At 71.2% G+C, this 55,373-nt stretch carries 56 protein-coding genes and 1 pseudogene (1 of these 57 running past the window's edge); 34 read left to right on the top strand and 23 right to left on the bottom strand.

The window, feature by feature from the left end; genetic code table 11:
* Positions 1-108: 108 nt before the first annotated feature.
* Positions 109-273, bottom strand: coding sequence for a hypothetical protein (locus tag AB0N07_RS16975; protein ID WP_365835619.1), 165 nt, complete (start codon positions 271-273; stop codon positions 109-111).
* A 234-nt stretch (positions 274-507) separates the two neighbouring features.
* Between AB0N07_RS16975 and AB0N07_RS16980 the strand changes: the two genes are divergently transcribed.
* The 4 genes from AB0N07_RS16980 (at position 508) to AB0N07_RS16995 (ending at position 4,507) form a co-directional block, all read left to right on the top strand.
* Positions 508-1,716 (top strand): NYN domain-containing protein, encoded by a 1,209-nt coding sequence (locus AB0N07_RS16980; RefSeq protein WP_365835621.1) that lies wholly within the window; start codon positions 508-510, stop codon positions 1,714-1,716.
* Between the two features lie 158 nt (positions 1,717-1,874).
* Positions 1,875-2,849, top strand: a complete 975-nt coding sequence (locus AB0N07_RS16985) for an ABC transporter ATP-binding protein (RefSeq protein WP_365835781.1) — start codon at positions 1,875-1,877, stop codon at positions 2,847-2,849.
* Between the two features lie 106 nt (positions 2,850-2,955).
* Complete coding sequence (locus AB0N07_RS16990; RefSeq protein WP_365835623.1) at positions 2,956-3,777, top strand: ABC transporter permease; 822 nt, start codon at positions 2,956-2,958, stop codon at positions 3,775-3,777.
* 34 nt (positions 3,778-3,811) lie between these two features.
* Positions 3,812-4,507 carry an AAA family ATPase gene (locus AB0N07_RS16995; protein ID WP_365835625.1) on the top strand — a complete coding sequence of 232 codons (696 nt, stop codon included), beginning with the start codon at positions 3,812-3,814 and terminating at the stop codon, positions 4,505-4,507.
* Between the two features lie 421 nt (positions 4,508-4,928).
* Here the strand turns inward: AB0N07_RS16995 and ybaK are convergent, their stop codons facing one another.
* The 4 genes from ybaK to AB0N07_RS17015 form a co-directional block, all read right to left on the bottom strand.
* A complete protein-coding gene (gene ybaK / locus AB0N07_RS17000) occupies positions 4,929-5,432 on the bottom strand; it encodes a Cys-tRNA(Pro) deacylase (protein ID WP_365835628.1) in 504 nt (167 codons plus the stop codon).
* A gap of 31 nt (positions 5,433-5,463) precedes the next feature.
* The gene (locus tag AB0N07_RS17005) at positions 5,464-6,204 is read right to left on the bottom strand and encodes an LON peptidase substrate-binding domain-containing protein (RefSeq protein WP_365835630.1); all 741 of its coding nucleotides are present in this window, start codon (positions 6,202-6,204) and stop codon (positions 5,464-5,466) included.
* An 11-nt stretch (positions 6,205-6,215) separates the two neighbouring features.
* On the bottom strand, positions 6,216-7,253 hold the full coding sequence (locus tag AB0N07_RS17010; RefSeq protein ID WP_365835632.1) for a hypothetical protein: 1,038 nt from the start codon (positions 7,251-7,253) through the stop codon (positions 6,216-6,218).
* A 142-nt stretch (positions 7,254-7,395) separates the two neighbouring features.
* The gene (locus tag AB0N07_RS17015) at positions 7,396-8,982 is read right to left on the bottom strand and encodes an oxidoreductase (RefSeq protein ID WP_365835634.1); all 1,587 of its coding nucleotides are present in this window, start codon (positions 8,980-8,982) and stop codon (positions 7,396-7,398) included.
* Positions 8,983-9,139: 157 nt separating this feature from the next.
* Between AB0N07_RS17015 and hisD the strand changes: the two genes are divergently transcribed.
* The 8 genes from hisD to hisF are packed head-to-tail and all read left to right on the top strand — an operon-like array spanning position 9,140 to position 14,877.
* The gene (gene hisD, locus AB0N07_RS17020) at positions 9,140-10,465 is read left to right on the top strand and encodes a histidinol dehydrogenase (RefSeq protein WP_365835636.1); all 1,326 of its coding nucleotides are present in this window, start codon (positions 9,140-9,142) and stop codon (positions 10,463-10,465) included.
* Positions 10,462-11,574: a histidinol-phosphate transaminase gene (locus tag AB0N07_RS17025; RefSeq protein WP_365835638.1), complete on the top strand. Its 1,113-nt coding sequence runs from the start codon at positions 10,462-10,464 to the stop codon at positions 11,572-11,574. Before hisD ends, AB0N07_RS17025 begins: the two co-directional genes overlap by 4 nt.
* Positions 11,571-12,173 (top strand): imidazoleglycerol-phosphate dehydratase HisB, encoded by a 603-nt coding sequence (gene hisB, locus AB0N07_RS17030; protein WP_232648170.1) that lies wholly within the window; start codon positions 11,571-11,573, stop codon positions 12,171-12,173. The genes AB0N07_RS17025 and hisB overlap by 4 nt, the downstream gene beginning before the upstream one ends.
* A gap of 4 nt (positions 12,174-12,177) precedes the next feature.
* The gene (locus AB0N07_RS17035; RefSeq protein WP_365835641.1) at positions 12,178-12,342 is read left to right on the top strand and encodes a hypothetical protein; all 165 of its coding nucleotides are present in this window, start codon (positions 12,178-12,180) and stop codon (positions 12,340-12,342) included.
* Positions 12,339-12,980 carry an imidazole glycerol phosphate synthase subunit HisH gene (gene hisH, locus AB0N07_RS17040; RefSeq protein ID WP_365835643.1) on the top strand — a complete coding sequence of 214 codons (642 nt, stop codon included), beginning with the start codon at positions 12,339-12,341 and terminating at the stop codon, positions 12,978-12,980. Before AB0N07_RS17035 ends, hisH begins: the two co-directional genes overlap by 4 nt.
* 3 nt (positions 12,981-12,983) lie before the next feature.
* Entirely contained in the window at positions 12,984-13,709 is a 726-nt protein-coding gene (priA, locus tag AB0N07_RS17045; RefSeq protein WP_365835645.1) for a bifunctional 1-(5-phosphoribosyl)-5-((5-phosphoribosylamino)methylideneamino)imidazole-4-carboxamide isomerase/phosphoribosylanthranilate isomerase PriA, read from the top strand.
* Positions 13,706-14,125 carry a RidA family protein gene (locus AB0N07_RS17050; protein WP_365835647.1) on the top strand — a complete coding sequence of 140 codons (420 nt, stop codon included), beginning with the start codon at positions 13,706-13,708 and terminating at the stop codon, positions 14,123-14,125. Before priA ends, AB0N07_RS17050 begins: the two co-directional genes overlap by 4 nt.
* Positions 14,122-14,877: an imidazole glycerol phosphate synthase subunit HisF gene (hisF, locus tag AB0N07_RS17055; protein WP_365835649.1), complete on the top strand. Its 756-nt coding sequence runs from the start codon at positions 14,122-14,124 to the stop codon at positions 14,875-14,877. The genes AB0N07_RS17050 and hisF overlap by 4 nt, the downstream gene beginning before the upstream one ends.
* A gap of 48 nt (positions 14,878-14,925) precedes the next feature.
* Here hisF and AB0N07_RS17060 read toward each other — a convergent pair whose 3' ends face one another.
* Positions 14,926-15,561 (bottom strand): TIGR03085 family metal-binding protein, encoded by a 636-nt coding sequence (locus AB0N07_RS17060; protein ID WP_365835651.1) that lies wholly within the window; start codon positions 15,559-15,561, stop codon positions 14,926-14,928.
* A 140-nt stretch (positions 15,562-15,701) separates the two neighbouring features.
* On the opposite strand from AB0N07_RS17060, the gene hisI reads away from it, so the two are divergent.
* The 10 genes from hisI to lgt all read left to right on the top strand — a co-directional run bounded on the left by hisI (position 15,702) and on the right by lgt (position 24,589).
* Complete coding sequence (gene hisI / locus AB0N07_RS17065; RefSeq protein WP_365835653.1) at positions 15,702-16,097, top strand: phosphoribosyl-AMP cyclohydrolase; 396 nt, start codon at positions 15,702-15,704, stop codon at positions 16,095-16,097.
* An 11-nt stretch (positions 16,098-16,108) separates the two neighbouring features.
* Positions 16,109-17,587 (top strand): anthranilate synthase component I, encoded by a 1,479-nt coding sequence (locus AB0N07_RS17070; protein ID WP_365835655.1) that lies wholly within the window; start codon positions 16,109-16,111, stop codon positions 17,585-17,587.
* Between the two features lie 73 nt (positions 17,588-17,660).
* A complete protein-coding gene (locus AB0N07_RS17075; RefSeq protein ID WP_365835656.1) occupies positions 17,661-18,302 on the top strand; it encodes a TIGR02234 family membrane protein in 642 nt (213 codons plus the stop codon).
* 122 nt (positions 18,303-18,424) lie between these two features.
* Positions 18,425-18,682, top strand: a complete 258-nt coding sequence (locus AB0N07_RS17080; protein WP_365835657.1) for an HGxxPAAW family protein — start codon at positions 18,425-18,427, stop codon at positions 18,680-18,682.
* Positions 18,683-18,761: 79 nt separating this feature from the next.
* Entirely contained in the window at positions 18,762-19,208 is a 447-nt protein-coding gene (locus AB0N07_RS17085) for a DUF2752 domain-containing protein (RefSeq protein ID WP_365835658.1), read from the top strand.
* Positions 19,209-19,364: 156 nt separating this feature from the next.
* Positions 19,365-20,174, top strand: coding sequence for an indole-3-glycerol phosphate synthase TrpC (trpC, locus tag AB0N07_RS17090; RefSeq protein WP_365835659.1), 810 nt, complete (start codon positions 19,365-19,367; stop codon positions 20,172-20,174).
* 323 nt (positions 20,175-20,497) lie between these two features.
* The gene (trpB, locus tag AB0N07_RS17095; protein WP_365835661.1) at positions 20,498-21,781 is read left to right on the top strand and encodes a tryptophan synthase subunit beta; all 1,284 of its coding nucleotides are present in this window, start codon (positions 20,498-20,500) and stop codon (positions 21,779-21,781) included.
* Positions 21,778-22,596 (top strand): tryptophan synthase subunit alpha, encoded by an 819-nt coding sequence (gene trpA, locus AB0N07_RS17100; protein ID WP_365835663.1) that lies wholly within the window; start codon positions 21,778-21,780, stop codon positions 22,594-22,596. The genes trpB and trpA overlap by 4 nt, the downstream gene beginning before the upstream one ends.
* Positions 22,597-22,704: 108 nt before the next feature.
* A complete protein-coding gene (locus tag AB0N07_RS17105) occupies positions 22,705-23,472 on the top strand; it encodes a thioredoxin domain-containing protein (RefSeq protein ID WP_365835665.1) in 768 nt (255 codons plus the stop codon).
* 106 nt (positions 23,473-23,578) lie between these two features.
* Entirely contained in the window at positions 23,579-24,589 is a 1,011-nt protein-coding gene (gene lgt, locus AB0N07_RS17110; protein WP_365835667.1) for a prolipoprotein diacylglyceryl transferase, read from the top strand.
* A gap of 54 nt (positions 24,590-24,643) precedes the next feature.
* Here the strand turns inward: lgt and AB0N07_RS17115 are convergent, their stop codons facing one another.
* The 8 genes and pseudogenes from AB0N07_RS17115 to AB0N07_RS17150 form a co-directional block, all read right to left on the bottom strand.
* Entirely contained in the window at positions 24,644-25,474 is an 831-nt protein-coding gene (locus AB0N07_RS17115) for a CoA ester lyase (RefSeq protein ID WP_365835669.1), read from the bottom strand.
* The gene (locus AB0N07_RS17120) at positions 25,471-25,620 is read right to left on the bottom strand and encodes a hypothetical protein (RefSeq protein ID WP_365835671.1); all 150 of its coding nucleotides are present in this window, start codon (positions 25,618-25,620) and stop codon (positions 25,471-25,473) included. Before AB0N07_RS17120 ends, AB0N07_RS17115 begins: the two co-directional genes overlap by 4 nt.
* Positions 25,617-26,807: a CoA transferase gene (locus AB0N07_RS17125; protein ID WP_365835673.1), complete on the bottom strand. Its 1,191-nt coding sequence runs from the start codon at positions 26,805-26,807 to the stop codon at positions 25,617-25,619. The genes AB0N07_RS17120 and AB0N07_RS17125 overlap by 4 nt, the downstream gene beginning before the upstream one ends.
* A gap of 140 nt (positions 26,808-26,947) precedes the next feature.
* A pseudogene (locus AB0N07_RS17130) lies at positions 26,948-27,229 on the bottom strand (PfkB family carbohydrate kinase); the annotation flags it as partial.
* A complete protein-coding gene (locus AB0N07_RS17135) occupies positions 27,226-28,677 on the bottom strand; it encodes an ADP-ribosylglycohydrolase family protein (RefSeq protein ID WP_365835675.1) in 1,452 nt (483 codons plus the stop codon). The pseudogene AB0N07_RS17130 and the gene AB0N07_RS17135, both read right to left, overlap by 4 nt.
* Positions 28,665-29,831 carry an ADP-ribosylglycohydrolase family protein gene (locus AB0N07_RS17140; RefSeq protein WP_365835677.1) on the bottom strand — a complete coding sequence of 389 codons (1,167 nt, stop codon included), beginning with the start codon at positions 29,829-29,831 and terminating at the stop codon, positions 28,665-28,667. Before AB0N07_RS17140 ends, AB0N07_RS17135 begins: the two co-directional genes overlap by 13 nt.
* A gap of 8 nt (positions 29,832-29,839) precedes the next feature.
* Positions 29,840-31,339, bottom strand: a complete 1,500-nt coding sequence (locus AB0N07_RS17145; protein WP_365835679.1) for an ADP-ribosylglycohydrolase family protein — start codon at positions 31,337-31,339, stop codon at positions 29,840-29,842.
* A complete protein-coding gene (locus tag AB0N07_RS17150; RefSeq protein WP_365835681.1) occupies positions 31,336-32,406 on the bottom strand; it encodes an ADP-ribosylglycohydrolase family protein in 1,071 nt (356 codons plus the stop codon). Before AB0N07_RS17150 ends, AB0N07_RS17145 begins: the two co-directional genes overlap by 4 nt.
* Positions 32,407-32,680: 274 nt before the next feature.
* Between AB0N07_RS17150 and AB0N07_RS17155 the strand changes: the two genes are divergently transcribed.
* From AB0N07_RS17155 to AB0N07_RS17165, 3 genes are all read left to right on the top strand, one after another.
* Positions 32,681-33,412, top strand: a complete 732-nt coding sequence (locus AB0N07_RS17155) for a VIT1/CCC1 transporter family protein (protein ID WP_365835683.1) — start codon at positions 32,681-32,683, stop codon at positions 33,410-33,412.
* A 404-nt stretch (positions 33,413-33,816) separates the two neighbouring features.
* On the top strand, positions 33,817-38,418 hold the full coding sequence (gene gltB, locus AB0N07_RS17160) for a glutamate synthase large subunit (protein ID WP_365835685.1): 4,602 nt from the start codon (positions 33,817-33,819) through the stop codon (positions 38,416-38,418).
* Positions 38,411-39,874, top strand: a complete 1,464-nt coding sequence (locus AB0N07_RS17165; protein WP_365835687.1) for a glutamate synthase subunit beta — start codon at positions 38,411-38,413, stop codon at positions 39,872-39,874. Before gltB ends, AB0N07_RS17165 begins: the two co-directional genes overlap by 8 nt.
* Before the next feature lie 144 nt (positions 39,875-40,018).
* Here AB0N07_RS17165 and AB0N07_RS17170 read toward each other — a convergent pair whose 3' ends face one another.
* Both AB0N07_RS17170 and AB0N07_RS17175 read right to left on the bottom strand, forming a co-directional pair.
* The gene (locus AB0N07_RS17170; protein WP_365835689.1) at positions 40,019-40,681 is read right to left on the bottom strand and encodes a hypothetical protein; all 663 of its coding nucleotides are present in this window, start codon (positions 40,679-40,681) and stop codon (positions 40,019-40,021) included.
* 56 nt (positions 40,682-40,737) lie between these two features.
* Positions 40,738-41,649 carry a rhomboid family intramembrane serine protease gene (locus tag AB0N07_RS17175; protein WP_365835691.1) on the bottom strand — a complete coding sequence of 304 codons (912 nt, stop codon included), beginning with the start codon at positions 41,647-41,649 and terminating at the stop codon, positions 40,738-40,740.
* Between the two features lie 133 nt (positions 41,650-41,782).
* On the opposite strand from AB0N07_RS17175, the gene AB0N07_RS17180 reads away from it, so the two are divergent.
* The gene (locus AB0N07_RS17180) at positions 41,783-42,508 is read left to right on the top strand and encodes a VWA domain-containing protein (RefSeq protein WP_365835693.1); all 726 of its coding nucleotides are present in this window, start codon (positions 41,783-41,785) and stop codon (positions 42,506-42,508) included.
* A gap of 103 nt (positions 42,509-42,611) precedes the next feature.
* Positions 42,612-44,261, top strand: coding sequence for a cytochrome bc complex cytochrome b subunit (locus AB0N07_RS17185; RefSeq protein ID WP_365835695.1), 1,650 nt, complete (start codon positions 42,612-42,614; stop codon positions 44,259-44,261).
* Here AB0N07_RS17185 and AB0N07_RS17190 read toward each other — a convergent pair.
* The gene (locus tag AB0N07_RS17190; RefSeq protein ID WP_365835697.1) at positions 44,236-45,219 is read right to left on the bottom strand and encodes an acyl-CoA dehydrogenase family protein; all 984 of its coding nucleotides are present in this window, start codon (positions 45,217-45,219) and stop codon (positions 44,236-44,238) included. The genes AB0N07_RS17185 and AB0N07_RS17190 overlap by 26 nt on opposite strands.
* 181 nt (positions 45,220-45,400) lie before the next feature.
* A complete protein-coding gene (locus AB0N07_RS17195; RefSeq protein ID WP_365835699.1) occupies positions 45,401-46,540 on the bottom strand; it encodes an acyl-CoA dehydrogenase family protein in 1,140 nt (379 codons plus the stop codon).
* 48 nt (positions 46,541-46,588) lie between these two features.
* On the opposite strand from AB0N07_RS17195, the gene AB0N07_RS17200 reads away from it, so the two are divergent.
* Genes AB0N07_RS17200 through AB0N07_RS17210 form a run of 3 tightly spaced genes read left to right on the top strand, consistent with a single transcriptional unit; the run spans position 46,589 to position 49,202 of the window.
* The gene (locus AB0N07_RS17200; RefSeq protein ID WP_365835701.1) at positions 46,589-47,380 is read left to right on the top strand and encodes an SDR family oxidoreductase; all 792 of its coding nucleotides are present in this window, start codon (positions 46,589-46,591) and stop codon (positions 47,378-47,380) included.
* Between the two features lie 26 nt (positions 47,381-47,406).
* Complete coding sequence (locus tag AB0N07_RS17205; RefSeq protein ID WP_266954209.1) at positions 47,407-48,018, top strand: TetR/AcrR family transcriptional regulator; 612 nt, start codon at positions 47,407-47,409, stop codon at positions 48,016-48,018.
* A gap of 26 nt (positions 48,019-48,044) precedes the next feature.
* A complete protein-coding gene (locus AB0N07_RS17210) occupies positions 48,045-49,202 on the top strand; it encodes an acetyl-CoA C-acetyltransferase (protein ID WP_365835703.1) in 1,158 nt (385 codons plus the stop codon).
* Here AB0N07_RS17210 and AB0N07_RS17215 read toward each other — a convergent pair.
* From AB0N07_RS17215 to AB0N07_RS17230, 4 genes are read right to left on the bottom strand one after another with little or no spacing between them, the layout of a single operon-like run.
* Positions 49,186-50,244: a nitronate monooxygenase gene (locus AB0N07_RS17215; protein WP_365835705.1), complete on the bottom strand. Its 1,059-nt coding sequence runs from the start codon at positions 50,242-50,244 to the stop codon at positions 49,186-49,188. The two genes, AB0N07_RS17210 and AB0N07_RS17215, sit on opposite strands and share 17 nt — an antisense overlap.
* Positions 50,244-50,963: a CoA-transferase gene (locus AB0N07_RS17220; protein WP_365835707.1), complete on the bottom strand. Its 720-nt coding sequence runs from the start codon at positions 50,961-50,963 to the stop codon at positions 50,244-50,246. The genes AB0N07_RS17215 and AB0N07_RS17220 overlap by 1 nt, the downstream gene beginning before the upstream one ends.
* Positions 50,960-51,796, bottom strand: a complete 837-nt coding sequence (locus AB0N07_RS17225) for a CoA-transferase (protein WP_365835709.1) — start codon at positions 51,794-51,796, stop codon at positions 50,960-50,962. The genes AB0N07_RS17220 and AB0N07_RS17225 overlap by 4 nt, the downstream gene beginning before the upstream one ends.
* A complete protein-coding gene (locus AB0N07_RS17230; protein ID WP_365835711.1) occupies positions 51,793-52,581 on the bottom strand; it encodes an enoyl-CoA hydratase family protein in 789 nt (262 codons plus the stop codon). Before AB0N07_RS17230 ends, AB0N07_RS17225 begins: the two co-directional genes overlap by 4 nt.
* 99 nt (positions 52,582-52,680) lie before the next feature.
* Here AB0N07_RS17230 and AB0N07_RS17235 point away from each other — a divergent pair, with 99 nt between their 5' ends.
* Together AB0N07_RS17235 and AB0N07_RS17240 are read left to right on the top strand one after the other, a co-directional pair.
* Positions 52,681-53,439, top strand: a complete 759-nt coding sequence (locus AB0N07_RS17235) for an SDR family oxidoreductase (protein WP_365835713.1) — start codon at positions 52,681-52,683, stop codon at positions 53,437-53,439.
* Between the two features lies 1 nt (position 53,440).
* Complete coding sequence (locus AB0N07_RS17240; protein ID WP_365835715.1) at positions 53,441-54,346, top strand: SDR family oxidoreductase; 906 nt, start codon at positions 53,441-53,443, stop codon at positions 54,344-54,346.
* A gap of 6 nt (positions 54,347-54,352) precedes the next feature.
* Here AB0N07_RS17240 and AB0N07_RS17245 read toward each other — a convergent pair whose 3' ends face one another.
* Positions 54,353-54,724: a MarR family transcriptional regulator gene (locus tag AB0N07_RS17245; protein ID WP_365835717.1), complete on the bottom strand. Its 372-nt coding sequence runs from the start codon at positions 54,722-54,724 to the stop codon at positions 54,353-54,355.
* 50 nt (positions 54,725-54,774) lie between these two features.
* On the opposite strand from AB0N07_RS17245, the gene AB0N07_RS17250 reads away from it, so the two are divergent.
* The gene (locus AB0N07_RS17250; RefSeq protein WP_365835719.1) at positions 54,775-55,041 is read left to right on the top strand and encodes a hypothetical protein; all 267 of its coding nucleotides are present in this window, start codon (positions 54,775-54,777) and stop codon (positions 55,039-55,041) included.
* A gap of 24 nt (positions 55,042-55,065) precedes the next feature.
* Positions 55,066-55,373 carry the beginning of an MFS transporter gene (locus AB0N07_RS17255; RefSeq protein ID WP_365835783.1) on the top strand. Its footprint extends 595 nt past the window's final position, so only the first 308 of its 903 coding nucleotides appear in the window; its start codon is at positions 55,066-55,068; the stop codon falls past the right edge of the window.

Genomic DNA, 55,373 nt, shown 5'->3' on the forward strand with positions numbered 1-55,373 from the left:
GGGCGGGCCACGGCCCCTGGGCGGGGGGGGCCTCCGGTGTCGCGGCCGGCGCCCCTCTGTGTGCCTGGGTCTCAACAACCCAATGTGCAGATGTCAGTTGTGAGCGCGTCAGTTGTGACCGAAGCGTTTCTGCCTGCCCTTGCGTGCCATGTCGCCGGGGGTCACCTGGCTGAGGTGCTGCTCGGCGTGCGACTCCATCGTGGACTGCTGGTTCGCCTGCTGACCGCGCTCGGTCTGCGGCTGCTTTCGCTCACGGTTCTTGTTCTTGGCCATGGTTCTGCCTCCTGTGGGGGATCTAGGGGCCAGGGCCGCGACCAGATTCACATAGGCTGACAATGAGCGCATTTCGGATAATTACCGTCTGTGACAGGGCATCTCGGAGCGCGAGGACGCGGGACGCGAGCCGAAACGCCACGCCGAAGATCGAGTTCGGGCCGTTAACCCCCGCGCAGTCGGGCAGACTCGAAGGAAGCCCGAAGCAAACCTCCCGGAAAGAGGGTGGATCGCGTGGACCGCTGCATCGTCCTGGTGGACGCCGGGTATCTGCTGGGGGCCGCCGCCAGTCTCCTTGCCGGGGAGCCCTCGCGCTCCCGCATCACCGTCGATCACGCCGCCCTCATCCAGGCCCTTCGCGAACGCGCCGAGTCCGACACGGAACGGCCGCTGCTGCGCATCTACTGGTTCGACGGCGCCCCCGACCGCGTCCCGCAGCCCGAACACCGCAGGCTGCGCGTGATGCCCCGGGTCACCGTCCGGCTCGGCGCCCTGACCCGCAGCGACGGACGCTGGGCCCAGAAGGGCGTCGACGCCGCCATGCACGCCGAGCTCACCGAGCTGGCCCGCAACCGCGCCTGCTCCGACATCGTCCTCGTCACCGGCGACGGCGATCTGCTGCCGGGCATGATGGCCGCCAAGGAGCACGGCGTCGCCGTACACCTGTGGGCCGTGCAGGCCGCCGACGGGGACTACAACCAGTCCGAGGACCTGGTCGCCGAGGCCGACGAGCGGCGCGTCCTCGACCGTACGTGGATCACCAAGGCCGTACGGGCCAAGGAACTCGGCGGGATCTGCGCGCCGCCGCCCGTGCCGCGGCCCGAGATCGCCGCGATCCTCTCCGCGCCGCTGCCGGAGTCCGCGCTCTCCGCGGCCGAGCGGAGCGCCGAGGACGAGCACACGCCCGCGGCGGGCCGTTCCGAGAACGGCACGCAGGAGCGGGTGCCCGCACCCAAGGGCGTGCCCACCCCGAAGGACCTGGCCGCGCTGCGTGCCCCCGGGGTGCAGCCCGACCGGCATCCCGCGAACGCGACCCTGCGCTGGTCCTCCGACAAGGGCTGGGTGGACCGGCCCCCCGCGGAGGCCCCCGAGGCCGCCTCGATGCCGACGCTCGCCCAGCTGACCACCGCGGAGCAGCGGTGGGCCGACCGCGAGGAGGACATCACCACGGTCGGCGGCGACCCCTACGAGGTCGGGCAGGTGTTCGCGCGGCGGTGGATGGAGCGCCTCGGCGACCAGAGCCATCTGCAGAAGCTGTCCGGGATGTACCCGCGCGTCCCGCACCGCATCGACGGGGAGCTGCTGCGCTACGCCGCCCGGTTCGGGCTGCTCGCCCACAAGGACGACCAGATCGACGAGCACGACCGCTATGCGATCCGGGCCGGGTTCTGGCGGGAGATCGACGTGCGGACCGCGGCGGAGCACGCTCCCGCGGGTGAGTAGTTCCTCACCGGTGTGCTGACCAGGTTCTTCACCGGGCTCTTTACTGGCGGTTGTGCCGCTTTGGACCAACCCGAGAGCGGACGGGGCCTGCGGACCCCGTACCCTCGTCCTTTGTGAGTACGCGCGCGGCACAGGCACTTCGACACGGTGGGGACGTCGTGTGCGCGGTGCGCGGACTGACCAAGACCTATCCGCCCGTGCGGGGGCGCCGGGGCGCGCCGGGAACGCCCGCGGTGCGGGCCACCGACGATGTGCACCTCGACATCCGGCGCGGCGAGATCTTCGGTCTCCTCGGGCCGAACGGTGCAGGCAAGTCCACCCTCGTACGGCAGCTGACCGGGCTGATGCGGCCCGATGCCGGGCGGGTCGAGATCCTCGGGCACGACATCGTGCGCCACCCCGAGCGGGCCGCGCGGATCCTCGCCTACCTGGGGCAGGAGTCCAGCGCCCTCGACGAACTGACCGTGTCCCTCGCCGCCGAGACGACCGGGCGGCTGCGCGGCCTGGAGGCCCGTCAAGCGCGGGCCGAGCGGGACGCCGTACTGGAGGAACTGGGGCTCACACCCCTTGCCGGGCGGCCGCTGAAGAAGCTGTCCGGCGGACAGCGGCGGCTGGCGTGTCTGGCCGCCGCGCTGGTCGGGGAGCGGCCGCTGCTGGTGCTCGACGAGCCGACCACGGGGATGGACCCGGTGGCCCGGCGGGCCGTGTGGGCGGCCGTGGACCGGCGGCGGGCCGAGCGCGGGACGACGGTTCTGCTGGTCACCCACAACGTCATCGAGGCCGAGACGGTCCTCGACCGGGTCGCCGTACTCGACCAGGGACGGGTGATCGCCTGCGACACCCCCGCCGGGCTCAAGGAGCAGGTCGCGGGGGAGGTCCGGGTCGAGCTGGTGTGGCGCGAGAGTGCGCCGCTGCACGTGCCCGAGGTCGCCGCGCTTCGTGAGCGGGCCGCCGAGGCCGGGCGCCGCTGGACGATCAGGCTCGCCCCCGAGGAGGCCCGCGCGGTCGTCGCCACCGTCACCGGTGGCAGTGCGTTCGCCGCGCTCGACGACTTCACGCTGGCCACGCCCAGCCTGGAGGACGTGTATCTGGCGCTGGGCGGCGCCGCGCAGCAGGGGCTGGTGAAGGCATGAGCGTTGTCGCCGGTGTGAGTGCACGGGCCGCCGCGGCCGTATGGTCCCTACGAGCGATCGGCCCAGTGGGCTCAGTGGGCCCGAGTGAGAAGGGGAGCAGCGCGTCGTGAGTGTCGTACCCGCCGGGGTCCTGCCGGGCGGTGCCCTGGCCGTGGAGGAGGACGGCCGCGGCGCGGCCGAGCTCGGGCCGCGGGCGCGGATGTGGCCGGCCCTCGTCGCCGTCTACCGGGCGCAGCTGTCGCGCGCGCGGGTGGCCCGGATCCCGCTGCTGTTCGTGGCGACCTTCCAGTCGATCGGGATCATGATCCTGATGCGGGGAGTCGTGGACGGCGGCGGCGAGGCCGAGTCGGTGGTCGCCGGGGCGTCGGTGCTCGTGGTGGCGTTCGTCGCGCTGAATCTGCTCGCGCAGTACTTCGGGCAGCTGCGGGCGAGCGGCGGGCTCGACCATTACGCGACGCTGCCCGTGCCGCCTGCGTCCGTGGTGCTGGGGGCGGCCGGGGCGTATGCGTCCTTCACCGTGCCGGGGACCGTGGTCACGGCGGTGTTCGGGTGCGTGCTGTTCGGGCTGCCGCTGGCGCATCTGTGGGTGCTCGTCGCGGTGATTCCGCTGGCGGGAGCTGCGCTGGCCGGACTGGGCGCGGCGCTCGGGCTGCTGGCTCCGCGGCCGGAACTGGCCACTCTGCTCGGCCAGTTGGGCATGTCCGCGGCGCTGCTGCTCGGGGTGCTGCCGGCCGACCGGATGCCCGAGGTCGTGCGGTTGGCGCGGGATCTGCTGCCGTCGACGTACGGCGTCGAGGCCTTCGCGCGGACCTTCGGGGCGCATCCCGACTGGGCCTTCGTGGCCGGGGACCTCGCCGTGTGCGCCGGGGTGGGCGTGGCCTCGCTGGCCGTCGCCACGTGGGCGTACCGTCGGGCGGCCGTCCGGTGAAGCGCCGCACAGGCGGGCCTGGCACGATGGCAGGGTGACCGCACCGTTGACTCCGCCTCCGCCGCCGCATGAACAGTCCTCGCAGAATGCGTGGCAGCCCCCGGCTGCCGGGTACGTGGCCCCTGTGGCGCATGACGCCGCGTGGGACGGCACGTACGGACAGGACGGGCCCGGGATGAAGACCGAAGTGCGGGAGGCCGCCGTGATCACGGCGGCGGTGACGGTCGCGGGCGCGCTGCTCGGGGTGCTGTGGTGGTGGCTGGCGCCGCATGTGCCGCTCGTCGGTGACGTGGTCGACAAGAGCTGGGTCGTCTATCTCTCGGACAGCGAGGGGGAGCAGGCGATCGGGGTGGACGGAACGTTCACGCTGCTTGCGGTGGCCTTTGGTGCGGTGAGTGCGCTCGGGGTCTTTTTCTGGCGGCGGCGTGGTGGTGTGCCGTTGGCGGTGGCGCTGGGGGTCGGGGGGCTGCTCGCGTCGTTGCTGGCCTGGAAGCTCGGGGTGTGGCTGGGACCGTCGCAGGATGTGATCGCCCATGCGAAGGCTGTGGGCAAGGGGGTTGTGTTTTCTGCGCCGCTGAAGCTGGGGGCGAAGGGGGCGTTGCTGGCGTGGTCGTTGGCTGCGCTGGTGGTGCATCTTGGGTTGACGGCGTTGTTCGGGCCTCGGGATCCGGAGCACTATCAGGAACACGGGGGTGTTCCCAAGGATCCTTATGGGGCACCGATGGCGTAGGGGTGGCGCCCTTGGGCCGCGGGTTTTTCGCCCCCGCCGCCCCTACCCGTCCCGTCCCTGGGAGCTGCGCCCCCAGACCCCCGCTTTTCGGCCTGAACGGCCTCGCCCTCAAACGCTGGGCGGGCTGAAAAGATCAAGCCCCCGCCGGCGCTTGAGGACGTGAGGCTCTTTTGCGCCGGGTGGGCTGCGAGGAGTGTCGCCCCCCGGGGGTGGGTGGGGGTCCGGGATGGCCGGGCCTCGCCCTCAAACGCCGGGCGGGCTGAAGAGATCAAGTCCCGGCCGACGTTTGAGGGCGTGAGGCTCTCCTACGACGGGCGGTGGCCGTGGTTGGAGCGGCCCTTCTTGGTGCGCCACTTGCGTTTGCGGGTTTTCTTCGACATGTCCCTCGTACTTAACCGAGGGACGGGCGGTCGTCGAGGGGTCACGCACGGCCGATGGGGGCCACCACCGCTTCCGTCAGCTTGGTCAGGTCCTCGGGAGAGAGTTCGACCTCCAGGCCGCGGCGGCCCGCCGAGATGCAGATCGTGGCGTGGGCGGAGGCCGAGGCGTCCAGGACCGTGGGGAGTTTCCTGCGCTGGCCCAGGGGGGAGATGCCGCCGCGGACGTAGCCCGTGGTGCGTTCGGCGAGGGCGGGGTCCGCCATGGCGGCTCGTTTGCCGCCGACCGCCGAGGCCAGGGCCTTGAGGTCCAGCTGGCCCGCCACCGGGACCACGGCCACCGTCAGGGTGCCGTCCACGTCCGCGACCAGGGTCTTGAAGACGCGGTCCGGGGACACGCCCATCGCCTCCGCGGCCTCCTCGCCGTAGGACGGGTGGGACGGGTCGTGGTCGTAGGCGTGGATCGTGTACGGCACCCCGGCGGACGTCAGGGCTACCGTCGCGGGGGTGCCGCCCTGCTGCTGGTTCTTCTTCGGCTTCTTTGCCATTCCGGCCTTCGCAGTGACTGATGCGGTGACTTCAGTTGAGGCTTGTGCGGCCGCGCGTCAGCTCCGACGCCGGCAGTGACGGCAGGTTACGGATGATCGCCGTCTCGGAGCGAAGGAGTTTCAGCTCGTCGCGCAGCCGGGACGCGGTGTCCGGGGCCTGCAGCAGGCGCTGCTTGGTGGGGGTGTCCAGCATCATCGCAGCCGCCACCAGGTAGGAGACCACGGACGGTTCGTCCGGGAGGTCGGCGCCGGTCGTGAGGGATCGTTCGCGCGCACCCGCCAGGCGTTTCTGGTACTGGCGGAATGCCCGCAGCACGCCCTCGGCCAGAGCGCCCGCCTCGTCGCCCGGCTCCTCCGGCAGCTCCTCCAGGTCCGCCGTCAGGAAGGGACCCGACGTGTCGACGGACACCAGGCGCGCTCGGGTCGTGCCCGTCGCCAGGACCTCGAAGGTGCCGTCCTCGCGTTCGCGGATCGTCGCCGCGTCCGCGACGCAGCCCGTCGCGTGGAACGACTTCGCCGGGTCGGGGCCGAAGCCCGCGGCGGGCCCGAGTTCGGGCAGGGCCGTGGGGTCCGGCATGCCGGGCGCGCTCGGCGCCACCTCGTGGCCGTCGCGGATCGCCACGACGGCGAACCGGCGCGGTTCGTCCTCGGGTGTCTTGAGCAGGTCGCGCATCATGGCGCGATAGCGCTCCTCGAAGACGTTCAGGGGCAGTACCAGCCCCGGGAACAGCACCGAGTTCAGGGGGAAGAGCGGGAGACGGACGGTGGTCACGACGCAAGAGCCTAGTGGTCGGCGGAGCGGGCGCGTCCGGCACGCCCGTTCCGTGGATGCCGGGGCGAGGGCATGAGGCCCGTCGTACGGGCGAGGATCTCGCCGCGCACCTTGAGGAAGAGCGCCAGCGGGTCGTCCGACAACCGGCCCCACGGGAAGGACGTGGCGTACGGGCCGATCCGGTGCAGCTCGGTGAGCGCCTCCTCCCAGCGGTCGAGGCGTACGAGGACGTACATCAGCTTGTTGCGGATCTCGGACGGCCACGGGTCGGCCGCCGGGAAGCGGGCGGAGAACGCGATCGCCCGGTCGGCCGCCGCGTCCAGCCGTGCACGCGGCACCTCGGCGCCGACACCGTCCGTCAGACAGGCGAAGGCCGCCCGTGAGGGCAGCGCCTGGATGAGGGAGCCCGCCGGGGCGTCCTGCGCCGCCAGGTCGGCGAAGTCGAAGCACTCGCGGTGGGAGCCCTGCCAGGACGCGGCCAGATAGCGCAGGGCCGCCACATGGCAGCCGTAGTGGTGCGGGGCGCGGCGCAGTGCCGCCTCCCACAGCTCGCCGAAGTACTTGGGGCCCGCGCCGGTGCCGCGCGCATGGTCCAGCGCGAGCCGCCAGGGCACCGGATCGTGGTCGTCGCCGCGGGCGGCAGCCGTGATCAGGGGGCTCACCTCGCGCAGCAGTTCCGCGCGTGCCGGGGAGCGCCAGGCGTCGTCCACCGCGAGCTGGGCCTTGATCAACAGCACGTCCGGATCGTGCGGGGTGGCGGCGGACCACGCCTGCAGCCATTCCGGGCGGGCGTGCGCGAAGGCCGCGAGGCGTCTCGCGTACCGGTCGCGGGTCTCCCAGTCGCTGCGCGTGCGCGTGTCGGCGAGCAGCGCGGAGGCGGGGCCGCGCTCGCCGCCCGCAGCCGCGACCAACGCGGATCCGAGGCGGTCGTCGGGCACGTCGAGCAGCACCTCGTCGTCGGCGGGGAGTCCGGCGGCGGGGCGCGCAGCGGCCTGGGGGGTCCGGGCCGCGCGGCTGAACGGATGCAGCAGAGCCATGGTGTCGACCATTGAAAGGCCGCTGGTCAACCCTGCGCCAGGGCCCACGGACAAGTCGTGGAAAGTTGTACGCGGATCGGTCAAGTACAGGTAAAGGGTGACTGTTCGGCAAGTGTTGGGTTGTTGTGTGCGGAACTCGGGTGTTCCCAGGACCTCAGTTCCGTCTCAGCAGCCGCGTCGCCCCCGCCGCCACCGTCGTCGCCAGGATCCAGCCGAGCAGGATCATCGCCGCCGACAGCCACTGCCAGCCGCCGCTCAGCTGCCAGACGCCGACCTGGCCCAGGTCGATGACCGGGAGCAGCAGGTCCAGCGCGAACAGGGCAGGGTTCCACGGCGGGTGGGCCCCGGGCTGCAGTGGCGGATGGCTCGCGTGCGCGAAGGCCAGTGAGCCCGCCGCCCACAGCACCGCCATCCAGACGGCGGCCCGGCCCGGCCGGTACCCGTAGGCCACCGTCCAGTCCTGCGCGTACCCCCACAGCTTGGCGGCGATCGGCAGGCTCTCGCGGCGTCGGCGCTGCTTGGCGAGGAGCACCTCGCGCGCGTCCTCGTCCTCGCCGCCGGCCCGCAGCACGGAGGCGAGTCGCTCGTACGGCTCCGGGTTGTACTCGGCGGTCGCGGCGGTCACCCACTCCAGCCGCTCGGTCAGCGGGAAGGGGCCCTGCGGCACCAGGTTCTCGTACTGGAAGCCGCCCATGTGCAGGTTGCCCGGCCCGGGCCAGGCGGTCGACCGGTCGACCAGGTTGACCACCCGCGCGCCCGACAGGACGACCTTGCCGCGCTGCGGGCGTTCCCCGAGGAAGCGCAGCTCGGGCGTCTGCACCCGGCGCAGCGACAGCTCCTGGTCGTCGGTGAAGGTGAACCGGGCCCGCTCCAGGTCGACCGCGTCCTCGAACCGCCCGTCGTCCAGGCGCACTCCGCCCTGGCACTCGAAGCGCTGGATCCGCGTCCCGCGCGCGGGCGTCGCACCGCTCAGCATCGAGGCGCCGACGCCCGCGGGCGTCAGGTACAGCGTGCGTCCGACGCTCAGCTGGGGCGCGTTCAGCGCGAGCCTGCCGTACGGGTTGGCCAGCCGGGCGCCGCGCAGGCTCAGCGACACACCGATCTTCGCGCTGCGCAGACTCAGCTCGCCGTGCGACTCAAGCAGCTCGGCCTGCAGGTCCTGGCCGACCATCATGCCGTCGCCGGCGATCGAACGGCCGCTGCGGTCGCGGTGGACGATCGCCTGGTTGAGCATCAGATCCGTACCGATGTGCGCGTCGGTCAGCCGGATGCCGCTGAGGAAGCGGCAGCGCGGGAGGTGCAGATCGCCCTCCGTGTGCACACGCGCGGCCTCCAGACGGGGCACCGAGCAGTCCACCATCCGTATGGTCGTGAAGTGGGCCTCCGGCAGCAGCACGTCCCGCTCGAAGCGGCAGCCGCGCATCTCGACGTACGGCACCACCACACCGCCCGCGAGGTCCAGAGAGCCGCTGATCTGCACCCCGCGCAGCTTCAGCGAGGACACCCGGCCCGCGAGCGCGGGCGGGCCGTCCAGGAGCAGCCAGCACACGATCCGCGCCCGCACGGTCCGCTCGGGCCCCCACGGGTGCCCGCCGTGCGGATCGTCGACGATGGTGTCCCCGCTGCTCAGGTCGTACACACTGCCGTTGCGGAAGGCCTGCCACATGCCGGCCTCGGCGGCGGTCAGATCGTCCGGAAGGTCTCCGGCGTCTCCGGCACGGAAGCCGGCCCCCTCAGTCACAACTCCTCCAGTCCTGTCTTCGCACAACCGTTCATGCCCGCTGGGTAACCCCCGAATCACTGGACGTGAAGGTGATCTTCCGGGTTCCGCCGTGGTTCTGTATCAGCCATTGATACGCGCGGACGACGCCGAACCCCGGTCTGAGAGAATTGAGCCCGTGATCTCCCGAATCGATCTGCGCGGCGACGCCCTCCCCGAGGGCCCCGCCCTGCGTGACCTGCTGCCCCGAGCCGACTTCGACGTTCAGGCCGCCCTGGAGAAGGTGCGTCCGATCTGCGAAGCCGTGCATCATCGGGGCGACGCGGCGCTGATCGACTTCGCCGAGAAGTTCGACGGGGTCAGGCTGGAGCAGGTCCGGGTGCCCGCCGACGCGCTCACGCGCGCGTTGGAAGAGCTCGACCCGGCGGTCCGCGCGGCCCTGGAGGAGTCCATCCGGCGTGCCCGCCTCGTCCACCGCGAGCAGCGCCGCACGACCCACACGACCCAGGTCGTGCCGGGCGGCTCCGTGACCGAGAAGTGGGTGCCGGTCGAGCGCGTCGGGCTGTACGCGCCGGGCGGCCGCTCGGTCTACCCGTCCTCCGTGGTGATGAACGTCGTCCCGGCGCAGGAGGCCGGCGTCGAGTCCATCGCCCTCGCCTCCCCGGCGCAGGCCGCGTTCGGGGGCCTTCCGCACCCGACGATCCTCGCCGCCTGCGCGCTGCTCGGCGTCGACGAGGTGTACGCGGCCGGTGGCGCGACCGCCGTCGCGATGTTCGCGCACGGCACCGAGTCCTGCGCGCCCGCCAACATGGTCACAGGGCCCGGCAACATCTGGGTCGCCGCCGCCAAGCGCTACTTCACCGGCAAGATCGGCATCGACGCCGAGGCCGGCCCCACCGAGATCGCGGTCCTCGCCGACGACACGGCCGACCCGGTGCACGTCGCCTCCGACCTGATCAGCCAGGCCGAGCACGACCCGCTGGCCGCCGCCGTCCTGGTCACCGACTCCGTGGCGCTCGCCGACGCGGTCGAGAAGGAGCTGGAGCCGCAGGTCGCGGCCACCAAGCACATCGAGGACCGGATCGTGCCCGCTTTGAAGGGCCGGCAGTCCGCGATCGTCCTCGTCGACGGTATCGACGAGGGCCTCAGGGTCGTCGACGCGTACGGCGCCGAGCACCTGGAGATCCAGACGGCGGATGCGGCTGCCGTGGCCGACCGGGTGAAGAACGCCGGCGCGATCTTCATCGGCCCCTGGGCGCCGGTCTCCCTCGGCGACTACGCGGCCGGCTCCAACCACGTGCTCCCGACCGGCGGTTGCGCCTGCCACTCCTCGGGCCTGTCGGTCCAGTCCTTCCTGCGCGGCATCCACATCGTCGACTACACGAAGGACGCGCTGGCCGAGGTCGCGCACCACGTGGTCACGCTGGCGGAGGCGGAGGACCTGCCCGCGCACGGCGCGGCGATCAAGGCAAGGTTCGGTTGGAAGGTGCCCGAGAGCAAGTGAACGACGTGAGGATCGACGATCTCCCCGTACGGGACGAGCTGCGCGGCAAGTCCCCTTATGGCGCGCCCCAGTTGGACGTCCCCGTACGGCTGAACACCAACGAGAACCCGTACCCGCTGCCCGAGCCGCTGGTCGAGCGCATCGCGGAGCGTGTCCGCGAGGCCGCCCGTGACCTCAACCGCTACCCGGACCGCGATGCCGTCGAGCTGCGCACCCAGCTCGCCAAGTACCTGACGGACACCTCCGGCCACGAGGTCGGGCTCGCGAACGTCTGGGCCGCCAACGGCTCCAACGAGGTCATCCAGCAGCTGCTGCAGACCTTCGGCGGACCGGGCCGTACCGCGATCGGCTTCGAGCCGTCGTACTCGATGCACGCGCTCATCTCGCGTGGCACGGGCACCGGCTGGATCTCGGGTCCGCGGAACGCGGACTTCACGATCGACCTGCCGGCCGCCGAGCGGTGGATCGCCGAGAACAAGCCGGACGTCGTCTTCATCACCACCCCCAACAACCCCACGGGCAACGCGGTTCCGCGTGAGACGGTCCTCGCGCTGTACGAGGCCGCGCAGGCCGCGAAGCCGTCCGTGGTCATCGTGGACGAGGCGTACATCGAGTTCAGCCACGGCGACTCGCTGCTGCCGCTGATCGAAGGCCGGCCGAATCTCGTCGTCTCCCGGACGATGTCGAAGGCCTTCGGCGCGGCCGGCCTGCGCCTCGGCTATCTCGCCGCGCACCCGGCCGTCGTCGACGCCGTCCAGCTGGTACGGCTGCCGTACCACCTCTCGGCGATCACCCAGGCGACCGCGCTGGCCGCCCTGGAGCACACCGACACGCTGCTGAAGTACGTCGAGCAGCTGAAGTCGGAGCGGGACCGGCTGGTGAGCGAGCTGCGCGCGCTCGGCTTCGACGTCGTCGAGTCCGACGCGAACTTCGTGCAGTTCGGACGGTTCGAGGACTCCCACACCGCGTGGCAGAAGATCCTCGACCGGGGTGTGCTGGTACGGGACAACGGCATCCCGGGGTGGCTGCGGGTGTCCGCCGGAACCCCGCAGGAGAACGACGCGTTCCTGGACGCGGTACGTGAACTGAAGAAGGAGCACAGCGCATGACTCGCGAAGGTCGCGTGGGAAGAGTCGAGCGGGTCACCAAGGAGACGTCGGTGCTCGTCGAGATAGACCTCGACGGCAGCGGCAAGGTCGATGTGTCGACAGGGGTCGGCTTCTACGACCACATGCTCGACCAGCTCGGCCGGCACGGTCTGTTCGACCTCACCGTGAAGACCGAGGGCGATCTGCACATCGACTCGCACCACACCATCGAGGACACCGCCCTCGCGCTCGGCGCCGCGTTCAAGCAGGCGCTCGGCGACAAGGTGGGGATCTACCGGTTCGGCAACTGCACGGTGCCCCTGGACGAGTCGCTCGCCCAGGTGACCGTCGACCTGTCCGGCCGCCCGTACCTCGTGCACACCGAGCCCGAGAACATGGCTCCGATGATCGGCGAGTACGACACCACGATGACCCGGCACATCCTGGAGTCCTTCGTCGCCCAGGCCCAGATCGCACTGCACGTGCATGTGCCGTACGGGCGCAATGCGCATCACATCGTGGAGTGCCAGTTCAAGGCGCTCGCGCGGGCCCTGCGCTACGCCTCTGAGCGCGACCCGCGCGCGGCCGGCATCCTGCCCTCCACGAAGGGCGCGCTGTAAAGCCATGAACGGACTGTCGACCGTCCTGATCGTCGTCGGCCTCTTCCTGGTCGGCGGCATCATCTCCTTCGTCAAGCAGCAGATGCCGAAGAGCCTGATCGTGCTGCTCTCCGTCAGCGCCGCGATGTGTCTGGTCGCGGGTGTCCTGAGGCTGGAGATGTGGAATTGAGCAACTCCAAGAAGGTCGTGGTCTTCGACTACGGCTTCGGGAACGTCCGCTCCGCCGAGCGTGCCCTCGCGCGCACCGGAGCGGACGTCGAGATCACGCGTGACTTCGACAGGGCCATGAACGCCGACGGCCTGCTGGTACCGGGCGTCGGCGCCTTCGCCGCCTGTATGCAGGGCCTGAAGGAGGCGCGCGGCGACTGGATCGTCGACCGCCGGCTGTCCGGTGGGCGCCCCGTGATGGGCATCTGCGTCGGCATGCAGGTCCTGTTCGCGCGCGGCATCGAGCACGGCGTGGAGACCGAGGGCCTCGACGAGTGGCCCGGCTCGGTCGAGCCGCTGCAGGCCGAGATCGTGCCGCACATGGGCTGGAACACCGTCGAGGCGCCCGCCGACTCCCAGCTGTTCGCCGGCCTGGATGCCGACGCGCGCTTCTACTTCGTGCACTCCTACGCCGTACACGACTGGTCGCTGGAGACGCACAACCCGACGATGCTCGCCCCGAAGGTGACCTGGTCGACGCACGGCAAGCCCTTCGTGGCGGCCGTCGAGAACGGCGCCCTGTGGGCCACCCAGTTCCACCCCGAGAAGTCCGGCGACGCCGGAGCGCAGCTGCTCACCAACTGGATCGGAACCCTGTAGACCATGGCCAAGCTCGAACTCCTCCCCGCCGTCGACGTCCGCGACGGCCAGGCCGTCCGCCTCGTGCACGGCGAGTCCGGCACGGAGACCTCGTACGGCTCCCCCCTGGAGGCCGCCCTCGCCTGGCAGCGGTCGGGCGCCGAGTGGCTGCACCTGGTCGACCTGGACGCCGCGTTCGGCACCGGCGACAACCGTGAGCTGATCGCCGAGGTCGCGGGGGCGATGGACATCAAGGTGGAGCTGTCCGGAGGCATCCGCGACGACGCCTCGCTGGCCGCCGCCCTGGCCACCGGCTGCACCAGGGTGAACCTCGGCACGGCCGCCCTGGAGACCCCTCAGTGGGTCGCGAAGGTCATCGCCGAGCACGGCGACAAGATCGCGGTGGGCCTGGACGTACGCGGCACGACCCTGCGCGGCCGGGGCTGGACCCGCGACGGCGGCGACCTCTACGACACGCTGGAGCGCCTCGACAAGGAGGGCTGCGCGCGGTACGTCGTCACCGACATCGCCAAGGACGGCACCCTGCAGGGCCCCAACCTGGAGCTGCTGAAGAACGTCTGCGCGGCGACCGACCGCCCGGTCGTGGCGTCCGGCGGCGTGTCGTCCCTGGACGACCTCCGCGCCATCGCCGAACTGGTACCCCTCGGTGTCGAGGGCTCCATCGTCGGGAAGGCCCTGTACGCGAAGGCATTCACCCTGGAAGAGGCCTTGGAGGCTGTGTCGTCATGAGCGATGCCGTACGGCGTGTGCAGAGCGGAAGTCCCTGGGAAGAGTCCTTCGGTTTCGCACGTGCCGTGGCGGCGGGCGACCGTGTGCTGGTGGCGGGCACGACGTCCTTCAAGGGCAGCGTGCTGTACGGGGAGGGCGACCCCTACGAGCAGGCCAAGGTGGCCTTCACCAGCGCGATCGAGGCGATCGGTGAGCTCGGGCTCGGCGTCGACTCCGTCATCCTTACACGGATGTACCTGACCCATGCGCGGGACGTGGACGCCGTGGGCCGGGCCCACAAGGAACTGTTCGACACGGTGCGCCCGGTCTCGACCCTCCTGGTCGTGGAGGGCTTCGTCGACCCGCGCATCCTGGTCGAAGTGGAACTGGAAGCCTTCCGGGGCCAGAGTCAATACAGAGGAGCCGTGGATTCATGACCCTGGCGGTCCGAGTCATCCCCTGCCTGGACGTGGACAACGGCCGGGTCGTCAAGGGCGTCAACTTCCAGAACCTGCGCGACGCGGGCGACCCCGTCGAGATGGCCAAGGTGTACGACGCCGAGGGCGCCGACGAGCTGACGTTCCTGGACATCACCGCTTCGTCGGGCGACCGCGAGACGACGTACGACGTGGTCCGCCGTACGGCCGAGCAGGTGTTCATCCCGCTCACGGTCGGCGGTGGTGTCCGCACGGCCGAGGACGTGGACAAGCTGCTGCGGGCCGGCGCCGACAAGGTGGGCGTCAACACGGCCGCGATCGCCCGCCCCGACCTGATCCGTGAGATCGCGGAGCGCTTCGGCCGCCAGGTCCTGGTCCTGTCCGTGGACGCGCGCCGCACTGCCGAGGGCACCTTCGAGGTCACCACCCACGGCGGCCGTCGCGGCACCGGCATCGACGCCGTCGAGTGGGCGCACCGGGCCGCCGAGCTGGGCGCGGGCGAGATCCTGCTCAACTCCATGGACGCGGACGGCACGAAGGACGGCTACGACCTGGAGATGATCGCCGCGGTACGCAAGCACGTCACGGTCCCGGTGATCGCCTCGGGCGGCGCGGGCAAGCTGACCGACTTCCCGCCGGCCATCGGTGCGGGCGCGGACGCGGTGCTGGCGGCGTCCGTCTTCCACTTCGGCGACCTGCGGATCGGCCAGGTGAAGCAGGCGCTGCGGGAGGCGGGGCACCCCGTCCGCTGAGCATCACCGGACCGGCGCCCCGGGCGCCGGTCCGGTCCGCCGGCTGCCTCAGATGCCCAGCTGCTTCGCCTCGTGCAGCTTTGCGACCGCGTCCTTGTCGCCGTCCACTTCCACCTTGGCGGCGCTCTGCCTGCCGTAGGAGAACAGCAGCAGCTCCGACGGCTCGCCGGTCACCGTCACCACGGGCGTCCCGCGGTGGGCGACCGCTGTCTGGCCGTCCGGACGGCGCAGCACCAGGCCCGTCGGTGCGCTGCGGCCCATCAGGCGGGCCGAGCGCTCGAGGCGGGACCACAGGGTGTCCTGGAAAACCTGGTCCAGCTCGCGCGGCACCCAGTCCGGCTGCGCACGGCGGACGTCCTCCGTGTGGACGTAGAACTCGACCGTGTTCGACAACTCGTCGACCTGCTTGAGCTGGAACGGCGAGAAGCGCGGCGGACCGGTGCGGATGAGCTGGATCAGCTCCTCGTACGGCTTGGCGGTGAACTCCGCCATCACCCGCTCCAGGCGCGGCGCGAGCTGCTTGATCAGGATGCCGCCGGCGGCATCGGGTCGGCGTTCGCGCACCACCACGTGCGCGGCGAGGTCACGGGTCCGCCAGCCCTCGCAGAGGGTCGGGGCGTCCGGGCCCTCGGCCTCCAACAGGTCGGCCAGGAGAAGTCGTTCACGCTTGGCGAAAGTCGACATGCCAGCCAGCCTACGTCCGGCTCAACGGTCCGCCCACCCGTCGCCCGACCACCACCCCTCACCGAGGCGCTGCGCACCGCCATTTCCAATCAGTGGACACCGCACCGTCACTGTCAGTGGCGGGAGGCACAATGGCACCCATGACCAGCACGCCGCCCCCCAGCAGCCTCGACCCGGAGATCGCCGCGCGGCTCAAGCGCAGCGCCGACGGGCTCGTCCCCGCCATCGCCCAGCAGTACGACACCGGTGAGGTGCTCATGCTCGGCTGGATGGACGACGAGGCGCTGCACCGCACCCTCACCACCGGCCGCTGCACGTACTGGTCGCGCAGCCGCCAGGAGTACTGGGTGAAGGGCGACACTTCCGGCCACTTCCAGTGGGTCAAGTCGGTCGCCCTCGACTGCGACGCGGACACCGTGCTGGTCAAGGTCGACCAGGTCGGCGCCGCCTGCCACACCGGCGCCCGCACCTGCTTCGACGCCGACGTGCTCCTCAAGGACGGCGCCGGTTCCGGCGCACCGTCCACGGATCAGTAAGGTCTGCCGGCATGGACCTCGAGACCTTCCGCAAGCTGGCCACCGACCGGCGCGTCATCCCGGTCACGCGCAAGCTCCTCGCCGACGGCGACACCCCGGTCGCGCTCTACCGCAAGCTCGCCGCCGAGCGCCCCGGCACCTTCCTGCTGGAGTCCGCGGAGAACGGGCGCTCCTGGTCCCGTTACTCCTTCGTCGGCGTGCGGTCGGCAGCGACCCTGACGGCTCGTGACGGGCAGGCCCACTGGCTCGGCGCCCCGCCCGTCGGCGTCCCCGTCGACGGCGACCCCCTCGTCGCCCTGCGCGCCACCATCGAGGCCCTGCACACCCCGCACCAGGAGGGCCTGCCGCCCTTCACCGGCGGCATGGTCGGCTATCTCGGCTACGACATCGTGCGCCGCCTGGAGAAGATCGGCCCGGGGGAGCGGGACGACCTCCGGCTGCCCGAGCTCACCATGCTGCTCACCAGCGATCTCGCCGTCATGGACCACTGGGAGGGCTCGGTCCTGCTGATCGCCAACGCGATCAACCACAACGACCTCGACACGGGCGTCGACGAGGCCCACGCGGACGCGGTGGCGCGCCTCGACGCCATGGAGGCCGACCTCTCGCGCGCGGTAGCCCAGCCGCCCGCCGTGCTACCGCCCTCCGAGCTCCCCGAGTACACGGCCCTGTGGGGCGGCCCCGACTTCCAGGAGGCGGTCGAGGACATCAAGGAGCGCATCCGGGCCGGGGAGGCCTTCCAGGTCGTCCCCTCGCAGCGCTTCGAAACGCCGTGCACGGCAAGCGCGTTGGACGTCTACCGGGTGCTGCGGGCGACCAACCCCTCGCCGTACATGTACCTCTTCCGCTTCGACGGCTTCGACGTCGTCGGCTCGTCCCCCGAGGCACTGGTCAAGGTCGAGGACGGGCATGCGATGGTCCACCCCATCGCCGGGACGCGACACCGCGGGGCCACCCCGCAGGAGGACCAGGCCCTCGCCGACGAACTGCTCGCCGACCCCAAGGAGCGCGCCGAGCACCTCATGCTCGTCGACCTCGGCCGCAACGACCTCGGACGGGTCTGCGAGCCCGGCTCGGTCGAGGTCGTCGACTTCATGTCCGTCGAGCGGTACTCGCACGTGATGCACATCGTCTCCACGGTCACCGGCAAGGTCGCCGAGAGCCGCACCGCCTTCGACGTCCTGACCGCCTGCTTCCCGGCGGGCACCCTCTCCGGCGCCCCCAAGCCTCGGGCGATGCAGATCATCGACGAACTCGAGCCGTCCCGGCGCGGGTTGTACGGCGGCTGTGTCGGCTACCTCGACTTCGCGGGGGACTCCGACACCGCCATCGCCATCCGCACCGCCCTGCTGCGGGACGGCACTGCGTACGTCCAGGCGGGCGCCGGCATCGTCGCCGACTCCGACCCGCTCGCCGAGGACCAGGAGTGCCGCAACAAGGCCGCGGCCGTGCTCCGGGCGGTCCACACGGCCAACAGGCTGGGCCGGTAGGACCCTTCCGGCGACAAGTGGGGTGCTTCTCACGTGAACCCCGGGTGACGCTTCGCCCGGGGTTCGGGCGATAGTGGAGTACGTGACTGCTGTTCCTCACCCCCGTTCCGAAGCCGACGGACCCGCGCGGTCCGGTCGCCGGAGTCTCGCCGTTGCCCTGCTGTGCGGTGCGCTCGGCGCGGCCGTGGCGTTGCTGGCCACCCGTCAGCGTTGGTCGGAGGGGACCGCGACGGTGGCCGGCGGCGCCTTCCCCCTGACCGCCAAGGGCAGCGACGTCACGGGCGTACCCGCGGCGCTCGCCATAGTGGGCCTCGCCGCGCTCGTCGCCGTCTTCGCCGTCCGCCGGGCGGGCCGACTGCTGGTCTCGGTCCTGCTCGCGCTCTCCGGCGCCGGCACCGTCGCCGCGGCCCTGCTGGGCGCCTCCGACAGCTCCGCGCTCGACGAGAAGGCCGCGCAGGCCGCCGGCGACACCTCGGCCACCGTGGCCGGCCTCTCCCACACCGCCTGGCCGTACGTCGCGGCCGTGGGCGGCCTCCTGCTTCTCGTCGCGGGCCTGCTCGCCCTGCGCTACGGCCGGAACTGGCCCGCGATGTCCGGCCGCTACGAGCGCGAAGGCGCCCCCAAGGCCCGCCGCAGGGCCCCGTCCGTGGACCCCGACCGCCCCGAGGACATCTGGAAGGCACTCGACCGCGGCGAGGACCCCACCGGGGCATAGCCCGCCCTCTCCCGGGTCGCCACGCGCAGGCACCCACCCCCGAGCAGCGCACGCGTGCGCGTGCGGGACAATGTCCGTTGAGCGTCCGGCTCAGACACGTAAACATCAGCGAGGAGCAAGTCATGGCGGGCAGCAGCCACGGTCACACCCCGGCCGCCTGGACCGGTGTCACGATCGCCTTCATCGGTTTCTGCGTCTCGGGTGCCTTCATGGTGATGGCTCAGCCCGTGGGCTTCTGGGCCGGCCTGGCGATCGTGGTCGTCGGCGGCATCGTCGGCTGGATCATGAGCGCGATGGGCATGGGCCAGCCGAAGGACGCGCACCAGACGTTCCAGGACGCGCTCGAGCAGAGCCAGGCGGCCGTCGGCACCAAGAGCTGACTCACACACGACTGCCGCTGAGGGGCGATCCGACACCGGATCGCCCCTCACGCGTGCGTGGCGCCCGCCCGGGGGGACAATGCAAGGCGTGAACGCCGACAGCCGACCCGCGACACCGCCCGCCACCGAATCCACGGCGGCGCGGCTCGCCGTTCCCGCCGGCGTGCTGGCGGCCGTCGCCGGTGCCTTCGCGTACGTGGGGACGGTCGACCCGTACCGGCCCGGCCACTACCCGGTCTGCCCCCTCTACCGGCTCACCGGCCTGTACTGCCCCGGCTGCGGCGGCCTGCGCAGCGCGCACTCCTTCATCCACGGGGACCTCCTCGCGGCGCTCCAGGCAAACGCCCTCGCCGTCGTCGGCTATCTGGGCTTCGCCGTGCTGTGGACCGTATGGGTGGTGCGCGCGGTGCGCGGACGGCCGTTCCGTCTCGAACTCGGGAGCCGGCAGCTGTGGGTGCTGGGGACGTTGTCGCTGGTCTTCACGGTTGTCCGGAACCTGCCGTTCGGTGGCTGGCTACATCCTTGATCAATGGACGAACGTCCAGGTACTGGGACCGGCGTCAACCGGATGTGAGGCCTACCCCTCCCTCCGGATACCATCGCAGTGACCATCTGTTTTTCCCCAGGGGTCAACTTGGCTCAACAGCTTGAACAGTCAACCGTCTGGAAGGGGGCCGCTCGCGTGAGTGTGCTCGACGAGATCATCGACGGAGTCCGTGCCGACCTCGCGGAGCGGCAGGCGCGCGTCAGCCTCGACGAGCTCAAGGAGCGCGCGGCGAAGGCTTCCGCGGCCAAGGACGGCCTGGCCGCCCTGCGTGGCGACGGTGTGAAGGTCATCTGTGAGGTCAAGCGCTCCAGCCCCTCCAAGGGCGCCCTGGCCGCGATCGCCGACCCGGCGGGCCTCGCCGCGGACTACGAGGCGGGTGGCGCCGCCGTCATCTCCGTCCTGACCGAGCAGCGCCGCTTCGGCGGCTCGCTGGCCGACCTGGAGGCGGTCCGCGCCCGCGTGGACATCCCGGTCCTGCGCAAGGACTTCATCGTCACCTCGTACCAGCTGTGGGAGGCCCGCGCATACGGCGCCGACCTCGCCCTGCTGATCGTCGCGGCCCTCGACCAGCCCGCCCTCGAATCCCTCATCGAGCGTGCCGTCTCCATCGGCCTCACCCCGCTCGTCGAGGTCCACGACGAGGACGAGGTCGAGCGCGCGGTGGACGCGGGCGCCAAGATCATCGGCATCAACGCCCGCAACCTCAAGACCCTCGAGGTCGACCGCGGCACCTTCGAGCGCGTCGCCCCCGAGATCCCCGACGGCATCGTCAAGATCGCCGAGTCCGGCGTCCGCGGCCCCCACGACCTCATCGCCTACGCCAACGCGGGCGCCGACGCGGTCCTGGTCGGCGAGTCCCTGGTCACCGGCAAGGACCCGAAGTCCGCGGTGTCCGACCTGGTGGCGGCGGGCGAGCATCCGGCACTGCGGCACGGGCGCAGTTGATCTTTCGGTAGGCTGGCCCCGATGACTCTCACTGTGACAACCATGGACCGGCACGCCCGCCTCGCGCGCGGCTGCCGCCCTCGTGGTTGCCGCGCCCCGGCACGCAGGGTGCACGGCCGGAGAGTCAGGTACGTCATCGGAGACGAACCCGGGCAGGTAAACGGGCGGCGATGGCAGCGCGCCCCTCAGGGGCGCGGGGCTCTGTTTGATTTGCGGCTACCGCCGCGCAGGCGCGACCAGCCGCAAAAGGCCTGAGGTCGTACGGCAGGCCCCGCCCCCCACGGCGATCCGTTTTTTCACAGAACTCACCGTGAGGTACACGCATGCCCAGCGACTTCTTCATCCCCGACCCGGAGGGTCAAGTCCCCACCCCCGAAGGCTACTTCGGCGCATTCGGCGGCAAGTTCATCCCGGAGGCCCTCGTCGCCGCCGTGGACGAGGTGGCCGTCGAGTACGACAAGGCCAAGCACGACCCCGAGTTCGCCCGCGAACTCGACGACCTGCTGGTCCACTACACCGGCCGCCCCAGCTCCCTCACCGAGGTCCCCCGCTTCGCCGAACACGCCGGCGGCGCCCGGGTGTTCCTCAAGCGCGAGGACCTCAACCACACCGGCTCGCACAAGATCAACAACGTGCTGGGTCAGGCCCTGCTGACCAAGCGCATGGGCAAGACCCGCGTCATCGCCGAGACCGGCGCCGGCCAGCACGGCGTCGCCACCGCGACGGCCTGCGCGCTGTTCGGTCTCGAGTGCACGATCTACATGGGCGAGATCGACACCAAGCGCCAGGCCCTGAACGTGGCCCGGATGCGCATGCTCGGTGCCGAGGTCGTCGCGGTGAAGTCGGGCAGCCGTACGCTCAAGGACGCCATCAACGAGGCCTTCCGCGACTGGGTCGCCAACGTCGACCACACCCACTACCTGTTCGGTACGGTCGCCGGCCCGCACCCCTTCCCGGCCATGGTCCGCGACTTCCACCGCGTGATCGGCGTCGAGGCCCGCCGCCAGCTCCTCGAGCAGGCCGGACGCCTGCCCGACGCGGCCGTCGCCTGCGTCGGTGGCGGCTCCAACGCCATCGGCCTCTTCCACGCCTTCATTCCGGACGCGTCCGTACGCCTCATCGGCTGCGAGCCGGCCGGCCACGGCGTGGAGACCGGCGAGCACGCGGCGACGCTGACCGCGGGCGAGCCCGGCATCCTGCACGGCTCCCGCTCCTACGTCCTGCAGGACGAGGAGGGCCAGATCACCGAGCCGTACTCGATCTCGGCCGGTCTGGACTACCCGGGCATCGGCCCCGAGCACTCCTACCTCAAGGACAGCGGCCGCGGCGAGTACCGTGCGGTCACCGACGACGCTGCGATGCAGGCCCTGCGGCTGCTGTCGCGCACCGAAGGGATCATCCCGGCCATCGAGAGCGCACACGCGCTGGCCGGCGCCCTGGAGGTCGGCAAGGAGCTGGGCAAGGACGGCCTGATCGTCGTCAACCTGTCCGGCCGCGGCGACAAGGACATGGACACGGCCGCCCGGTACTTCGGCCTGTACGACACCGACGCCGAGGTCGCCGCCAATGCGGCCGACACCGCCGAGATCGAGGGGGACGCGAAGTGAGCGGGAACATTCAGCTGCTGTCCGACACCCTCGCCGCCGCGAAGGCGGAGGGACGCGCCGCACTCATCGCCTACCTCCCGGCCGGGTTCCCGACCGTGGACGGCGGCATCGAGGCGATCAAGGCCGTCTTCGACGGCGGTGCGGATGTCGTCGAGGTCGGGCTGCCGCACAGCGACCCCGTCCTCGACGGCCCCGTCATCCAGACCGCGGACGACATCGCCCTGCGCGGCGGAGTCAAGATCGCCGACGTCATGCGTACGGTCCGTGAGGCGCACACGGCCACCGGGAAGCCGGTGCTCGTGATGACGTACTGGAACCCGATCGACCGCTACGGCGTCGAGCGATTCACCGCCGAGCTCGCCGAGGCCGGCGGCGCGGGCTGCATCCTGCCCGACCTGCCGGTGCAGGAGTCGGCCCTGTGGCGGGAGCACGCCGAGAAGCACGGGCTCGCCACGGTCTTCGTGGTCGCGCCCAGCAGCAAGGACGCGCGGCTCGCGCAGATCACCGCGGCGGGCAGCGGGTTCGTGTACGCCGCCTCGCTGATGGGCGTCACCGGCACCCGTGAGTCGGTGGGCGCGCAGGCCCAGGACCTGGTGGAGCGCACCCGTGCCACCGGCTCCGACCTGCCCGTCTGTGTCGGGCTCGGGGTCTCCGACGCGGAGCAGGCCGCCGAGGTGGCCGGCTTCGCCGACGGCGTGATCGTCGGCTCGGCCTTCGTCAAGCGGATGCTGGACGCACCGGACGACGCTGCCGGAGTCGAGGCCGTGCGCTCACTCGCCGGCGAGCTTGCCAAGGGCGTGCGCCGGCAGGCGTGACCGAGCAGGTCGTCTCACGTGGGCCGCTCGTCTCGCGGGGGGTCCTCCGAACGAGTGGATCTGGGGCCGGGGAGGCGCATTGCGCCTCCCCGGCTTCGTTCTGGGGGTGTGAGCGAGAAGAACCGAGACGGAAAGCGCACCGCACGGGAGCGGCTGGCGGTCGAGCGTGAGAAGCAGAAGGCCGCGGAGAAGCGACGGCGGACGCTGATCGTGGGCGCGAGCGTCGTCTGCGTCCTCGGCCTCGCGGCGGTGATCGGGGTGGTCGCCGCCAATGCGGGCAAGGACAAGGACAAGAGCTCGGGCCCGGTCGTGGCGCCTTCCGGGGCACAGGGCAAGGACGGCCTCGCGATTGCCGTGGGCAAGGAGGGCGCCAAGCAGACGCTCACCATCTGGGAGGACTTCCGCTGCCCGGCCTGCCAGGCCTTCGAGACGGTGTACCGCCCGACGCTGCATGAGCTGACCGACTCCGGCAAGCTCAGAATCGAATACCACCTGGTCAGGCTCATCGACGGCAACCTCGGCGGCACCGGCTCGCTGCGCGCGGGCAACGCCGCCGCCTGCGCGCAGAACGCCGGAAGGTTCCGCGACTACCACGACGTGCTCTACGAGAACCAGCCCAAGGAGACCGTCGACACCTTCGCCGACAACGCCAAGCTGATCGACCTGGCGCGCAAGGTGGGCGGCCTGGACACGGCTGCCTTCCGCACGTGCGTCGACGGTGGCAAGCACGACAGCTGGGTCGACAAGTCGAACGCCGCGTTCAAGGCGGGCCGTTTCAGCGGGACCCCGACCGTGCTGCTCGACGGCAAGAACATCTACCAGGACCAGACGCTGACACCGGCGAAGCTGAAGCAGATGGTGCTGGCGGCGAAGTAGGCCAGGCCCAGGCCCAGGGGGTAAGAGTTTCACGCCCGCCCGTTATGGACCCGTAGCCGGGCTGCTTGCCGTCGGCCCGGCCCGGCACGGTAGCGTCGACTCTGCCATGGAAGAACTTGCCTACATTCCGAGCCCGTCGCGCGGGGTGCTGTACCTCGGCCCCATCCCGCTGCGCGGCTACGCATTCTGCATCATCATCGGCGTCTTCGTCGCCGTCTGGCTCGGCAACAGGCGCTGGATCGCCCGGGGCGGGCGAGCCGGCACGGTGGCCGACATCGCTGTCTGGGCGGTGCCCTTCGGCCTGGTCGGCGGTCGCCTCTACCACGTGATCACGGACTACGAGCTGTACTTCAGCCAGGGCCGTGACTGGGTGGACGCCTTCAAGGTGTGGCAGGGCGGCCTGGGCATCTGGGGTGCGATCGCGCTCGGCGCGGTCGGCGCGTGGATCGGCTGCCGCCGCCGGGGCATCCCGCTGCCCGCCTACGCCGATGCCATCGCCCCCGGTATCGCCTTCGCGCAGGCGATCGGACGCTGGGGCAACTGGTTCAACCAGGAGCTGTACGGCAAGGAGACCCACGTTCCCTGGGCGCTGCACATCACGTCCTCCGCGGACGGCCGCGTACCCGGGTACTACCACCCGACGTTCCTCTACGAGTCCCTGTGGTGCATCGGCGTCGCGCTGCTCGTGATCTGGGCCGACCGCCGCTTCAAGCTGGGACACGGCCGGGCGTTCGCGCTGTATGTCGCCGCGTACTGCGTGGGCCGGGCATGGATCGAGTACATGCGCGTCGACGACGCCCACCACATCCTGGGCCTGCGGCTCAACGACTGGACCGCGGGGATCGTGTTCCTGCTCGCGGTGGCGTACATCGTGGTGTCGGCGAAGAAGCGGCCCGGCAGGGAAGAAGTGGTCGAGCCGGGTGCCGCGGAGGAAGCGGCCGAGGCCGACGGCGATGCCGCCGTGGCCCTCGACAAGGACGAGACGGACTCCTCGGCGGCGAAGCCGGACGCGGAGGGCTCCGCAGTGGAACCCGAAGAACCCGCAGCAGGCGGGGCCGCCGAGGACGCGGCGGAGGACAGCACGAAGGACAGCGCCGAGTCGGCCAAGAAGAGCTGACCGGTCGTACGTCGAGGAGGGCGCCCGGGCCACGAGGTCCGGGCGCCCTCGTCTTCAGTTCCGGCGGGCGAGTGACAGCGTGCGGTGCGCTGCCGTCACCATCGCCGCGTCGATGAACCTGCCGTCCGGCAGGGCCTGGGCGCCCTGCTGGGTCATCGCCGCCTTGACGATCGTCTCGGCCTCCTCGACCTCCCGCTCCGTGGGGAGGTAGGCCCGCTCGATGATGGGGAGTTGGCGGGGGTGGATGGCCGCGCGGCCCAGGAAGCCCAGAGTGCGGCCGTGGGCACAGGAGGCCGCCAGGCCCTCCAGATCGCGGATGTCCGGGTGGACCGACTGCGGTGCCGGGGGCAGGCCCGCAGCCCGGGCGGCGACGACGATCCGGGAACGGCACCAGTCGAGGCCGGCGTCCTCGCGTACCCCAAGGTCGGCCCGGAGGTCCGCCTCTCCGAGGGCGATACCGCGCAGGGCGGGGTGGGCGGAGGCGATGGCATGGGCCTGCTCGACTGCCAGGGCGGATTCCAGGAGGGCGTACAGAGCGGGCGCGCCTTCGGCGGCGGGCGTGGAGCGTGCAGCGGTGCGGATGATCTGCTCGGGGGAGGTGACCTTCGGCAGGCGCAGCCCCGAGAGGCCGGGCCGCCCGGCCACCGCCTCCAGGTCCCGGGACGCCAGCGGGCCGTCCAGGGCGTTCACGCGGACGTGCACCGGGACCGGCTGCGGGGCGGAGAGCAGCTCGGCGGTGGCCGCGCGCGCGTACTCCTTGCGGTCCGGGGCGACCGCGTCCTCCAGGTCGATGACGACGACGTCGGCACCGGCGGTCAGAGCCCTGGCGACCACGTGGGGGCGGTCGCCGGGGGCGTAGAGCCAGGTGAGCGGGGGCGCTGTCATACGGCGCCCTCGTCGCGCGGGGTCGTCTGTTCGGTCGGGGTGAGGCGGAGGCTGGTCAGGGCGGTCTGGGTGTGGGCGCCGTGGGGGCGGCCTGGCCGGTGGGTTGGGGCGGGGGCGGTGGGGCGGAGGAGGAGGTTCTGCGTCATACGGCGCCCTCCTCGCGCAGGGTCGTCTGTTCGGTCGGGGTGAGGCCGAGGCCGGTCAGGACGGTCTGGGTGTCGGCGCCGTGAGGGCGGCCTGGCCAGCGGATTGCGCCAGGGGTGGCGGAGAGGCGGAAGAGGACGTTCTGCATGCGCAGGGGGCCCAGGTCGGGATCGTCGACGGTGGTGATCGTGTCCAGGGCCGCGTACTGCGGGTCGGTCATCACGTCCTGTACGTCCTGGACGGGTGCGACCGCGGCCTCGGCCTTCTCGAAGGCCGCGAGGACCTCGTCGCGGGTGCGCTCGGCGATCCAGCTGCCGACCGCCTCGTCCAGGACGTCGGCGTGCCGGGCGCGGTCGGCGCCCGTCGCGAACCACGGTTCGTCGATCAGCTCCGGGCGGCCCACCAGGCACATGACGCGTTCCGCGACCGACTGCGCCGAGGTGGAGACGGCCACCCAGGTGCCGTCGGCGGTGCGGTAGGTGTTCCGGGGCGCGTTGTTGGCGGACCGGTTGCCGGTGCGCTGCTGCACGTAGCCCAGCTGGTCGTACCAGGTCGGCTGGGGGCCGAGGACGGTCAGGATCGGTTCGATGATCGCCATGTCGACGACCTGGCCCTCGCCGGTACGGTCGCGGGCGGACAGCGCGGTCATGACGGCGTAGGCGGTGGCCAGACCGGCGACGGAGTCGGCGAGGCCGAAGGGCGGCAGCGTCGGAGGTGCGTCCGGTTCGCCGGTGATCGCGGCGAAACCGCTCATGGCCTCGGCGAGGGTGCCGAAGCCGGGGCGGTGCGCATACGGGCCGAACTGGCCGAAGGCGGTGACCCTGGTGAGGATCAGACGGGGGTTGGCGGCGGACAGCTCCGCCCAGCCCAGGTCCCACTTCTCCAGCGTGCCGGGACGGAAGTTCTCGATGACGACATCGGCGGTGGCCACGAGACGCAGCAGGGTGGAGCGGCCGCCCGGCTTCGACAGGTCGAGGGTGATGGTCTGTTTGTTGCGGCCGAGGAGCTTCCACCAGAGGCCGACGCCGTCCTTCGACGGGCCGTGGCCACGGGAGGGATCGGGCTTCGCCGGGTGCTCCACCTTGATGACCTCCGCGCCGAAGTCGCCGAGCATCGTGGCGGCGAGCGGCCCGGCGAAGAGGGTGGCGAGGTCGAGGACGCGCAGGCCGGTGAGCGGGGCTTCGTTCATGACGCGAACTGCGCTTCGCTCTCCGGGCGGCACGGCATCGACGTCGACGCGCCGGGCCGCTGGACGGAGAGCGCCGCGGCCGCGCCCGTCGGGTCCGGGCCGAGGGTGACGACCACCTCCGGCACCTGGTCGAGCAGGGCCGCGGTGCCGGAGGAGCCTTCGGCGGTACGGAGAAGGTCGGTGTCGACGCCGGAGTCTTCGAGGGTGGAGCGGAGACGGGTGCCGAAGGCGTCGTTCCCCACCGCGCCGATCATCGAGACGGTGGCGCCCGCGCGGGCCGCGGCGAACGCCTGGTCGGCGCCCTTGCCGCCGGGGATCGTACGGAACTCCCGTCCCGTGACGGTCTCTCCGCGCTGCGGGGCCTTCTCGACGTAGGTGACGAGTTCCGTGTTCCTGCTGCCCGGTACGACGATGTGGGTCATGGGCGGGATGCCTCCCGGTGGGTGAGGTGGGCCAGGGCGTCGAAGCCGATGCCGTTGAAGTCGCCGACGGAGGTGGCCAGTCGGTTCTTGAGGGGGGTGGTCCAGCGGTCGGGCAGGGCGAGGGGGTTGCCGGTGAGGAGGGCGGCGATGCTGCCTGCTGTGGCGCCGTTGGAGTCCGTGTCCCAACCGCCCGACACGGCAAGGCAGATGGAGCCGGAGAAGTCGCCGTTCGCGTGCGTGAGGGCGGCGGCGATCAGGGCCGTGTTGGGGACGGCGTGGACCCAGTGGTGGGTGTCGGCGTGGGTGGCGTGGAGCTCGTCCACGACGGTGTCGAAGTCGTCGTGTTTCTCAGCGAGTTGGATGGCGTGGCGGACGGCTCGGGCCAGGCGGGAGCGGGGTGGGATCACCGTCAGGCCGGTGCGCAGACAGGCGTGGACGTCATGGGCGGCGGTGGCTGCCTGCGCGATGGTGGCTGCCGTGAACATCGCCGCGTAGACGCCGTTGGCGGTGTGGGTGAGGGTGGCGTCGCGGTGGGCCTGTTCCGCCGCGGCGGCCGGGTCGCCGGGGTTGGTCCAGCCGTGGACGTCGGCTCGGATGAGGGCGCCGATCCATTCGCGGAAGGGGTTGCGGTGGCGGGCCGTGTGGGGTGGTTCCAGGCCGAGGAGGAGGTTGCGGTAGGCGATGCGTTCGGCGGTGAAGGTACGGCCGGCCGGGAGTTCCGTGAGCCAGAGCTCGGCTACGTCGGTGGGGGTGAAGTGTTTGCCGTGGCGCCTGAGCAGGAGGAGGTTGAGGAGGGGGTAGTTGAGGTCGTCGTCCTCGGGCATGCCGTCGATGTTCTCGGCGAGGGAGGTTGTTGCCGAGCGGCGGTTCCAGGGGTGTTGCGAGAGGAGGTCTTCTGGCACGCCGCGGGCTGTGAAGTAGGTGTTCAGGGGCCAGTTGCCGGTGGCTTGGGCCAGTTGGCGGATGGCTTCCAGGGGGAGTTTCTCCACGGGTTTGCCCAGGAGGCAGCCGACGGCTCGGCCCAGCCAGGCGGCTTCCAGACGGGCCTGGGTGGGAGGCGCTGTCGGGGGCGTTCCGCTTGCCCGCGCCGGCGGGGTGCCGCTCTCTTCGGGCCGGGAGCCGCCCCCGCGGCACGACTGCCCGCAGCTACCGAGGCTTTCAGAGCTCGGCCAGTCCGGGCACTGGGATTTGATCCCTGCCAGGTCCGTTGGTTCGGCGTCCGCCAACTTGCTTGGCAGGTCCGCCAGTTCGTCAAGCAAGTCCTTTGCCAGCAGCCGTAGATAACGCGACGCCGGTTTCGTTGACGCGCCTGCGTGCAGGGGGGCCTCCGTGCCGCCGGCGGCACGCCATCTCGCTGCGATCGCCGATGGCTCGCGGCCGTCCAGGGCCGCCTGGCGTAGTTCGTGGCCGATCAGGTCCTCCGGCTGGACCCAGGTCAGTCGGAGCATCTTGGGTCTCCGATGGTCGTGAACGCCGACTCGTGGGCTCTGCGGCGGTGTACGTCCCGTTCGAAGATCTCGCGGGTTACGGCGGTGAGGGTCGTCGCCGGTTGCCACAGGTCCAGGCGGCTTGCCTCCGCCACCGGCTTCGACCAGTCCTCCGGGACCGGCGAACCCAGGGCCCCGCCGAGCGCGCCGGTCATCGCCGCGATCGAGTCGCAGTCGCGGCCGTAGTTCACGGCGCCCAGGACCGCGTGGCGGTAGTCGCCGCGGGAGACCAGCAACATGCCCAGGGCGACGGGGAGTTCCTCGATGGAGTGGAGGCGGGACGGGCGGCGGGCCCCGAGGGAGGGGGTGCGGTAGTCCGGGCCGACCGTGTCGTAAGGGGCGACTGCTTCCCGTAGCGGAATCAGGGCCGATTCGAAGTCCGTGTGAGGGGACGCCGCCTCACAGACCTTCTCGATCGCCGTGCGGGTGCCGTCCTTCGCGAGGGAGAGAGCCGTGGTGACGACCGAGTCCGGGGTTGCCCCGGGGGTGGTCGCCGCGGCCACCGCCGCCGCGAAGACACCTGCCGCCTCGCGGCCGTACGACGACTGGTGGGCGCCCGCGATGTCGATCGCCTCGGCGTAGGCGGCCGTGGGGTTGGCCGCGTTCACCAGGCCCACCGGGGCCATGTACATGGCCGCGCCGCAGTTGACGATGTTGCCGACGCCGGCCTCGCGGGGGTCGACATGCCCGTAGTGGAGGCGTGCCACCAGCCACTTCTCCGCGAGGAAGATGCGGTGCAGGGGGAGGGCCTCCTGCTCCAGTTCCGGGATCCAGCGGGGGGTCGTCATCAGGTCGGGGACCAGGTGGTCGGCGATCGCGTGGGCGTCGAGATGGGCGCGGACCCGGTCATAGACCCGGATCAGGGCGTGCGTCATCAAGGTGTCGTCGGTGACGTGGCCGTCGCCCTTGTGGTACGGCGCGAGGGGGCGGGCCGTGCGCCATGCGTCGCCGTTCCAGGGGCCGACGATGCCGTGGACGCGGCCGCCGTGGCGTTCGAGGATCTGGTCGGGGGAGTAGCCCTCGACGGGGCCGCCGAGGGCGTCGCCCACCGCCGCGCCCACGAGGGCCCCGGTGATCCGGTCCTCGAGGCTGGTTCTGGGGTTTTTGGGCCTCATGGCCCGAATCATCCTCCTGGTGGGGCCGGTTGTGTGGCTTCCAGGAGTTCGGCGAGTTCCACCAGGTCGGTGCCGGTGAGGCGGGGGAGTGCGCAGCCGGAGAGGGTGCGGCAGGCTTCCCGCCAGGTGGCGGGGATCGACGCGCCGCCGCCCAGCGCGCCGGTGAGGGCGCCCGCCAGGGCCGGGGCCGAGTCGGCGACCCGGGAGAGGCAGGCCGCGGCCGGTACCGCTTCGGCGATACGGCCGTTCGACGCGGCGGTCAGGGCCAGGGCCACGGGGACCGTTTCGGCTGCGGCGATGCCGTAGCTGTAGACGTGGTCGACGATCTGGTGTTCCAGGAGGGGGACCAGGGTGAAGGCGGTCTCGGCGTCGGCGGCCAGCCTGAGGGCGTGGCGCGCGTTGCGGCCGATCTCCGTGGTCTCGGGGAGCTCGGAGAGGGCCGCATCGACGCAGGTCTCGACGTCCGCGCCGACCAGCGCGAGTGCGAGTGCCGCCGCCATGGCCCGGGCGCCGTGCACTCCGTCGCCGTCCTGGGTGTAGCGGGCGTCGAACTCGGCCAGGTCCGCGGCGAGTCGGGGGGCACCGGGGTGGGCCACGGCGAGTACGCAGGCCCGTACGCAGGCCGCGTCGTCGAAGTAGTGTGGGTTGTCGTGGCCGGTGGCGGGCGGGCGCAGGCCGGTGGCGAGGTTGCCGAGGCCGGCGCGTACGGAGATACGGGCGCGGAGGGGGAGGACGGCGGACTCGACCTCCGGGGCGCGGTCCGCTGCGGCGGCCACCTCGCTGGCGAGGGCGTTCCAGGTGAGGTCGATGGCGGCTCTCGTACGGCGTTGTCGGCTGAGGTCGGCGAGGGCGGAGTCGTCGCCGGCGCGCAGGAGTGCCTCTGCGGCGAAGGCCGCCCACTCGGCGTCGTCGGAGGGGCCGAGACGGAGGGGTTCGGGGGGTTGGTTCAGGGCGATGGGGACGGGGAGGGTGGTGGTGGCGTTCTGTTCGGCGAAGGTGTCGAGTTCGCGGGTGAGGCGGCGTGTCCACTCGGGCATACGGGCTGCTCGGTGGCGGGCGGCGGGCCAGCCGGCGGCGTCGCCTGCAGCCAGGCCGAGCAGAAGCCCGACGGTCCTTCCGACCCGGGCGGGGCCCTGCGGGTGCCGGGGCTCGGCCGCCTCGGCTTCGCCATCGGCGGATTGCTTCCCACCCGCACCGCCCGTGCGACTTTCGTCGGCGGGTGTGGGTGGTCCCTGTGGGGGGTTCGCGCCGTTGGCGGCTGCGGGGTTGCCTGTGCGGGGTTTGTGGTCGGGTGCGGGTGGCCCCTGTGGGGGGCTTTCGCCGTTGGCGGCTGCGGAGTCGGCCGTGCGGGGTTTGTGGTCGGGTGTGGGTGGTCCCTGTCGAGGGGGCTCGACGCCGTTCGCCGTGGGGGTGGCTGGGTGGGCTTCCGCCTCGGATGCAAGTGGCTCCTGTGGGGCGGGTTCGGTCGGCTCCGGCGTTCCCTCGTTCCAGGGGGCGGGCGGGCTCATCCGGACGTCTCCGTCCCGTCGGGTGCGGCCGGAGTCAAGGCGGTCAGAGCCCTTGCGGCCGCGGCCGCACCCTCGTCCGGGACCAGTAGGTCCGCCACCTCCAGTACGTGGTGGCCCGCCATGGCCGGCAGGCAGCTGCCCCGGGCCGGGCCGATGGCCGTCGCCCAGGCCGGGGGGATCGCCGAGATCCCCTGGGTCGCTCCGGCCAGTGCGCCCGCCACCGCTGCCGTCGTGTCCGCGTCCCGGCCCATGTTGACCGCAGTGAGCACCGCGTCGCGGAAGTCGCCGTCCGCCGCCGCGTAGGCGCCGAAGGCCAGGGCGACCGCCTCGGGGGCCAGGTCGGTCCAGGGGTAGCCGCCGATGACGACCGCCGAGCGGACCGCCCGTTCGCCGCGGTGGGCCACCGCCACGGCCCGGCGCAGCGAGCGGGCCGTCCAGGAGTCGTCCGGGACGACGGCCAGGGCGGAGGCCACGACGGCGATCGTCGGTGCGCCCGCCATCGCCGCGGCCACCCCCGCCGCGACCGCCTGGCCGCCGTAGATGCCCTCGCCGTCATGGCTCACCGAGCCGTCGATCGCCGCCAGCCGGGCCGCCTCGGCGGGGCGGCCCGCGGCGAAGACGCCGAAGGGCGCCGCGCGCATGGCCAGGCCGTCGCTCCAGGCGTGGCGGTGCTGGGCCGAGATGGGGGCGGCGAGGCCGCGGCGGAGGTTCTCCAGGGTGCCGCGTTCGCTGAAGCCCGCGCCCCGGAAGGGGCCTTCGTCGCGGTCCGCGATCCATTTGTGCCAGGCCGCTTCCACGTGGGAGGGGGTGAGTGCCGAGCCGTGCCGGGCCAGCAGCAGGCCGGAGAAGATCGCGTACTCGGTGTCGTCCGTGCCGGCCGGCTTGTCCGTCACATAACCCGTGATGCGGCCCCAGCGGGCACGGATCTGCGACGGCTTCAGGTTCTCCGCCGGGGCCCCGAGCGCGTCCCCGACGGCCAGGCCCAGCAGCGCGCCGCGCGCCCGCTCGCGGAGGCCGGTGGCGTTTCCGGGCGACGGGACCGGGGGAGTGCAGGCGATCGATGCCATACGCGGCCTCTCCGGGAGGGGGCTCGCACAGGGCGCGAACCCTTTGCCCATGTGTCCCACCGTCGGCGGTTGACCTGCGCCTGGGACAGAGCCATGTCACCCGGTCGACATCTGTGCGCAGACGCGCACGAGTGAGCACGGAGAGGTAAAGCTGCAGGTTAGCCGAGCCTTTCCTTGCTGGCGGGAGGGGAATTCGGGGCGTAGGTTTCCTGTTGTCGAAGAGTAGAACTTGTCCAAAGTTAGCTTTGGCTTAGCTTCCCTGGGGGATCCCGCAATGGCGATCATCGAGACCGAGGCCGCGCTGCACGTGGCGCACCGCGACAACCACACCCACCGGGATGTGAACGGCGGCTGGCTGCGACCCGCGGTCTTCGGTGCGATGGACGGGCTGGTCTCCAACCTCGCGCTGATGACCGGCGTCGCGGGCGGGGCCGTGGCTCAGCAGACCATCGTGCTGACCGGGCTCGCGGGGCTCGCCGCCGGTGCCTTCTCCATGGCCGCCGGGGAGTACACCTCCGTCGCCTCGCAGCGTGAGCTCGTCGAGGCCGAGCTGGATGTGGAGCGGGCCGAGCTGAGGAAGCACCCGGCGGACGAGGAGGCCGAACTCGCGGCGCTCTACGAGGCCCGGGGCGTCGAGCCGGAGCTGGCGCGTGAAGTGGCCCGGCAGCTGTCGAAGGACCCCGAGCAGGCCCTGGAGATACACGCCCGTGAGGAGCTCGGCATCGACCCCGGGGACCTGCCCTCGCCGCTCGTCGCCGCCGTGTCCTCGTTCGGTTCCTTCGCGCTGGGCGCCCTGCTGCCCGTACTGCCGTATCTGCTCGGTGCGACCGCGCTGTGGCCGGCCCTGCTGCTCGCGTTCTTCGGGCTGTTCGCCTGTGGTGCCGTGGTGGCCAAGGTGACCGCGCGGAGCTGGTGGTTCAGCGGGTTCAGGCAGCTCGCGCTGGGCGCTGCGGCGGCCGGTGTGACGTACGCCCTGGGCATCGTGTTCGGAACGGCCGTAGGATAGGGCGGCTACAAGTTATGCGTTGGGCCGCATAAGTAGCCGTTACTCGCTGGTTTCGAATGCTTAACCACCGGGCATGAGCCGTAAGCGCTGTGGGCAATGAGGCCTGCCGCGCATCCACGGGAAGGGCGACGCAGCCCTCCCCGTGTTTCGGGCCGATGGACACTGATCTGTCCCACTCGGTCCCCCATAGCTTCCACCGCAGGCGCGGTACCCGCACTGCAGCCGCGCGGTGTCCGCATGCTGGAACGGAATATCCCGATTCCCGAGAACCGCTCCATCATGTAACCTGCACGAAATTTTGCACCCAGCAGAGGGCCAACGTCGTCCCTCGGCAATCTGCTCCCCCAGAGCCTTAAGAGCCTGGGAGGGGCCCCCAGCCACTTGAGACGACGACGGGAGAGCCGATGCGTACGCCGCGCCAGCCGTCCCAGCACTCCGCGAATGGCCAGAACTGGTCCTTCATGGATGCTCGCCCTGCTGCGCAGGGTATGTACGACCCCCGCAACGAACGCGACGCGTGCGGCGTCGGCTTCGTGGCGACCCTCACCGGCGAGGCGTCCCACACCCTGGTCGAGCAGGCCCTGACGGTGCTGCGTAACCTGGAGCACCGCGGCGCCACCGGCTCCGAGCCCGACTCGGGTGACGGCGCCGGAATCCTCTCCCAGGTTCCCGACACCTTCTTCCGTGAGGTGGCCGGATTCGAGCTGCCCGCGGCCGGTGCCTACGCCGTCGGTATCGCCTTCCTGCCGGAGGACGGCACGGCCGAGGCCACCTCACAGATCGAGACGATCGCCGCCGACGAGGGCCTCGCCGTCCTCGGCTGGCGCGAGGTCCCGGTCGCGCCCGAACTGCTCGGCGCCACCGCCCGTTCGACGATGCCCGCCTTCCGGCAGATCTTCGTCACGGACAACGCCGCTGTGCCTGCTACGGGCATCGCCCTCGACCGCAAGGCCTTTGTGCTGCGCAAGCGCGCCGAGCGTGAGGCCGGTGTCTACTTCCCGTCGCTCTCCGCTCGCACGATCGTCTACAAGGGCATGCTGACCACCGGCCAGCTGGAGCCCTTCTTCCCGGACCTCTCCGACCGCCGCTTCGCGTCGGCCATCGCGCTGGTCCACTCGCGCTTCTCCACGAACACCTTCCCGTCGTGGCCGCTCGCGCACCCCTACCGCTTCGTCGCGCACAACGGTGAGATCAACACCGTCAAGGGCAACCGCAACTGGATGGTCGCCCGCGAGTCGCAGCTGGCCTCCGACCTCTTCGGCGAAAAGGGCCTGGACCGGGTCTTCCCGATCTGCACGCCGGACGCCTCCGACTCCGCGTCCTTCGACGAGGTGCTCGAACTCCTGCACCTGGGCGGCCGTTCGCTGCCGCACTCCGTGCTGATGATGATCCCGGAGGCGTGGGAGAACCACGACTCCATGGACCCGGCCCGCCGCGCCTTCTACAACTTCCACTCCACGATGATGGAGCCCTGGGACGGCCCGGCCTGCGTCACCTTCACCGACGGCAAGCAGGTCGGCGCGGTCCTCGACCGCAACGGCCTCCGCCCCGGCCGCTACTGGGTCACCGACGACGGCCTGGTCGTCCTCGGCTCCGAGGTCGGCGTCCTCGACATCGACCCCTCCAAGGTCGTCCGCAAGGGCCGCCTCCAGCCCGGCAGGATGTTCCTCGTCGACACGGTCGAGCACCGCATCATCGAGGACGACGAGATCAAGGCCGGCCTCGCCGCCGAGCACCCGTACGCCGAGTGGCTGGAGGCCGGGGAGATCGAGCTCTCCGACCTGCCCGAGCGCGAGCACATCGTCCACACCCACGCCTCGGTCACCCGCCGCCAGCAGACCTTCGGTTACACCGAGGAGGAGCTGCGCGTCATCCTCGCGCCAATGGCCAAGGCCGGTGCCGAGCCGATCGGTTCGATGGGTACGGACTCGCCGATCGCCGCGCTGTCCAGCCGGCCGCGGCTGCTCTTCGACTACTTCACCCAGTTGTTCGCGCAGGTCACCAACCCGCCGCTGGACGCGATCCGCGAGGAGCTCGTCACCTCGCTGCGCTCGTCCCTCGGCCCGGGGAGCAACCTGCTGGAGCCGACGGCCGCTTCGTGCCGCTCGGTCACCCTGCCCTTCCCGGTCATCGACAACGACGAGCTGGCCAAGCTCATCCACATCAACGCCGACGGCGACATGCCCGGCTTCAAGGCCGCGACCCTCTCCGGCCTGTTCCGGGTCTCCGGCGGCGGTGACGCCCTCGCCGCGCGCATCGAGGAGATCTGCGCCGAGGCCGACGCGGCCATCGACAACGGCGCCCGGCTGATCGTCCTGTCGGACCGTCACTCGGACGCCGAGCACGCGCCGATCCCGTCGCTGCTGCTCACCGCGGCCGTCCACCACCACCTCATCCGCACCAAGCAGCGCACCCACGTGGGCCTGCTGGTCGAGGCCGGCGACGTCCGCGAGGTCCACCATGTCGCGCTGCTCATCGGCTTCGGTGCCGCGGCGGTCAACCCGTACCTGGCGATGGAGTCCGTCGAGGACCTGGTCCGCGCGGGCACATTCCTCTCGGACATAGAGCCCGAGCAGGCCATCCGCAACCTGATCTACGCCCTCGGCAAGGGTGTTCTGAAGGTCATGTCCAAGATGGGCATCTCGACGGTCGCCTCCTACCGCGGCGCCCAGGTCTTCGAGGCCGTCGGTCTCGACGAGGCCTTCGTCGAGAAGTACTTCAACGGCACGGCCACCAAGATCGGCGGCGTCGGCATCGACGTCATCGCCAAGGAGGTCGCCGCCCGCCACGCGAAGGCGTACCCGGCCTCCGGTATCGCGCCGGCCCACCGCGCCCTCGACATAGGGGGCGAGTACCAGTGGCGCCGTGAGGGCGAGCCGCATCTGTTCGACCCGGAGACGGTCTTCCGCCTCCAGCACTCCACGCGCACCGGCCGCTACGACGTGTTCAAGAAGTACACCGAGCGCGTCAACGAGCAGTCCGAGCGGCTGATGACGCTCCGCGGCCTCTTCGGCTTCAAGTCGGACCGTCCGTCGATCTCCATCGACGAGGTCGAGCCGGTCTCCGAGATCGTCAAGCGCTTCTCCACCGGCGCCATGTCCTACGGCTCCATCTCGCGCGAGGCGCACGAGACGCTCGCCATCGCCATGAACCAGCTGGGCGGCAAGTCCAACACCGGTGAGGGCGGCGAGGACCCGGACCGTCTCTACGACCCGGCCCGGCGCAGCGCCATCAAGCAGGTGGCCTCCGGCCGCTTCGGTGTGACCTCCGAGTACCTGGTCAACGCCGACGACATCCAGATCAAGATGGCCCAGGGCGCCAAGCCCGGCGAGGGCGGCCAGCTGCCCGGCCACAAGGTCTACCCGTGGGTCGCGAAGACGCGTCACTCGACCCCGGGCGTGGGCCTGATCTCCCCGCCGCCGCACCACGACATCTACTCCATCGAGGACCTGGCCCAGCTGATCCACGACCTGAAGAACGCGAACCCGCAGGCGCGGATTCACGTCAAGCTGGTCTCCGAGGTCGGCGTAGGCACGGTCGCCGCGGGTGTCTCCAAGGCGCACGCGGACGTCGTCCTGATCTCCGGTCACGACGGCGGTACGGGTGCCTCCCCGCTGACCTCGCTGAAGCACGCGGGCGGTCCCTGGGAGCTCGGTCTCGCCGAGACCCAGCAGACGCTGCTGCTCAACGGCCTGCGCGACCGTATCGTCGTCCAGACCGACGGCCAGCTGAAGACCGGTCGTGACGTCGTCATCGCCGCGCTGCTCGGCGCCGAGGAGTTCGGTTTCGCGACCGCGCCGCTCGTCGTCTCCGGCTGCGTCATGATGCGCGTCTGCCACCTGGACACCTGCCCGGTCGGTATCGCCACCCAGAACCCGACCCTCAGGGACCGGTTCTCCGGCAAGGCCGAGTACGTCGTCAACTTCTTCCAGTACATCGCCGAAGAGGTCCGCGAGATCCTCGCCGAACTGGGCTTCCGCTCCATCGAGGAGGCCGTCGGCCACGCCGAGGCGCTCGACGTCACCCGTGCCGTCGACCACTGGAAGGCACAGGGCCTGAACCTGGAGCCGCTGTTCCACGTGCCCTCGCTGCCCGAGGGCGCGGTCCGCCACCAGGTCATCGCGCAGGACCACGGCCTGGAGAAGGCGCTCGACAACGAGCTGATCAAGCTCGCCGCCGACGCCCTGGCCGCGGACTCCGCGACCGACGCCCAGCCGGTGCGCGCGCAGGTCGCGATCCGCAACATCAACCGCACGGTCGGCACCATGCTCGGCCACGAGGTGACGAAGAAGTTCGGCGGTGCGGGCCTGCCCGACGACACCATCGACATCACCTTCACCGGCTCCGCGGGCCAGTCCTTCGGCGCCTTCCTGCCGCGCGGTGTCACGCTGCGCCTTGAGGGTGACGCCAACGACTACGTCGGCAAGGGCCTCTCCGGCGGCCGTGTCATCGTCCGCCCGGACCGGGGCGCCGACCACCTCGCCGAGTACTCGACGATCGCGGGCAACACCATCGCCTACGGCGCGACCGGTGGCGAGCTGTACCTGCGCGGTCGTACGGGCGAGCGGTTCTGCGTCCGCAACTCCGGTGCGACGGTCGTCTCGGAGGGCGTGGGCGACCACGGCTGCGAGTACATGACCGGCGGTCGCGCTGTGGTCCTCGGCGAGACGGGCCGCAACTTCGCGGCCGGTATGTCCGGCGGTATCGCGTACGTGATCGACCTGAACGTCGACAACGTCAACGTCGGCAACGTCAGCGCCGTCGAGGCCCTCGACGACACCGACAAGCAGTGGCTGCACGACGTGGTGCGCCGTCACCAGGAGGAGACCGGCTCGACCGTCGCCGAGAAGATCCTGGCCGAGTGGGACACCGCCGTGGACCGCTTCAGCAAGATCATCCCCAGCACGTACAAGGCAGTGCTCGCCGCCAAGGACGCCGCCGAGCAGGCGGGACTCTCCGAGTCCGAGATCACCGAGAAGATGATGGAGGCGGCGATCAATGGCTGACCCGAAGGGCTTCCTGAACCACGGCCGTGAGGTCGCCAAGTCCCGCCCGGTCGAGGTGCGTCTGAAGGACTGGAACGAGGTCTACGTTCCCGGTTCCCTGCTGCCGATCATCAGCAAGCAGGCCAGCCGGTGCATGGACTGCGGCATCCCCTTCTGCCACAACGGCTGCCCGCTGGGCAACCTGATCCCCGAGTGGAACGACTACGCCTACCGCGAGGACTGGTCGGCCGCGTCGGAGCGTCTGCACGCGACGAACAACTTCCCGGAGTTCACGGGCCGGCTGTGCCCCGCTCCGTGCGAGTCGGCGTGTGTGCTGGGCATCAACCAGCCGCCGGTGACCATCAAGAACGTCGAGGTCTCGATCATCGACAAGGCGTGGGAGACCGGGGACGTCGCCCCGCAGATCCCCGAGCGCCTCTCCGGCAAGACGGTCGCGGTCATCGGCTCGGGCCCCGCGGGCCTGGCCGCCGCCCAGCAGCTGACCCGGGCCGGCCACACCGTCGCCGTCTACGAGCGAGCGGACCGCATCGGAGGCCTTCTCCGGTACGGCATCCCCGAGTTCAAGATGGAGAAGCGGCACATCAACCGCCGTATCGAGCAGATGCGCGCGGAGGGCACCCGCTTCCGCACCGGCATCGAGATCGGCCGCGACCTCAGGGCGACCGACCTGAAGAAGCGCTACGACGCGGTCGTCATCGCCGCCGGTGCGACGACCGCCCGTGACCTTCCGGTCCCCGGCCGCGAGCTCAAGGGCATCTACCAGGCGATGGAGTACCTGCCCCTGTCGAACAAGGTCCAGGAGGGCGACTACGTCACCTCCCCGATCTCGGCCGAGGGCAAGCACGTCGTGGTCATCGGCGGCGGCGACACCGGCGCGGACTGCGTGGGCACCGCCCACCGCCAGGGCGCGGCCTCCGTCACGCAGCTGGAGATCATGCCCCGCCCGAACGACGAGCGGAACAACGTCACCCAGCCGTGGCCGACCTTCCCGATGCTCTACAAGGTCACGTCCGCGCACGAGGAGGGCGGCGAGCGGGTCTACTCCGTCTCCACCACCCACTTCGAGGGCGACGAGGACGGCAACGTCCAGTGGCTGCACCTGACCGAGGTGGAGTTCATCGAGGGCAGGCTGACTCCGAAGCCGGGCACGGAGCGCAAGATCCCCGCCCAGCTGGTGACGCTGGCGATGGGCTTCACGGGCACCGACCGGGAGAACGGCCTGGTCGAGCAGTTCGGCCTGGAGCTCGACGAGCGCGGCAACATCGCCCGCGACGCCGACTTCCAGACCAACGTGCCCGGCGTGTTCGTCGCCGGTGACGCGGGCCGCGGCCAGTCGCTCATCGTGTGGGCGATCGCGGAGGGCCGCTCGGCCGCCCGCGGCACCGACCGCTTCCTCACGGGCGCCAGCGACCTGCCGGCCCCGATCCGCCCGACGGACCGGGCCCTGATGGCCTGACGGTCCCTCATATGCGTCCCGTACAAAGGCGTACGGGCGGGATATCTGGGGGGATACCCCCCAGACCCCCCGAGACGGCGCCTGCCCGACTGTCCCCGACCGGACGCTGGGCAGGCGTCGTTGCATGTCCGCCTCCGGGCGGGCCTACTCGTACCAGACCCCGTGAAGCGGGCCGCGCTCGGTGACGGCCCGCGCCCCGGCCGGTACGACGGCCTTGCTGCGGTCACCGCGGACATGCTGGTGGAGGGTGGGCGCGGGCAGGCCGACGGTCTGGAGCCAGCCCTTGCCGCCGACTGCGATCAGCTCCTCCGCCTGACCGGCCGGGGCCAGGTCCTTGTTGTACATCTGGCTGATCGTCCGGTCGTCGTCGGCATGGGCGAAGCGCGCCGCGTACGCGTACCGGTCGTCGTTCAGCCAGACGTACAGCACGACGGGCTTGTCCAGCACCGACCGGAACCACCGCGCCGACCGGTCGGGCGGCTCGTCGACCGTGCCGGTGGCCTCCAGCGCCCAGGCGGAGGGACGGTCGGTCAGGAGGAACGACTGGTTGTGCAGACGGTCACCGCGGACGCGGCCGCCGTAGAAGTGCACACCGACGTCGATCAGATGGCGTCGGGCCCCGGGGTCGCCGAAGGAGAGACAGGCGACCAGCGCATCGTCGGTCCGGTCGAGCCGGCCGTCGACGCGGGCCTCGGTCCAACCGGCGGTGCGCTCGCCCGGCGCGGCCGCGAAGGCGCGGTCGTCTTCGGTCAGTTCGAGTTCGTCGACGTCTTCCGGTTCGATGACGAACCACGGATGTTCGGACATGGCCGGAAGCGTACGGTCGGCCCCGTCGGCCGGACACCTGCTTTTCCCGTGCCCGGTCAGGCCGCCAGTTCCGTGGCCTTCGCGACCGTCAGGACCACAAGGAGCGCCAGCAGGGCGACGCAGGCGCCCGCCTGGACGAGGTTGCGGCGTCGGTCACGGGGTGCGTAGGCGTAGGCGAGGGTCACCACACCGCCGGCCAGCAGCCCGCCGAGGTGGCCCTGCCAGGAGGTGAGGCCCGCGGAGATCAGCAGCCACAGCAGCAGGCCCGCCATGAAACGGTTGACCTGGCTCATGTCGGCGCCCAGGCGGCGCGCCATCACGTAGTACGCCGCCCCGAGGCCGAAGATCGCGCCGGACGCGCCGAGGGTGGGGGTGTCGGGAGCGACCAGCAGCACGAGGACCGAGCCGCCGAGCGCGGACAGCAGATAGAGCGTGATGTAGCGGATGCGGCCCAGCTGGGACTCCACCACCCGGCCGATGTTCCACAGCGACACCATGTTCATCACGATGTGCAGGATCCCGAACGTGCCCCCGGTGACCGGCAGATGGAGGAACGCGCCGGTCAGCATGCGGTACCACTCACCGGCGACGACCCCTTCGGCGTGGTAGGCCGAGGGGTGGTTGGCCACCCACATGTAGTGGCCGCCGTCCGGTCCGACCAGCCCGCGGCCCAGCATCTCGAACCGGTCCACGATCGACGACCGCACCAGCTCGCCCAGATACGCGAGCACATTGAGCCCGATCAGGACGTACGTCACCATGGGCGCCGAGGTGATCCGGCCGCCGAACGCGGTACGTGCCTGCCGCACCGACCGCGCGCCCTCCTTCACGCACTCCACGCACTGGTGGCCGACGGCCGCCTCCCGCATGCAGTCCGGGCAGATGTACCGGTCGCAGCGGGTGCAGCGGACGTGGGACTCCACCTTGGGATGGCGGTAGCAGGTGGTGACGGTGGACTCGGATTCCACAGCCGGCTCCTCGGAGGGGGTGGGACGGGCGGCGAGCCGGTGGGGACGGCGGCGAACAAAATAGCGAACACCTGTGGGTGGTGGGAGCGGCGGGGCGGGCGTGACGTAACCTCGGCACGAACGAAGGGGGAGCATGGCCGCGATCAGTCTCCGCAAGATCGAGGAGACCGCGCCCGCGTTGGTCAGCCTGTACAAGAGCGCCGGGGTGTCGCTCCAGAAGCACGGGCTGGACGGGCTGCGGGCGGCGGTGTATCTCGTCGTCGACTACTCCGGGTCGATGAAGCCGTACTACAAGGACGGCAGTGTGCAGGCGCTCGCCGACCGGGTGCTGGGACTGTCCGCGCATCTCGACGACGACGGGCGCGTGCCGGTGGTCTTCTTCTCGACGGACGTCGACGCCGAGACCGAGATCGCGCTCGCCGGCCACGAGGGCCGGATCGAGCAGATCGTGGCCGGGCTCGGACACATGGGCAAGACCAGCTACCACCTGGCGATGGACGCGGTCATCGACCACTACCTCGACAGCGGCTCGACCGCCCCCGCCCTGGTCGTCTTCCAGACCGACGGCGGCCCGATCAACAAGCTCGCCGCGGAACGCTATCTGTGCAAGGCGGCCGGGCTGCCGCTGTTCTGGCAGTTCGTGGGCTTCGGGGACCCGGGCAGCAAGCAGTTCGACTTCCTGCGCAAGCTGGACGAGCTGGCGGTGCCGCAGAAGCGGGTCGTCGACAACGCAGGCTTCTTCCACGCCGGATCCGATCCGGCACGGGTGACCGACGCCGAGCTGTACGACCGGCTGGTCGGCGAGTTCCCGACGTGGCTGGCCGCCGCGCGGGCCCAGGGGATCGTGCGGCCCGCCTGAGAGCCCGTGAGCAGCGCGAGTCACTCGTACGGTGCTCCCACCGTTGGCTTACCCGGGACGCCGTGCCACCCTGAGGATGATCCGACGGGGAGGCGACGAACGTATGGACGGCGCACGATCGGGGAACGACACGGCCGGCTCCAGGCGCAGGGAGTCGGCGGGCACGGGCGAGAAGCTGGCGGACTGGGCCGACGGGCGGCTGGGTCTGTACGGACTGGCCAAGGCCAATATGCGCAAGGTCTTCCCGGACCACTGGTCCTTCATGCTGGGGGAGATCTGCCTCTACAGCTTTCTCATCCTGATCCTCACCGGCATCTATCTCACCCTGTTCTTCGAGCCGAGTGGCGTCGAGGTGATCTACCACGGCTCATACGTCCCGCTCAACGGCATCTCGATGACCCGGGCCTACGAGTCCACGCTCGACATCAGCTTCGATGTGCGCGGCGGGCTGCTGATCCGGCAGATCCACCACTGGGCCGCGCTGGTCTTCGTCACCGGCATGCTCGTGCACATGATGCGGGTGTTCTTCACCGGCGCGTTCCGCAAGCCGCGTGAGCTCAACTGGCTGTTCGGCTGGACCCTGCTGTTCCTCGGCATCATCACCGGCCTGACCGGCTACTCGCTCCCCGACGACCTGCTGTCCGGCACCGGCATCCGCTTCGCCGACGGCGCGATCCTGTCCGTCCCGATCGTCGGGACGTATCTGTCGATGTTCCTGTTCGGCGGGGAGTTCCCGGGGCACGACATCATCTCGCGGCTCTTCCCGGTCCATGTCCTGCTGCTGCCGGGGATCATGCTGGGCCTGGTCGTCGCCCATCTGATCCTGGTCTTCTACCACAAGCACACCCAGTACCCGGGGCCCGGACGGGACCAGAAGACGGTCGTCGGCATGCCCTTCCTGCCGGTCTACATGGCCAAGGCGGGCGGCTTCTTCTTCCTCGTCTTCGGTGTGCTGGCGCTCATGGGCGGCATCGCCAGCATCAACCCCGTGTGGGCCTTCGGCCCCTACCGCCCGGACCTGGTGACCACGGGAGCCCAGCCCGACTGGTATCTCGGCTTCTCCGAGGGCCTGATCCGGGTGATGCCGGGATGGGAGCTCAACTTCTGGGGCCACACCCTCGAACTCGGCGTCTTCATCCCCTTCACGCTCTTCCCGCCGCTGCTGCTCGCCCTCGGTCTGTATCCCTTCCTCGAGGCATGGATCACCGGCGACAAACGCGAGCACCACATCCTGGACCGTCCGCGCAACATGCCCGTCCGCACCGGCCTGGGCGCGGCCTGGCTGGCCCTCTACGTCGTGCTGCTGATCGGCGGCGGCAACGACATCGTCGCCACCCATCTGCATCTGTCCATCAACTCGATCACCTGGTTCGTGCGGGTCTCCTTCTTCGTGGCGCCGGTCGTCACGTTCCTCGTCACCAAGCGGGTCTGCATGGGCCTGCAGCGCAAGGACCGGGACAAGGTGCTGCACGGCAGGGAGAGCGGCACCATCAAACGGCTGCCGCACGGCGAGTTCGTCGAGGTCCACGAACCCCTCGCGCAGGACCAGCTGTTCACCCTCACCCAGCACGAGCAGAACCCGCCCTACGAGATCGGCCCGCTCGTGGACGCGAACGGCGTACGGCGGCCGGTCAGGCCGGGGCAGCGGGTGCGCGCCCGGCTGGCCGGGGTGATGTTCGGCTCGGATTCCCACATCCCGAAGCCGACGGTGGAGGAGTACCGGGAACTCACCAGCGGCGATCACCACCACTGAGGACCAGGGCCCGGCACTCCTCGGGCCCGCCCCACGCGGTGCGCAGGGCGCGGGCCTTGGTCAGCCACAGGGACAGGTCGTACTCCGCGGTGTAGCCGATCGCGCCGTGCAACTGCAGCGCCGTACGGGCGGCGGCGTACGCGGCCTCGGATGCCGTGACCTTGGCGGCGGCCACGTCGGCAGGGGTCATGGTGAGCGCGGCACCGAACAGCAGGGGACGGGCGAACTCCAATGCGATCTTCGCGTCGGCCAGTTGATGCTTGACGGCCTGGAAGGAGCCTATGGGGACGCCGAACTGGGTGCGCTGCCGGGCGTAGGCGACGGTTTGGTCCAGGAGCGCCAGTCCGATGCCGAGACACTGGGCGGCAGTGGCAAGGCGACCCCAGGTCAGGCCATGGGCGACGGCCTCGGCGACCTGCGCACCGGCGACGAGCAGTTCCCCGCCGGGCGTCGGCGCGTACAGGCGGCGGGCGGGGTCGAGGGAGGGGCGAGGTCGGCCGGGCGGGGGAGCGAGGCGCAGCTCGGCGTCCCCTGCCGCCACAGTCAGCCGTACGTCCGCCATGTCCGCGTCCAGCGCATACGGTCCCGTCGCGAGCGTCGCCGCCGACTCACCGGAGGCCAGCGCGGGCAGCAGGCGTTTCGCCGGTCCCGTGTCGTCCAGTGCGGCGAGCAGTGCGGTCGCCGCGACCGTCTCCACCACCGGACCCGGCACCGCATGCCGCCCCAACTCGACGAAGGCGACGGCGAGTTCGACGGGACGGGGGCCCAGGCCGCCGTACTCCTCGGGAACCGCCAGCGCGAAGACGCCCGCCTCCGAGAGACGGGACCACAACGCGCGGCCGCTCATGTGCTCGCCGCGGCTCCAGTCCCGTACGACGGAAGGAGTGTCGGCTGCGGTCAGCATGGCGTCCAGCGAGGCCGCGAACGCACGCTGTTCGGCGTCAAGGAGGAACCGCATCAGTAACGTCCCTTCGAAACCTTCGGCATACCTTCGGGCGCGGGAGTTGCGGTGCGGTTCGGAAACGCCCTGAAGGGGCGCGGGGCTGTGTTGAACATGCGGCTGCCGCCGCGTGGGCGCGCCAAGCCACGACGGCGCCGCAGACGACAAACAACCCATCGCGGCACACCCGGCGGAGCCACTAGCGGCGTCCCTTCGGCAGGCCGAGCAGGCGCTCGGCGATGATGTCGCGCTGGATCTCGTTCGTGCCCGCGTAGATCGGGCCGGCCAGGGAGAAGACATAGCCCTCGGCCCACTCCGAGTCCGCCGCCTCGCCCTGCTCACCCAGCAGATCGAGGGCCGTCTCGTGCAGCGCGATGTCGTACTCGGACCAGAAGACCTTGTTCAGGCTGGACTCCGGGCCGATGGAGCCGCCCTCCAGGAAGCGGGAGGCGGCGGCGAAGGTGAAGAGGCGGTAGGCCCGGGCGCCGATCAGGGCGTCCGCCACCTGGGCCCGGGCGGCGGGCGGGGAGCCCTGTTGCTGCCAGAGGCGGTGCAGCCGTTCCGCCGCTGCCAGGAAACGGCCGGGGGAGCGGAGCATCAGACCCCGCTCGTTGCCCGCCGTCGACATCGCGATCCGCCAGCCCTCGCCGGGTGCGCCGATCACGTCCTCGTCCGGCACGAACACCTCGTCCAGGAAGAGCTCGGCGAACGCCGGTTTCCCGTCGAGGCGGCCGATCGGGCGCACCGTGACACCGGGTGCGCACAGGCCGAACATCAGGTAGGTCAGGCCCTGGTGGGGCTTCGGGGCCCCCGGGTCGCTGCGGAACAGGCCGAAGGCACGGTCCGCGAAGGCGGCCCGCGACGACCACGTCTTGTGCCCGCTCAGCAGCCAGCCGCCGTCCGTGCGCACCGCTTTCGACCGCAGCGACGCCAGGTCCGAGCCCGCCTCCGGCTCGGACCATGCCTGCGCCCACACCACCTCGCCGGTGGCCATGGGCGGCAGCACGCGCGCTCTCTGCTCCTCGCTGCCGTGGTCGAACAGGGTCGGGGCGAGCAGACTGATCCCGTTCTGAGAGACCCGGCCCGGGGCCCCCGCCGCCCAGTACTCCTCCTCGAAGATCAGCCACCGGACCAGGCCGGAGTCCCTTCCGCCGTACTCCATCGGCCAGTTGACGACCGACCAGCGGTCCGCGGCCAGTTCGGCCTCCCACGCGCGGTGTGCCGCGAAGCCCTCCGCGGTCTCCAGGGACGGCAGGGGGGCGCGCGGCACCCGGTCCGCGAGCCAGGCCCGGGCCTCGGCGCGGAAGGCCTCCTCTTCCTGTGTGAAGGCGAGATCCATCGGCTGCCATCCTTCCCTAACAAGTGTTTGGTAGGTTAGCGTGGGGCTATGACAGTCGTCGAGAGTCCCGTGTACGAGCCGGGGCACGGGCTGCTGAAGGGACGCACCGCCGTCATCACCGCGGCAGCCGGAGCGGGCATCGGCGGCGCCACCGCGCGGCGCTTCCTGGAAGAGGGCGCACGCGTGCTGATCGGCGACGCGCACGTGCGGCGCCTCAAGGAGTACGAGGCCGAGCTCGCCGGAGAGTTCGGGGCCGCGTCGGTCGCCGCCCTGCCGTGCGACGTCACCGACGAGGGCCCGGTGCAGGCCCTGTTCGAGGCCGCAGTACGGGAGCACGGGCGGCTGGACGTAGTGGTCAACAACGCTGGTCTGGGCGGCACTTCGGACCTCGTCGACATGAGCGACGAGCAGTGGGCCCGGGTCCTCGACGTGACGTTGAACGGCACGTTCCGGTGCACACGGGCCGCGCTGCGGCTGATGAGGGCGGACGGCCGGGGCGGAGTGATCGTCAACAACGCCTCCGTGGTCGGCTGGCGCGCCCAGGCCGGCCAGGCCCACTACGCCGCGGCGAAGGCGGGCGTGATGGCGCTGACCCGGTGCGCGGCGATCGAGGCCGCCGAATACGGCGTGCGGGTCAACGCCGTCTCGCCGAGCCTCGCCATGCACCCGCACCTGGTGAAGGTGACGACGCCGGAACTGCTGGAGGAACTGACCGCACGCGAGGCCTTCGGGCGGTACGCGCAGCCGTGGGAGGTGGCCAACGTCATCGTGTTCCTGGCGTCCGGCTACTCCTCGTACCTGACCGGAGAAGTCCTCTCCGTCAGCAGCCAGCACGCCTGAGGACCGGAGCGGACGACAATGGACCCGTGCCGACCAAGAAGAAGCCCCAGGTGACCGCCGCACCCGCCCGGCGGCGCGAACTCCTCGACACCGCCGCCGAGGTCTTCGCCGAGCAGGGCTACAACGCCACCACCGTACGCAAGATCGCAGACCACGCGGGCATGCTCGCGGGCAGCCTCTACTACCACTTCGACTCCAAGGAATCGATGCTGGAGGAGATCCTGCGGACCTTCCTCGACGAGCTCTGGGGCGGCTACGACACCGTCCTGGACGCCGAGCTGGGACCGCGGGAGACCCTGGAGGCCCTGGTCACCGAGTCGTTCCGGGAGATCGACCGGCACCGCGCCGCTGTCGCGATCTACCAGAAGGAGAGCAAGCAGCTGCTGGCGCAGGAGCGGTTCGCGTTCCTCGCCGAGTCGCAGCGCAAGTTCGAGAAGGCATGGCTGGCCACGCTGGAGCGCGGGGTCGCCGCCCAGGTCTTCCGGGCCGACCTGGACGTCCGGCTCACCTACCGGTTCGTGCGCGACACCGTGTGGGTGGCCGCGTCCTGGTACCGGCCCGGCGGGCAGCACAGCCCGGAGGAGATCGCCCGGCAGTACCTGTCGATGGTGCTGGACGGGATCGCCGTACGCACATGACCCGTGGGGAAGGCTGGGGAGTTGCCATGGTTGAGGCCTATATCGTCGAAGCGGTCCGTACGCCTGTGGGGCGGCGCGGGGGTGGACTGAGCGGTGTCCATCCTGCTGACCTCGGTGCCCATGTGCTGAAGGAGCTGATGGGCCGCTCGGGCGTCGATCCGGCCGCTGTCGAGGACGTCGTGTTCGGCTGTCTGGACGCGGTGGGGCCGCAGGCCGGGGACATCGCTCGGACCTGCTGGCTGGCGGCCGGGCTGCCCGAGGAGGTGCCGGGCGTGACCATCGACCGGCAGTGCGGGTCCTCGCAGCAGGCCGTGCACTTCGCGGCGCAGGCCGTGCTGTCGGGCACGCAGGACCTGGTGGTCGCGGGCGGCGTGCAGAACATGTCGCAGATCCCCATCGCCTTCGCGACCCGCCAGGCCGCCGAGCCCCTGGGGTTCACCGCAGGCCCCTTCGCGGGCAGCGAGGGCTGGCGCGCACGGTACGGGGACCAGCCGGTGAACCAGTTCGTCGGCGCCGAGGTGATCGCCGTCAAGTGGGGGATCAGCCGCCAGGACCAGGAGGAGTTCGCACTCAGGTCCCATCAGCGGGCGCTGCGCGCCATCGACGAGGGCCGCTTCGACCGCGAGACCATCGGCTACGGCCCGGTCGCCGTCGACGAGGGCCCGCGCCGGGACACCTCCCTGGAGAAGATGGCCGGGCTCAGGCCGGTCCTCGACGGTGGCACCATCACCGCCGCCTGCTCCTCCCAGGTCTCCGACGGAGCGGCGGCGATGCTGCTCGCCTCGGAGCGGGCGGTGCGCGAGCACGGGCTCACACCGCGTGCACGCGTGCACCACCTCTCCGTGCGCGGCGAGGACCCGATCCGCATGCTCTCGGCCCCGATACCGGCCACCGCCCACGCCCTGAAGAAGACCGGCCTGACCATCGACGCCGTCGACCTCGTCGAGATCAACGAGGCCTTCGCACCGGTCGTCCTGGCCTGGCTGAAGGAGACCGGCGCCGACCCGGACAAGGTCAACGTCAACGGCGGCGCGATCGCCCTTGGTCATCCCCTCGGCGCGACCGGGGTCAAGCTCATGACCACCCTGCTGCACGAACTGGAGCGCACCGGCGGCCGGTTCGGACTGCAGACGATGTGCGAGGGCGGCGGCCAGGCCAACGTGACGATCATCGAACGGATCTGAGCGACCCCAGCGACTCGATGGTCCCCTCCGCCTCCTTCATGATCCGCTCCACCAGCTCCGCACACGGGGGCAGGTCCTCGATCACCCCGGCGACCTGCCCGGACGCCATCACCCCGAGGTCCGTACGGCCGTCCACCATGGCTGATTTGAGCAGCATGGGGGTGTTCGCGGCGAGCAGCACCTGACTCCAGGACAGCTCCTTGCCGTGCTTGAGGGCGAGCCCGTCGCGAACCATCTGCCGCCAGGTCAGCCCCGACAGCTTCCGGAACCCTGCCGCCCGGCGCATGGCGTGCAGCAGGGCTTTCGCCCGGCCCGAGTCCTCCAGCGCGTCCACCAGGTCCGTGCGCAGCATCCGGTGCGGCAGCCCGTCCACCGCCGTGGTCACCGTGACGTCCTTGACCGTCGCCGCCAGGTACCTGGCTTTCACCGCGTCCGGCACCGTCGAGTCGGAGGTGAGCAGGAACCGCGTGCCCATCGCGATCCCAGCGGCCCCGTACGCCAGCGCCGTGACCAGCCCCCGGCCGTCGAAAAATCCGCCCGCCGCCACCACCGGTATCCGCACCGCGTCCACCACCTGCGGCAGCAGCACCGTCGTCGCGACCTCGCCGGTGTGCCCGCCGCCCTCGCCGCCCTGCACGATCACGGCATCCGCGCCCCACGCCGCGACCTTCTCGGCATGCCGGCGGGCCCCTATGGAGGGGATGACGACCACGCCCGCCTCCTTCAGCTCCGCGATCAGCTCGGCGGAGGGCGCAAGGGCGAAGGAGGCCACCCGCACGCCCTCCTCGATCAGGATCCGCACCCGGTCGCCCGCATCCGAGGCGTCGGCCCGCAGATTGACCCCGAACGGCGCGTCCGTACGGGACCTGACCTGCCGTATCGCCTCCCGCAGCCGGTCGACCGTCATGGTCGCGGAGCCCAGGATGCCCAGCGCGCCCGCGTTCGCCGAAGCGGAGACCAGACGCGGGCCCGCCACCCACCCCATACCGGTTTGCACGATCGGATGCCGGATGCCGACCAGCCGGGTGAGAGCCGTCTCCATCACGAACCGACCTCCCTGGCACGGCTGCCGGCCTGGTCGATCACCTCACGGATCAGCCGCAGCTCCTCGGCGGTCGGCTCACGAGTCGCCGGCACTTCGTCCGGGACGGCCAGATCGAAGCCCGTCGCCTCCCTGACCTGCTCCACCGTGACACCCGGGTGCAGGGAAGCAAGCCGCATCGAGTGGTCAGGGGTGGCGAAGTCGAAGACGCCCAGATCGGAGACGACACACGGGATGCGGTGGTAGCGCGCACCGGCCGCACGGTCGTATCCGACACCGCAGACCATGTCGACCTTCTCGACGAACACGCGCCGCGAATGCCTCGGCACCCAGTAGCTCGTCGGATTGTTCAGGGTGTTGACCGGTGCGCCGCGCACACCGAGCAGCTGCCGCGTGGGCCGTTTCCAGTCACCGATGCACGAGATGTTCTGGTTGCCGAACCGGTCGATCTGGCTCGCCCCCATCATCACGTGCCGGCGGCCACTGGAGACCAGGGCGAGATGCTGCCGGTACGGCAGCCAGCCCTCCGGCGTCCCGTCCGGGCGGATGAGCATCGCCTCGCCGTCGGTCAGCAGCAGGTCCGGGGAGAACGTGAGCCGGGCGAGACGGGCGCCGACGGACGGGATCAGTCCCATGGGACTGGCGAGCACCTCACCGTTGCCCCGCCAGGCCTCGGCGCAGGCGATCACGCAGTACTCGGCGCGGCTGACCTCGCTCATGTCGCCTCCCTGACCGCCGACTGATAGGCCTGTTCGTCCCCTGCGAGGAACCGGGCGGCGAACTCCGGCCAGGGCGTGGACGCGTACTGCTTCTGGAAGGCCTCGTCCCGCCCGTAGTCGGGCGCGCAGGAGGTGAAGTGGGCGCCGTTCGGGGCCTCGACGACCCCGGTCACCGTATGGCGCTTGACGAGCAGGGTCTGCGGTGCGGCCTCCTTCGTCAACTCGGCCGTGTCGACGATGCGTTCGCACGACAGGTACGCCGCGTCCGCCGCCTCGCAGAACAGGTCGTCGAAGTACGGGTCGGGGCCCAGATACTGCCCGTTGCCCAGCCGGTCGGCGCGGCCCAGGTGCACCAGGGCCGCATCCATCCGCAGGGCGGGCATCGCCACGAACGTCTCCCCGTCCTCGTAGGGCGAAGTCACCGTCCGCAGCCCGGGGTTGACCCGCATCACGTCCGAGCCGATCCCGGCCCGCACCGGCAGGAACGGCAGCCGGTTCGCCGCCGCGTGCAGCCCCCACATGAACATCGCCTCGTCGATCTCCATCAGCTCGAAGGCACCGCCCTCGCGCGCCGCGCGGTAGTGCGGTTCGAGGGGGATGGAGTCGAGGGTGACGAAGGGTGCCACCAGTTTCCGGATCCGTCCGGCGGCCGCGAGCATGCCGACGTCCGGGCCGCCGTACGAGATGACGGTCAGGTCGCCGATGCCGGACCGCAGCAGTGCCCTGACCAGAGCCATCGGTTTGCGCCGTGAACCCCAGCCGCCGATGCCGAGGGTCATGCCGCTGTGCAGACGGGAGACGACCTGCTCGGCGGTCATCGTCTTGTCACTCACGCCTGTGCACCGTCCCTCTCGTCCCTCTCGTGCTTCTCCTTGCCGAAGGTGTCGCGGACCCGGTCGCCCACCCCGACCGCGTTCGCCTCGTAGGTGAAGCCCTGCTCGAAGCGGTAGCTGCGGCGCACGTCGACCGGATCGATGCCGTTGATGGCGGCCTTGGCCAGCCGCAGCAGCTCACCGTCCTTGGCGGCTATCTCACCCGCCAACTCCAGGGCGGCGGCCTGCAGTTCCTCCCGCGGCACCACCCGCCACACCGAGCCGTGCGCGTGCAGCTCGGCGGCGGTCGCGGTGCGGGAGGTGTAGTACAGCGCGCGCATCAGGTGCTGCGGGACCAGCCGGGACAGGTGCGTTGCCGCACCCAGGGCGCCCCGGTCCAGCTCGGGCAGCCCGAAGGTGGCGTCCTCGCTCGCCACGATCACGTCCGCGTTCCCCACCAGCCCGATCCCGCCGCCCAGGCAGAAGCCCTGCACCGCCGCCACCACGGGCACCGCGCACTCGTACACCGCCGCGAACGCCTCGAAGCAGCCGCGGTTGGCACCGGCCAGTGCGCTCGGCCCCTGCGCCTGTATCTCCTTGATGTCCACGCCCGCGTTGAACCCCCGCCCCCGCGCGGCCAGCACCACGCACCGCACCTGCGGGTCGCGGCCCGCCGCGCGCACCGCGTCGGCCAGGGCGAACCAGCCGTTCACCGGCAGCGCGTTCACCGGCGGGAAGTCGACCGTCACGACGGCGATGCCATTTTCTTGTGGCCCCTTTTCCGGGGACGAGGTGGAGACACCCATGGGCACATCAGCTACCTTTCCAACCAACGCCTTTCCACCAAACATTTGTTAGGTGCGAGGCTTCGAAGCTAGCAGCCCTCGGATCGGAGCGGGAGGCTTGTGGACAACTTGCCCCGGCCGCAGCTGAGCGGCAGGACCGTCGTCGTCACCGGCGGCACCCGAGGTGTCGGAGCCGGGATCGCGCAGGCCTTCGCCGAGGCCGGTGCCGAGGTCGTCGCCTGTGCCCGCAGGCCGCCCGAAACTCCCCTCGGGGGCGTCGAGTTCGCACCCCTCGATCTGCGTGACCCGCCCGCCGTACGGTCCTTCTTCGCCGGACTCCCCCGGCTGGACGTCCTGGTCAACAACGCGGGCGGCGGGCCCTACCGGCTGCTGGCCGACGTGGAAGCCGAGCGGCACGCGCGCGTGCTGGAGCTGAACCTCCTCGCGCCGCTGACGGCGTCCCTCGCCGCGTACGAACACCTCAGGCGGGCGCAGGGCTCCGTGGTGATGATCGGCAGCGTCAGCGGCAGCCGCCCCTCGCCCGGTTCCGCCGCCTACGGGGCGGCCAAGGCGGGCCTGGAGAGCCTCGCCCGCTCGATGGCCGTGGAGTGGGCGCCGGAGGTGCGTGTCAACACCCTCGTCGTCGGCATGGTCCGCACCGAGCTGGCCCACCTCCACTACGGCGGCGAGGACGGCATCGAGGCGGTCTCCCGCACGGTGCCGCTCGGCCGCCTGGCCACCCCCGCCGACGTGGGCGCGGCCGCCGTGTTCCTGGCCTCCGACGCGGCCGCCTACATCAGCGGGGCAAGCCTGCTGGTGCACGGGGGAGGCGAGCGGCCGGCGTTCCTGGATGCGGCAACTGCCAACAAGGAGGAGTGAGATGAGCGGAATCTGCGACGGGCGGGTCGTGGTCGTCACCGGAGCCGGCCGCGGCCTCGGGCGAGCGCACGCGCGCGCGTACGCGGCGGAGGGCGCCCGGCTGGTCGTCAACGACCTGGGGGTGGGCCTGGACGGGGCGCCGGGCCCCGACAGTCCGGCCGGGCGGGTGGTGGACGAGATCCGCGCGGCGGGCGGCGAGGCGATCGCCCACGGCGGCGACATCGCCACCACCGAAGGAGCGGCCTCCCTGATCGCCACGGCCCTGGAGACGTACGGCCGGCTCGACACCCTCGTCAACAACGCCGGCTTCCTGCGCGACCGGATGCTCGTCAACCTCGACGAGGACGACTGGGACGCCGTCCTGCGTGTCCACCTCAAGGGCCACTTCCTGCCGCTGAAGCATGCCGCCGCGCACTGGCGGGCCGAGGCCAAGGCGGGCCGTACGCCGGTGGCCCGGATCGTCAACACCAGCAGCGGCGCCGGGCTGTTGGGGTCGGTCGGGCAGGGCAACTACAGCGCCGCGAAGGCCGGCATCGTCGGCCTGACGCTGGTCGCCGCGGCCGAACTGCACCGGTACGGCGTCCAGGTCAACGCCGTCGCGCCCGCTGCCCGCACACGGATGACGGAACGCACCTTCGCCGAGACGATGACGGCGCCCGCCGACGGCTTCGACGCGATGGCCCCCGAAAACGTCTCCCCGCTCGTCGTCTGGCTCGGCTCCGCCGCAAGCGCCGGTGTGAGCGGGCGCGTGTTCGAGGCGGAGGGCGGCCGGATCACGGTCATGGAGGGCTGGCGGCCGGGTCCGAGCGCCGACAAGGGAGCGCGCTGGAGTCCCGGCGAGGCGGGCGAGGCGGCGCTGAAGCTGCTGGCGGAGGCGGCACAGCCGGGCGCGGTGTACGGGGCCTGAGCGCGCTCAGCCGCTGAGGCGGGCGGCGGCCTTGCGCTGCTCCTGGGTCATCACCTGCAGGAAGTGGATCACGGTGTCCAGCTCGTCCGTGCTGAACTCCTCGCACGCCGCGGCGATGTCCCGCGCCCACTCCTCGAAGAACGCGAAGAGATGGGCGATCTTCTCCCGGTTCAGCTCCACGAGCACCCGCCGCTTGTCCGTCGGATGCTTGACCCGGCGTACGAATTCCTTGGCTTCGAGACGGTCGACCAGGCCGGTGACGGATGCGGGAGCCAGGCCGGTGCGCTCGGCGAGGTCCTTCGCGGTGAGCGGACCGTGCCGCTCCAGGAGGTCGAGGGCCTTCTCCTCGCTCGGGATCAGCCCCTGCCTGGCGGACACCGCGGAGTGGAACATCACCGTGGCCCCCGACACCGTTGCGGCTGTTCGCCGTGGGGCGGGAGAACAGCGCGGATCCGTATCCGCGCCGCTGGGTCGCCGCCGTCGTGATGATGATCGCGGCGCTGATGGACCTGCTGGACGTCACGATCGTCAATGTGGCGATCCCGTCCGTCGGCCGTGACCTGCACGCCCCGCAGAGCGAACTGCTGGGGGTCCCCCCTCTGGGGAGGCTGGTCTCCGCCTATCTGCTGGGCTTCGCCGCCACACTGATCGTCTCCGGGCACCTCGGGGACTGCTTCGGGCGCCGCGGACTGTGACTCGCCGGCACCGCGGGCTTCGGCCTGGCGAGCCTTGGATGCGGCCTCGCCCAGACGCCCGGTCAGCTGATCGCCGCGCGGGCCGTGCAGGGTGTGCTGGCGGCGGTGCTGATTCCGCAGGTGCTGGGCTCGTTCCGCACCCTGTTCGCGGGCAAGGAGCGTGGTGCCGCGTTCGGGATGTACGGAGCCGTCGCCGGGTTCGCCTCGGCGGTGGGGCTGCTCCTCGGCGGTCTGCTGACCGATGCCGATCTGTTCGGCTGGGGCTGGCGCTCGGTGTTCCTGGTGAACGTGCCGGTGGCGGTGGCCACGCTGGTCGCGGGCCTGGTGCTGGT

This window comes from Streptomyces sp. NPDC051172, from assembly GCF_040682555.1.
Lineage (GTDB): Bacteria > Actinomycetota > Actinomycetes > Streptomycetales > Streptomycetaceae > Streptomyces.

Excerpts from the sequence above, each read along its gene's own strand:
- AB0N07_RS16975 (WP_365835619.1), bottom strand. The coding sequence starts at position 273 with ATGGCCAAGAACAAGAACCGTGAGCGAAAGCAGCCGCAGACCGAGCGC.
- ybaK (WP_365835628.1), bottom strand. The coding sequence starts at position 5,432 with ATGGCAAAGAAGCCGAAGAAGAACCAGCAGCAGGGCGGCACCCCCGCG.
- AB0N07_RS17010 (WP_365835632.1), bottom strand. The coding sequence starts at position 7,253 with ATGGTCGACACCATGGCTCTGCTGCATCCGTTCAGCCGCGCGGCCCGG.
- hisB (WP_232648170.1), top strand. The coding sequence starts at position 11,571 with ATGACTCGCGAAGGTCGCGTGGGAAGAGTCGAGCGGGTCACCAAGGAG.
- AB0N07_RS17035 (WP_365835641.1), top strand. The coding sequence starts at position 12,178 with ATGAACGGACTGTCGACCGTCCTGATCGTCGTCGGCCTCTTCCTGGTC.
- priA (WP_365835645.1), top strand. The coding sequence starts at position 12,984 with ATGGCCAAGCTCGAACTCCTCCCCGCCGTCGACGTCCGCGACGGCCAG.
- AB0N07_RS17050 (WP_365835647.1), top strand. The coding sequence starts at position 13,706 with ATGAGCGATGCCGTACGGCGTGTGCAGAGCGGAAGTCCCTGGGAAGAG.
- hisF (WP_365835649.1), top strand. The coding sequence starts at position 14,122 with ATGACCCTGGCGGTCCGAGTCATCCCCTGCCTGGACGTGGACAACGGC.
- AB0N07_RS17060 (WP_365835651.1), bottom strand. The coding sequence starts at position 15,561 with ATGTCGACTTTCGCCAAGCGTGAACGACTTCTCCTGGCCGACCTGTTG.
- hisI (WP_365835653.1), top strand. The coding sequence starts at position 15,702 with ATGACCAGCACGCCGCCCCCCAGCAGCCTCGACCCGGAGATCGCCGCG.
- AB0N07_RS17070 (WP_365835655.1), top strand. The coding sequence starts at position 16,109 with ATGGACCTCGAGACCTTCCGCAAGCTGGCCACCGACCGGCGCGTCATC.
- AB0N07_RS17080 (WP_365835657.1), top strand. The coding sequence starts at position 18,425 with ATGGCGGGCAGCAGCCACGGTCACACCCCGGCCGCCTGGACCGGTGTC.
- AB0N07_RS17085 (WP_365835658.1), top strand. The coding sequence starts at position 18,762 with ATGCAAGGCGTGAACGCCGACAGCCGACCCGCGACACCGCCCGCCACC.
- trpB (WP_365835661.1), top strand. The coding sequence starts at position 20,498 with ATGCCCAGCGACTTCTTCATCCCCGACCCGGAGGGTCAAGTCCCCACC.
- lgt (WP_365835667.1), top strand. The coding sequence starts at position 23,579 with ATGGAAGAACTTGCCTACATTCCGAGCCCGTCGCGCGGGGTGCTGTAC.
- AB0N07_RS17115 (WP_365835669.1), bottom strand. The coding sequence starts at position 25,474 with ATGACAGCGCCCCCGCTCACCTGGCTCTACGCCCCCGGCGACCGCCCC.
- AB0N07_RS17120 (WP_365835671.1), bottom strand. The coding sequence starts at position 25,620 with ATGACGCAGAACCTCCTCCTCCGCCCCACCGCCCCCGCCCCAACCCAC.
- AB0N07_RS17125 (WP_365835673.1), bottom strand. The coding sequence starts at position 26,807 with ATGAACGAAGCCCCGCTCACCGGCCTGCGCGTCCTCGACCTCGCCACC.
- AB0N07_RS17135 (WP_365835675.1), bottom strand. The coding sequence starts at position 28,677 with ATGCTCCGACTGACCTGGGTCCAGCCGGAGGACCTGATCGGCCACGAA.
- AB0N07_RS17140 (WP_365835677.1), bottom strand. The coding sequence starts at position 29,831 with ATGAGGCCCAAAAACCCCAGAACCAGCCTCGAGGACCGGATCACCGGG.
- AB0N07_RS17145 (WP_365835679.1), bottom strand. The coding sequence starts at position 31,339 with ATGAGCCCGCCCGCCCCCTGGAACGAGGGAACGCCGGAGCCGACCGAA.
- AB0N07_RS17150 (WP_365835681.1), bottom strand. The coding sequence starts at position 32,406 with ATGGCATCGATCGCCTGCACTCCCCCGGTCCCGTCGCCCGGAAACGCC.
- AB0N07_RS17155 (WP_365835683.1), top strand. The coding sequence starts at position 32,681 with ATGGCGATCATCGAGACCGAGGCCGCGCTGCACGTGGCGCACCGCGAC.
- gltB (WP_365835685.1), top strand. The coding sequence starts at position 33,817 with ATGCGTACGCCGCGCCAGCCGTCCCAGCACTCCGCGAATGGCCAGAAC.
- AB0N07_RS17165 (WP_365835687.1), top strand. The coding sequence starts at position 38,411 with ATGGCTGACCCGAAGGGCTTCCTGAACCACGGCCGTGAGGTCGCCAAG.
- AB0N07_RS17170 (WP_365835689.1), bottom strand. The coding sequence starts at position 40,681 with ATGTCCGAACATCCGTGGTTCGTCATCGAACCGGAAGACGTCGACGAA.
- AB0N07_RS17180 (WP_365835693.1), top strand. The coding sequence starts at position 41,783 with ATGGCCGCGATCAGTCTCCGCAAGATCGAGGAGACCGCGCCCGCGTTG.
- AB0N07_RS17185 (WP_365835695.1), top strand. The coding sequence starts at position 42,612 with ATGGACGGCGCACGATCGGGGAACGACACGGCCGGCTCCAGGCGCAGG.
- AB0N07_RS17190 (WP_365835697.1), bottom strand. The coding sequence starts at position 45,219 with ATGCGGTTCCTCCTTGACGCCGAACAGCGTGCGTTCGCGGCCTCGCTG.
- AB0N07_RS17195 (WP_365835699.1), bottom strand. The coding sequence starts at position 46,540 with ATGGATCTCGCCTTCACACAGGAAGAGGAGGCCTTCCGCGCCGAGGCC.
- AB0N07_RS17200 (WP_365835701.1), top strand. The coding sequence starts at position 46,589 with ATGACAGTCGTCGAGAGTCCCGTGTACGAGCCGGGGCACGGGCTGCTG.
- AB0N07_RS17210 (WP_365835703.1), top strand. The coding sequence starts at position 48,045 with ATGGTTGAGGCCTATATCGTCGAAGCGGTCCGTACGCCTGTGGGGCGG.
- AB0N07_RS17215 (WP_365835705.1), bottom strand. The coding sequence starts at position 50,244 with ATGGAGACGGCTCTCACCCGGCTGGTCGGCATCCGGCATCCGATCGTG.
- AB0N07_RS17220 (WP_365835707.1), bottom strand. The coding sequence starts at position 50,963 with ATGAGCGAGGTCAGCCGCGCCGAGTACTGCGTGATCGCCTGCGCCGAG.
- AB0N07_RS17230 (WP_365835711.1), bottom strand. The coding sequence starts at position 52,581 with ATGGGTGTCTCCACCTCGTCCCCGGAAAAGGGGCCACAAGAAAATGGC.
- AB0N07_RS17240 (WP_365835715.1), top strand. The coding sequence starts at position 53,441 with ATGAGCGGAATCTGCGACGGGCGGGTCGTGGTCGTCACCGGAGCCGGC.